Annotated in this window: 51 protein-coding genes (1 of these 51 only partly in view); 11 read left to right on the forward strand and 40 right to left on the reverse strand. The window is 63.0% G+C overall.

The genetic code is table 11. The features are described 5' to 3' along the window. The 4 genes from O0882_RS02345 to O0882_RS02360 all read right to left on the reverse strand — a co-directional run. On the reverse strand, positions 1 to 5,306 hold a 5,306-nt coding region (locus O0882_RS02345; protein ID WP_289945047.1), incomplete at its 3' end, for a YDG domain-containing protein. 16 nt (positions 5,307 to 5,322) lie between these two features. Continuing rightward, on the reverse strand, positions 5,323 to 6,933 hold the full coding sequence (locus tag O0882_RS02350) for a ShlB/FhaC/HecB family hemolysin secretion/activation protein (protein WP_289945049.1): 1,611 nt from the start codon (positions 6,931 to 6,933) through the stop codon (positions 5,323 to 5,325). A 210-nt stretch (positions 6,934 to 7,143) separates the two neighbouring features. Further along, positions 7,144 to 9,339 (reverse strand): adenylate/guanylate cyclase domain-containing protein, encoded by a 2,196-nt coding sequence (locus O0882_RS02355; RefSeq protein ID WP_289946783.1) that lies wholly within the window; start codon positions 9,337 to 9,339, stop codon positions 7,144 to 7,146. Between the two features lie 56 nt (positions 9,340 to 9,395). Continuing rightward, positions 9,396 to 11,018: an HD family phosphohydrolase gene (locus O0882_RS02360; RefSeq protein WP_289945051.1), complete on the reverse strand. Its 1,623-nt coding sequence runs from the start codon at positions 11,016 to 11,018 to the stop codon at positions 9,396 to 9,398. Positions 11,019 to 11,216: 198 nt separating this feature from the next. On the opposite strand from O0882_RS02360, the gene O0882_RS02365 reads away from it, so the two are divergent. Continuing rightward, positions 11,217 to 12,113 (forward strand): MBL fold metallo-hydrolase, encoded by an 897-nt coding sequence (locus O0882_RS02365; RefSeq protein ID WP_289945053.1) that lies wholly within the window; start codon positions 11,217 to 11,219, stop codon positions 12,111 to 12,113. Positions 12,114 to 12,281: 168 nt separating this feature from the next. Here the strand turns inward: O0882_RS02365 and O0882_RS02370 are convergent, their stop codons facing one another. From O0882_RS02370 to rpsF, 7 genes are all read right to left on the reverse strand, one after another. After that, positions 12,282 to 13,292 (reverse strand): inorganic phosphate transporter, encoded by a 1,011-nt coding sequence (locus O0882_RS02370; RefSeq protein WP_141170295.1) that lies wholly within the window; start codon positions 13,290 to 13,292, stop codon positions 12,282 to 12,284. A 42-nt stretch (positions 13,293 to 13,334) separates the two neighbouring features. Then, positions 13,335 to 13,961 (reverse strand): DUF47 domain-containing protein, encoded by a 627-nt coding sequence (locus O0882_RS02375; protein ID WP_010400015.1) that lies wholly within the window; start codon positions 13,959 to 13,961, stop codon positions 13,335 to 13,337. A gap of 93 nt (positions 13,962 to 14,054) precedes the next feature. Then, positions 14,055 to 15,440 (reverse strand): replicative DNA helicase, encoded by a 1,386-nt coding sequence (locus tag O0882_RS02380; protein WP_071076107.1) that lies wholly within the window; start codon positions 15,438 to 15,440, stop codon positions 14,055 to 14,057. 135 nt (positions 15,441 to 15,575) lie between these two features. Continuing rightward, entirely contained in the window at positions 15,576 to 16,031 is a 456-nt protein-coding gene (gene rplI / locus O0882_RS02385; protein WP_034783456.1) for a 50S ribosomal protein L9, read from the reverse strand. Positions 16,032 to 16,058: 27 nt separating this feature from the next. Continuing rightward, positions 16,059 to 16,349 carry a 30S ribosomal protein S18 gene (gene rpsR / locus O0882_RS02390; RefSeq protein WP_010400024.1) on the reverse strand — a complete coding sequence of 97 codons (291 nt, stop codon included), beginning with the start codon at positions 16,347 to 16,349 and terminating at the stop codon, positions 16,059 to 16,061. Between the two features lies 1 nt (position 16,350). Next, positions 16,351 to 16,674: a primosomal replication protein N gene (priB, locus tag O0882_RS02395; RefSeq protein WP_289946785.1), complete on the reverse strand. Its 324-nt coding sequence runs from the start codon at positions 16,672 to 16,674 to the stop codon at positions 16,351 to 16,353. A 20-nt stretch (positions 16,675 to 16,694) separates the two neighbouring features. Next, positions 16,695 to 17,084 (reverse strand): 30S ribosomal protein S6, encoded by a 390-nt coding sequence (rpsF, locus tag O0882_RS02400; RefSeq protein ID WP_034750499.1) that lies wholly within the window; start codon positions 17,082 to 17,084, stop codon positions 16,695 to 16,697. A 276-nt stretch (positions 17,085 to 17,360) separates the two neighbouring features. On the opposite strand from rpsF, the gene lexA reads away from it, so the two are divergent. Next, a complete protein-coding gene (lexA, locus tag O0882_RS02405) occupies positions 17,361 to 17,996 on the forward strand; it encodes a transcriptional repressor LexA (protein WP_071076106.1) in 636 nt (211 codons plus the stop codon). Positions 17,997 to 18,062: 66 nt separating this feature from the next. Here lexA and O0882_RS02410 read toward each other — a convergent pair whose 3' ends face one another. The 16 genes from O0882_RS02410 to leuC form a co-directional block, all read right to left on the reverse strand. Beyond that, positions 18,063 to 19,304 (reverse strand): cystathionine gamma-synthase family protein, encoded by a 1,242-nt coding sequence (locus O0882_RS02410; protein WP_289945057.1) that lies wholly within the window; start codon positions 19,302 to 19,304, stop codon positions 18,063 to 18,065. 107 nt (positions 19,305 to 19,411) lie between these two features. After that, the gene (gene purF / locus O0882_RS02415; protein WP_071076105.1) at positions 19,412 to 20,935 is read right to left on the reverse strand and encodes an amidophosphoribosyltransferase; all 1,524 of its coding nucleotides are present in this window, start codon (positions 20,933 to 20,935) and stop codon (positions 19,412 to 19,414) included. A 38-nt stretch (positions 20,936 to 20,973) separates the two neighbouring features. After that, a complete protein-coding gene (locus O0882_RS02420) occupies positions 20,974 to 21,462 on the reverse strand; it encodes a CvpA family protein (RefSeq protein ID WP_289945060.1) in 489 nt (162 codons plus the stop codon). A gap of 20 nt (positions 21,463 to 21,482) precedes the next feature. Beyond that, the gene (locus tag O0882_RS02425; RefSeq protein ID WP_289945062.1) at positions 21,483 to 22,478 is read right to left on the reverse strand and encodes an SPOR domain-containing protein; all 996 of its coding nucleotides are present in this window, start codon (positions 22,476 to 22,478) and stop codon (positions 21,483 to 21,485) included. A 24-nt stretch (positions 22,479 to 22,502) separates the two neighbouring features. Continuing rightward, complete coding sequence (gene folC, locus O0882_RS02430; protein ID WP_289945063.1) at positions 22,503 to 23,801, reverse strand: bifunctional tetrahydrofolate synthase/dihydrofolate synthase; 1,299 nt, start codon at positions 23,799 to 23,801, stop codon at positions 22,503 to 22,505. Between the two features lie 148 nt (positions 23,802 to 23,949). Further along, positions 23,950 to 24,822, reverse strand: coding sequence for an acetyl-CoA carboxylase, carboxyltransferase subunit beta (gene accD / locus O0882_RS02435; protein ID WP_010400390.1), 873 nt, complete (start codon positions 24,820 to 24,822; stop codon positions 23,950 to 23,952). 197 nt (positions 24,823 to 25,019) lie between these two features. Beyond that, the gene (trpA, locus tag O0882_RS02440) at positions 25,020 to 25,817 is read right to left on the reverse strand and encodes a tryptophan synthase subunit alpha (RefSeq protein WP_289945065.1); all 798 of its coding nucleotides are present in this window, start codon (positions 25,815 to 25,817) and stop codon (positions 25,020 to 25,022) included. 99 nt (positions 25,818 to 25,916) lie between these two features. After that, positions 25,917 to 27,179, reverse strand: coding sequence for a tryptophan synthase subunit beta (gene trpB / locus O0882_RS02445; protein ID WP_289945067.1), 1,263 nt, complete (start codon positions 27,177 to 27,179; stop codon positions 25,917 to 25,919). Further along, positions 27,172 to 27,855 carry a phosphoribosylanthranilate isomerase gene (locus tag O0882_RS02450; protein WP_289945069.1) on the reverse strand — a complete coding sequence of 228 codons (684 nt, stop codon included), beginning with the start codon at positions 27,853 to 27,855 and terminating at the stop codon, positions 27,172 to 27,174. Before O0882_RS02450 ends, trpB begins: the two co-directional genes overlap by 8 nt. 21 nt (positions 27,856 to 27,876) lie before the next feature. Beyond that, positions 27,877 to 28,707, reverse strand: a complete 831-nt coding sequence (truA, locus tag O0882_RS02455; RefSeq protein ID WP_071076099.1) for a tRNA pseudouridine(38-40) synthase TruA — start codon at positions 28,705 to 28,707, stop codon at positions 27,877 to 27,879. A gap of 46 nt (positions 28,708 to 28,753) precedes the next feature. Next, a complete protein-coding gene (locus O0882_RS02460; protein ID WP_289945072.1) occupies positions 28,754 to 31,237 on the reverse strand; it encodes a FimV/HubP family polar landmark protein in 2,484 nt (827 codons plus the stop codon). Positions 31,238 to 31,492: 255 nt separating this feature from the next. After that, positions 31,493 to 32,620: an aspartate-semialdehyde dehydrogenase gene (gene asd, locus O0882_RS02465; protein WP_289945074.1), complete on the reverse strand. Its 1,128-nt coding sequence runs from the start codon at positions 32,618 to 32,620 to the stop codon at positions 31,493 to 31,495. A 45-nt stretch (positions 32,621 to 32,665) separates the two neighbouring features. Continuing rightward, the gene (gene leuB, locus O0882_RS02470) at positions 32,666 to 33,736 is read right to left on the reverse strand and encodes a 3-isopropylmalate dehydrogenase (protein ID WP_289945076.1); all 1,071 of its coding nucleotides are present in this window, start codon (positions 33,734 to 33,736) and stop codon (positions 32,666 to 32,668) included. A gap of 11 nt (positions 33,737 to 33,747) precedes the next feature. Then, on the reverse strand, positions 33,748 to 34,395 hold the full coding sequence (leuD, locus tag O0882_RS02475) for a 3-isopropylmalate dehydratase small subunit (protein ID WP_071076096.1): 648 nt from the start codon (positions 34,393 to 34,395) through the stop codon (positions 33,748 to 33,750). A 51-nt stretch (positions 34,396 to 34,446) separates the two neighbouring features. Beyond that, positions 34,447 to 34,569 carry an entericidin A/B family lipoprotein gene (locus tag O0882_RS02480; RefSeq protein ID WP_010400408.1) on the reverse strand — a complete coding sequence of 41 codons (123 nt, stop codon included), beginning with the start codon at positions 34,567 to 34,569 and terminating at the stop codon, positions 34,447 to 34,449. 68 nt (positions 34,570 to 34,637) lie between these two features. Then, complete coding sequence (gene leuC / locus O0882_RS02485; RefSeq protein WP_289945077.1) at positions 34,638 to 36,041, reverse strand: 3-isopropylmalate dehydratase large subunit; 1,404 nt, start codon at positions 36,039 to 36,041, stop codon at positions 34,638 to 34,640. A gap of 331 nt (positions 36,042 to 36,372) precedes the next feature. Here leuC and O0882_RS02490 point away from each other — a divergent pair, with 331 nt between their 5' ends. After that, a complete protein-coding gene (locus tag O0882_RS02490) occupies positions 36,373 to 37,503 on the forward strand; it encodes a S41 family peptidase (protein ID WP_289945078.1) in 1,131 nt (376 codons plus the stop codon). A gap of 189 nt (positions 37,504 to 37,692) precedes the next feature. On the opposite strand, the gene O0882_RS02495 is transcribed toward O0882_RS02490, so the two are convergent. Both O0882_RS02495 and O0882_RS02500 read right to left on the reverse strand, forming a co-directional pair. Further along, entirely contained in the window at positions 37,693 to 39,573 is a 1,881-nt protein-coding gene (locus tag O0882_RS02495) for a chemotaxis protein CheA (protein WP_289945079.1), read from the reverse strand. Beyond that, positions 39,573 to 40,424, reverse strand: a complete 852-nt coding sequence (locus tag O0882_RS02500; RefSeq protein ID WP_289945080.1) for a protein phosphatase CheZ — start codon at positions 40,422 to 40,424, stop codon at positions 39,573 to 39,575. The genes O0882_RS02495 and O0882_RS02500 overlap by 1 nt, the downstream gene beginning before the upstream one ends. A 467-nt stretch (positions 40,425 to 40,891) precedes the next feature. On the opposite strand from O0882_RS02500, the gene O0882_RS02505 reads away from it, so the two are divergent. The 6 genes from O0882_RS02505 (at position 40,892) to O0882_RS02530 (ending at position 45,438) form a co-directional block, all read left to right on the forward strand. Next, the gene (locus O0882_RS02505) at positions 40,892 to 41,359 is read left to right on the forward strand and encodes a universal stress protein (RefSeq protein ID WP_289945081.1); all 468 of its coding nucleotides are present in this window, start codon (positions 40,892 to 40,894) and stop codon (positions 41,357 to 41,359) included. Between the two features lie 159 nt (positions 41,360 to 41,518). Next, positions 41,519 to 42,163, forward strand: coding sequence for a response regulator transcription factor (locus O0882_RS02510; protein WP_034750556.1), 645 nt, complete (start codon positions 41,519 to 41,521; stop codon positions 42,161 to 42,163). Between the two features lie 327 nt (positions 42,164 to 42,490). Further along, positions 42,491 to 43,297, forward strand: a complete 807-nt coding sequence (locus O0882_RS02515; protein ID WP_034750901.1) for a helix-turn-helix domain-containing protein — start codon at positions 42,491 to 42,493, stop codon at positions 43,295 to 43,297. 260 nt (positions 43,298 to 43,557) lie between these two features. Beyond that, entirely contained in the window at positions 43,558 to 43,755 is a 198-nt protein-coding gene (locus O0882_RS02520) for a hemin uptake protein HemP (protein ID WP_034750559.1), read from the forward strand. A gap of 86 nt (positions 43,756 to 43,841) precedes the next feature. Next, on the forward strand, positions 43,842 to 44,168 hold the full coding sequence (locus O0882_RS02525) for a hypothetical protein (RefSeq protein ID WP_289945082.1): 327 nt from the start codon (positions 43,842 to 43,844) through the stop codon (positions 44,166 to 44,168). Positions 44,169 to 44,208: 40 nt separating this feature from the next. Beyond that, positions 44,209 to 45,438 (forward strand): DUF2325 domain-containing protein, encoded by a 1,230-nt coding sequence (locus O0882_RS02530; RefSeq protein WP_289945085.1) that lies wholly within the window; start codon positions 44,209 to 44,211, stop codon positions 45,436 to 45,438. A 15-nt stretch (positions 45,439 to 45,453) separates the two neighbouring features. Here O0882_RS02530 and O0882_RS02535 read toward each other — a convergent pair whose 3' ends face one another. The 5 genes from O0882_RS02535 to O0882_RS02555 are packed head-to-tail and all read right to left on the reverse strand — an operon-like array spanning position 45,454 to position 49,924. Continuing rightward, on the reverse strand, positions 45,454 to 46,818 hold the full coding sequence (locus O0882_RS02535; RefSeq protein ID WP_289945087.1) for a sulfite reductase subunit alpha: 1,365 nt from the start codon (positions 46,816 to 46,818) through the stop codon (positions 45,454 to 45,456). Positions 46,819 to 46,831: 13 nt separating this feature from the next. Continuing rightward, on the reverse strand, positions 46,832 to 47,860 hold the full coding sequence (locus tag O0882_RS02540) for an FAD:protein FMN transferase (RefSeq protein WP_289945089.1): 1,029 nt from the start codon (positions 47,858 to 47,860) through the stop codon (positions 46,832 to 46,834). 26 nt (positions 47,861 to 47,886) lie between these two features. Beyond that, on the reverse strand, positions 47,887 to 48,711 hold the full coding sequence (locus O0882_RS02545; RefSeq protein ID WP_289945091.1) for a DUF4198 domain-containing protein: 825 nt from the start codon (positions 48,709 to 48,711) through the stop codon (positions 47,887 to 47,889). A gap of 10 nt (positions 48,712 to 48,721) precedes the next feature. After that, the gene (locus O0882_RS02550; RefSeq protein ID WP_099403641.1) at positions 48,722 to 49,237 is read right to left on the reverse strand and encodes a DUF2271 domain-containing protein; all 516 of its coding nucleotides are present in this window, start codon (positions 49,235 to 49,237) and stop codon (positions 48,722 to 48,724) included. Positions 49,238 to 49,270: 33 nt separating this feature from the next. Beyond that, positions 49,271 to 49,924 carry a PepSY-associated TM helix domain-containing protein gene (locus O0882_RS02555; protein ID WP_289945095.1) on the reverse strand — a complete coding sequence of 218 codons (654 nt, stop codon included), beginning with the start codon at positions 49,922 to 49,924 and terminating at the stop codon, positions 49,271 to 49,273. Between the two features lie 263 nt (positions 49,925 to 50,187). On the opposite strand from O0882_RS02555, the gene O0882_RS02560 reads away from it, so the two are divergent. Together O0882_RS02560 and O0882_RS02565 are read left to right on the forward strand one after the other, a co-directional pair. Then, complete coding sequence (locus O0882_RS02560) at positions 50,188 to 50,685, forward strand: pyridoxamine 5'-phosphate oxidase family protein (RefSeq protein ID WP_289945097.1); 498 nt, start codon at positions 50,188 to 50,190, stop codon at positions 50,683 to 50,685. A gap of 87 nt (positions 50,686 to 50,772) precedes the next feature. Further along, on the forward strand, positions 50,773 to 51,381 hold the full coding sequence (locus O0882_RS02565; RefSeq protein ID WP_289945099.1) for a DUF2239 family protein: 609 nt from the start codon (positions 50,773 to 50,775) through the stop codon (positions 51,379 to 51,381). A 9-nt stretch (positions 51,382 to 51,390) separates the two neighbouring features. Here O0882_RS02565 and O0882_RS02570 read toward each other — a convergent pair whose 3' ends face one another. From O0882_RS02570 to O0882_RS02595, 6 genes are all read right to left on the reverse strand, one after another. Further along, a complete protein-coding gene (locus tag O0882_RS02570) occupies positions 51,391 to 51,666 on the reverse strand; it encodes a hypothetical protein (protein ID WP_289945102.1) in 276 nt (91 codons plus the stop codon). A 170-nt stretch (positions 51,667 to 51,836) separates the two neighbouring features. After that, positions 51,837 to 52,217, reverse strand: a complete 381-nt coding sequence (locus tag O0882_RS02575; RefSeq protein ID WP_289945103.1) for a KGG domain-containing protein — start codon at positions 52,215 to 52,217, stop codon at positions 51,837 to 51,839. A 193-nt stretch (positions 52,218 to 52,410) separates the two neighbouring features. Further along, entirely contained in the window at positions 52,411 to 53,100 is a 690-nt protein-coding gene (gene pdeM / locus O0882_RS02580) for a ligase-associated DNA damage response endonuclease PdeM (RefSeq protein WP_289945105.1), read from the reverse strand. Beyond that, positions 53,097 to 55,331 (reverse strand): ligase-associated DNA damage response DEXH box helicase, encoded by a 2,235-nt coding sequence (locus O0882_RS02585; protein ID WP_289945107.1) that lies wholly within the window; start codon positions 55,329 to 55,331, stop codon positions 53,097 to 53,099. The genes pdeM and O0882_RS02585 overlap by 4 nt, the downstream gene beginning before the upstream one ends. Positions 55,332 to 55,338: 7 nt before the next feature. Next, positions 55,339 to 56,979, reverse strand: coding sequence for an ATP-dependent DNA ligase (locus tag O0882_RS02590; RefSeq protein ID WP_289945109.1), 1,641 nt, complete (start codon positions 56,977 to 56,979; stop codon positions 55,339 to 55,341). Continuing rightward, on the reverse strand, positions 56,972 to 57,671 hold the 3' portion of the coding sequence (locus tag O0882_RS02595) for a ligase-associated DNA damage response exonuclease (protein ID WP_289945111.1). 332 nt of this gene lie beyond the right edge of the window; the window shows 700 of its 1,032 coding nt (coding positions 333-1,032); its start codon lies beyond the right edge, outside the window — the gene reads right to left on this strand; its stop codon occupies positions 56,972 to 56,974. Before O0882_RS02595 ends, O0882_RS02590 begins: the two co-directional genes overlap by 8 nt.

Here is a 57,671-nt window from a genome sequence, read left to right on the forward strand (position 1 = left end):
ACGCTCAAGGCGTCGCCCTGGATGCGGTCGTCGCCAAAGTTCACTTGCGCGCCCGTCGTGCCGTCATACGTCTTGTTGAGACCAGTAAAACTCACGTTCAGGGTGCGCGCCGCGATGTCGGCCATGGTGCTGCCCGCATTACTGGCCAGCACATAGTTGCCCGCATCGCCACCGCTCAACGCCACATTCGTCACATTCACGGCCTTGCCGGTTCCCGCGTTCCGGTTGCCAAACGCAGAGCTGCCGCTCACGCTCAAGGCGTCGCCCTGGATGCGGTCGTCGCCAAAGTTCACTTGCGCGCCCGTCGTGCCGTCATACGTCTTGTTGAGACCAGTAAAACTCACGTTCAGGGTGCGCGCCGCGATATCGGCCGTGGTGCTGCCCGCATTGCTGCTCAGCACGTAGTTGCCCGCATCGCCGCCGCTCAACGCCACATTCGTCACATTCACGACCTTGCCGGTCCCCGCGTTCCTGTTGCCAAACGCGCCATTGCCGCTCACGCTCAAGACGTCGCCCTGGATGCGGTCGTCGCCAAAGTTCACTTGCGCGCCCGTCGTGCCGTCATACGTCTTGTTGATGCCGTTAAAACTCACGTTCAGGAGGCGCGCCGCGATATCGGCCGTGGTGCTGCCCGCATTGCTGCTCAGCACGTAGTTGCCCGCATCGCCGCCGCTCAACGCCACGTTCGTCACATTCACGGCCTTGCCGGTTCCCGCGTTCCTGTTGCCAAACGCAGAGCTGCCGCTCACGCTCAAGGCGTCGCCCTGGATGCGGTCGTCGCCAAAGTTCACTTGCGCGCCCGTCGTGCCGTCATACGTCTTGTTGAGACCAGTAAAACTCACGTTCAGGGTGCGCGCCGCGATGTCGGCCGTGGTGCTGCCCGCATTACTGGCCAGCACATAGTTGCCCGCATCGCCACCGCTCAACGCCACGTTCGTCACATTCACAGCCTTGCCGCTTCCCGCGTTCCTGTTGCCAAACGCAGAGCTGCCGCTCACGCTCAAGGCGTCGCCCTGGATGCGGTCGTCGCCAAAGTTCACTTGCGCGCCCGTCGTGCCGTCATACGTCTTGTTGAGACCAGTAAAACTCACGTTCAGGGTGCGCGCCGCGATGTCGGCCGTGGTGCTGCCCGCATTACTGGCCAGCACATAGTTACCCGCATCGCCGCCCGTCAGGTGGCCCGTCGTCACCTGATAATCGACCACTTTGCCAGTGCCTGCATGCTTGTCGCGGAAACTGCCCTGCAAGCCGGCCATGGCGACCTGGTCGCCCGTCAGCAGGCCTTCGAAATAGCCATTCAGGCCCGTTTGCAAGCTGCCGTCGTAGACACGGCTCTGCGCACCCGTGACGCCATAGTTCAGCTGGCGCGCCGTGATGTCGGCCGTGGTACTGCCCGCATTTCCATTGAGCACATAGTTGCCCGCATCGGCGCCCGTCAGGTGGCCCGTCGTCACCTGATAATCGACCACTTTGCCAGTGCCGACATTCTTGTCGCGGAAACTGCCCTGCAAGCCGGCCATGGCGACCTGGTCGCCCGTCAGCAGGCCTTCGAAATAGCCATTCAGGCCCGTTTGCAAGCTGCCGTCGTAGACGCGGCTCTGTGCACCCGTGACGCCAAAGTTCAGCAGCTGCGGCGTGATGTCGGCCACGCCTTCCACCGTCGTGGCCGCCAAGCTGTAGTTGCCCAGGCCATTGCCCTCGAGCGCGATGCCGCTCGCGTGCAAGGCCTTGCCGTTGCCCGCGTTCTTGTCGAGGAACACGGCGCTGCCGCTGGCCGTGATGCTGTCGCCCGCCACCACATTGCCCAGCACAAAGCTGGCGTTGCCAAAGCCCAGCTGCGCATCGTAGACCTTGCTGCCGCCCACGCTGACCGTCAGCGCGCGCGGCGTGATGGCCAGGGTGGTCGTGCCGCCCAGACTGATGTCGTACTTGGTCGACCACAGGCCCGTCACATCGTAATTGCCCACATTGCGCGCCGACTGGAAGCCCAGGCTGCCGTTGGCCGCTGTGTCGCCATCGAGCAAGCCCAGATAGGCGAGCGTGCCGTTGAAGCTGGCGAACTGTCCATCGTAGACCTGGCTGGCAGGCTGGCCCGCCGCCGTCACTTGCAGCGGCTTCAGGAAAGCCTTCAGCATCGGCGTCGTGTAGCCGTCATAGATGCGCCAGATGGGCGAGGCGCCGAAGGCAAAACCATCGAAGCTCGACTGGCGCGACATCTGCGCCGCCGTGCGGCCGATGCTGGTACCGCCATCGTTCGCCTGGCCGGAGCTGTCGATATTCCAGTAGGTGCTGGCCAAGGCGCCGCTATTGCTGCCGACCAAGCCGCCCACCGCACTGAAGCCCCCGCCAGCGATGGCGCCGCTGGCATAGGCATTGCTGATGCTGCCCGTGTTCTCGCCAGCCAGGCCGCCGATATGCTCGCGCGCGATCCCGGCATCCGCATTGCCGGCCGCCCCGACCGCGCCGGTGGCGTAGACATCGGCCAGCGTACCCTGGTTGCTGCCCACCAGGCCGCCCAGATTGCGTGCGCCGCTGACGCCGCCGCTGGCGTACGACACGGCAATGCGGCCCTGGTTGATGCCCGCCAGGCCGCCGACGCCATCCTGGCCGGTCACGCTCATGCTGCTTTGCACCTGCTCTATCTTGCCGCCCGCGGCGACCACGCCGGCCACGGCACCCACATTGTTGTTGCCGCTGGCATTGCCACCCAGCAGGTTCAACTGGCGCACCGTGCCTGTCGTACCGTTACCCAACTTGCCAAACAGGCCGGTGTTCAGGTTGCCGTTCGGCGCGCTCTCGCCGTGGATCTGCAAGCCGCTGATGGCATAGCCGGCGCCGTCCAGCACCCCGGAAAAACCGCCCGAGTCGCTATGCGCGATGGGACGAAAACCGGCGCCGTCATTCCAGGCGCCCGTGCCGCTGGCATCGATATTGCCGGCCAGGCGATAGCTGTTACTCAGGTCCAGGCTGGCGATGCCTTGCAAGCCATACACGTCGGCGATGACATACGGTGCGCCCACGCTGCCGTCGCCGTTTGTAGCGCGCAAGAAACTGGCGCCGGGAGCGATAATGAAATTGCCGGCTGAAAAGGCTGGCAGGCCGGTCGTATTTTGCGTCCAGGTGCCGCTGGCCAACCTGAAGGTCGCACCCACATTGACGGCGCCCGCGGCACTGACTGTCGATCCCGCAGTGAGGCTCAGGCTGCCGGCCACAGCTAGCGCATGATCGATCGCGATGGCGCCGCCCGTCATCAGTTGCAAGGTAGCCGGCCCCGTGGCGCCGCTCGCCACCGTCACCGCCTGGTCGACGCCGATGGCGCCTGTCATGGCGGCATGGCCGAGCGTGAGGTTCGCTGCAGAAATAGCATTCAGGTCGGCGCTAGACAGGCTGAGTTTGCCAACCGCCTTGCTGCCAAGATTGATTTCACGGTTGGCCGACTCCGCGCGCAAGGTCACCGCGGCGCCGCCCGCCGCACCGCCGTAGGCCACGCCGCCCTGCAAATTCATGTTATCGGCCTGCAACAGCAATGTCTGCCCCACCGCCGTGCCGACGATCTGTCCGCCGCTGCCATTGAGGACGATGCGTCCGTCGAATTTGTTGGCCCGCAGTTCCGCATTGCCGCCGCCGACATTCAAGCTGCCCGCCACGCCGAAGACGATATCGGCGCCCGTCAGCGCAACGCTGCCGCCCTGGCTGGCAAGGGCCGCATCGACATGCAAGACGGCCGAGCTGCCTTGTGCCGTGGCGCCGCCATTGTCGTTGGCCGACAGGATCAGCGGGCCGCCATTGGTGGTAATGGCCTGGTTGACGTTGATGCTGTTGCCAGCCTGCGCCGTGAGTCCCACGCCAGCCTGGGCGATGGCGACGACTGCGTTGAAGTTGATGTCGTGCTGCGCCTGCAGCACCACATTGCTGGTGGCCGCCGAAATCAGGCCCGCGCCGATAGTGGTGGTGCCCGTCGTCGGCGCATCCGAAAAATCATTGACGCCGCTCAGCGCGCCGCCATTGCCGGCGACCACGTCGATGTCATACGGATCGAGCAGCCAGTCACCCGTCTTGCCGCGCGTCGCGCGGGCGCGCGTATCGACCCTGGCGCCATCGACGGCCAGATAGTGCCCCGAGGTTTCCACGAAACCGCCATCGCCGCCGGCCGCACCGCCGCGCGCGGAAATGCTGCCGTGCACCTGGGCCGATTCATTGCCCCAGGCGATGACCTTGCCGCCGTTGCCGCTGACAATCGCATCGGCATGGACGCTGGCGTCCTTGCCGACGAGTACTTGCCGCGCATTTTGCACGGCCGCGTTCTTGCCCTGGTAATCGCCGCCCAGCAAGACCGTGCCGCCGCCCGTGGCACCGCTGGCGTCGACGTGCGCATTGCCCAGCAAACCCACCTGCTCGCCCAGCACGCGCACCTCGCCGCCCTTGCCGGCCGCGCCCGTGGCGCTGGTCACGCTGCCCGCTTCGAGCAAGGCCTTGCCGCTGGCCTTGAGCACGATCCTGCCGTTCTCGCCGACGACGGCGCTATTCGCGTTGAGCACGCCGCGCTGGCTGACCAGCGCGCCGGCCATGCCGATGCCGCCGCCCTGGGCGATGATCTGCCCCAGGTTCAGCGCCTGGTCCGTTGGCGCCGAGACCAGCACGCGCAATTGCGGATTGCCGGGGTCGGCCAACTGCACGCTGCGCCCGGCCGCCAGGATCACTTCGCCATTCGGCGCCGTGATGATGCCCGTGTTTTCCACGTTCGGTGCGATCAGCAGCACTTGTCCGCCCTTGCCCGCATTGAGCACACCCGCATTGCTGACGCCGCCGGCCACGCCGCCCGCCGCGAACTGGCGCTTGCCGGCCAGGAAATCCTCGTTCGTCATGCCCAGGCTGGAGGCCACCAGTCCGTTCACATCCACTTTCGCCCCCTGGCCGAAGACGATGCCGTTCGGGTTGATCAGGAAGACCTTGCCGTTCGATTCGAGCGCGCCCAGGATCTTGCTGGGGTCTTGTCCTGTAATGCGGTTGAGCACGGCGCTATTGCCGTTTTGCTGGATGAAGCGCGTGATTTCGCCCGCATGGATGGAAAAACTCTGCCAGTTGATGATGGTATTGGGCGTATTCGTGATCGAAAATACATTGCCCTGCTGGTTGAACGTCGCCTGTCCATTGACCACCTGCGGCAAGGCGGGGTTGGCCTGCGCGGCGCCGAAGCAACCGGCCAGCAGCAGCGCCAGCGCCGTGCGGCGCAAGGGCGGCGCAAAGGGGGACGAAAAAGATGGCGTCAGGACGAAAACGGAGGCGTGCTGGACGTGATTGTGCATGGTGTTCATCCTGATGCTAGTAGGCCAAGGCGAGGCGGAAATGCAGGCGGTTGGCGCCCCGCTGTCCCGTGTCGCCGCCATTGACGACATGGGCGTAATCGAGTTGCAGATTGGCGTAGCGGCTCAACAGCAAACGCAGGCCGAGGCCGCCGCTGGCGATGCCTTGCGACGCGCTTTCGCCGGGCAGCCCATGGTTGCGGCGCAGCCAGGCCGTGTCATAGAAGGCCAGCGCGCGGCATTGGTAAGCGAGCGCCTGGCCGCACCAGTTCGGCGTGTACAGTTCCAGGTTCAGGTTGACGCCCGAATCATTGGCCACCTCGCGCTCGGCAAAACCGCGCACGGACGCGGCGCCGCCGGCGCCGAACTGCTCGCCCGGCACCAGCGCGTCCGGGGTGACTTGCGCGTTGACCAGCGCGCGCCATTGCCAGTCGTCGGCCAGCACGCGCCCCGTGCTGGCGCTCAGGCGCACGGTGTTGTAGGCCGCCTTGGCATGTGCGCGCACGCGGTCGAAATCGGCTTGCGCGCCGTGCTTGCCACCGGGAATGTTATGCGCGAACGTGACGGCCACGCTGGTCTCGCCCGCGGGCACTATCCAGTTGCCGATGTAGCTGACGCTGAGCGGATGCACGCTGACGTCGGCGCCCAGTTCCATGCCGAACAATTGCACGCTGTTGCGGTAAGCCTTGTAGTCGATGCCATACACGAGCTTGGGTTCGAAATCTCCGCTGCGGGCAAAGTTCTGGTTGTAGCGGATGCCGGCCATGCTGCCCTGCCCGCTGACGGCCAGGTCGAAAATACCGGCCGAAACGCTGCCCGAATCGACGTTCGAGTAACTGGCAAAAAAATCCATCGAGTCGCCCAGCGCATACAGCGGCAAGTGGTAGCCGGCGCCATACACGCCCACCTTGTCCGGCTTTTCCAGGCTGCTCGTGTATTGCAGGCTGGCCACATGATCGCGGCCGAACAGGTTGGCATGCTGCAGCACCACGCCCACGTGCGTCTTGCCCGTTTGCGCACTGCCCGTATTGTCCACGTTGAGCATGGCTTTCCAGGGCTTTTCATCGGCCACCGTGACGATGGCGTCGATGGCGCCCGCCGGCTCGTCGGCCTGCAGCCGCACCTCGATCTTGCGCGCCGGGTTTTCATTGGCCAGCTTCAGGCTTTGCGACAGGGCCGGCAAGTTCGGCGTCTCGCCTTCGCGAAGAAACGGCAAGGCGCGCCGCACGTTGGCCTCGTCGACCCAGGCATTGCCGTTGATGACAAGCTTGCCCAGCGGCGTTTGCAGCACGCTCAGGCGCACCACGCCACGTTCCAGTTCCTGTTCGGGCAATTGCACCTGCACGGCGCTGTAACCTCGCTCACGGTAGGCCCCCTCCAGCGCCTCGACGGCGCGGGCGATGTCGGAAAAGTCGTGCTGTGCTCCCACATAGGGCGCCAGCAGGGCTTGCACCTGCGCTTGCGTGAGCAGGGTGTTGCCCTGGACGTCGAAGCGGCGGATGTCGAAGCGCGGCACGCCGTCCTCCTGCATCGCAGGAGCAGCTTCATCCATGGAAACGGCAGCGCCGGCGGCGCCGACGGCGAACAGCAGCGCGGAACCCGCAAGCAGGTGCACCAAACGATAGGTCATGTGTAGGATTTCTTGTGTAACCGGACAAGCGCGCGGCCCGCAGGCGCCAGCGTATCCGGCAATGGATTGAAGGCAAATTTTAGACGGCTTTTAGTTTCTAGTCAGAAATTTCTAACATTTCGCCGGGATTTTCATCGCAGTGCAGCAAACAGTGTGCCCGCAATGCTGAAAAATGGCGCCATTGCCTGCGTTCCCGCCACGACCGCAGGCTTACTTGCTATTTAATACGGTCACGCCGTCCCAGTCGGCAGGTGGCGGCAGGTGACGATAGTGGTCCAGACGTGCCGCGTACAGGCGGTACAGGCTATCGTCGGGAAAGTCCGCCTGCAAGCGGGCCAGCTGCGCGCTGGCGGCGGCCCAGTCGCGCGCGCGCAGCATAGCCAGCACCGCGTGCCAGCGCTCCAGCTGCGCCAGCTCTGCCCCGTCGGCGTCGGCCAGCAGGCAGCGCGGTTCGAAGATGGCCACGGCTTCCTGCTTGCCCAGCACGCGTATGCGATCGATTTCGCGGTAGACAAAGTCCGCAGCGGCGGCGCGCGTGGCCTGGCCCACGACGATGCCCACGCCATACAGCTTGCTGGCGCCTTCCAGGCGCGCGGCCAGGTTGACGCTGTCACCCATCACCGTGTAGGCGCGGCGGATGCGCGAGCCCATGTCGCCCACATGCATGGCCCCTGTATTGATGCCGATACCGATGCGCAGCGCCGGCCAGCCGCGCGCGCAAAACCGCTGGTTCAGCCGCGCCGCGCTGCGCTGCATCAACAGGGCGCTGGCCACGGCGCGGTTGGCGTGATCGCCAAAGGCGACGGGCGCCCCCCAGAACGCCATCACGGCGTCGCCGATGTATTTGTCCAGGGTGCCGCCATGGCTGTCGCGGATATCTTCCGACATGGCCGTCAGGTATTCATTGATATATTCGCGCAGCGCGGCCGGTGCAAGCTGCTCGGAAATGGCCGTGAAACCGCGCACGTCGGCAAACAGCACCGTCAGTTCGCGGTTCTCGCCCTCCATGGTGTAGCGGCGCGGATTGTCGGCCATCTCGGCCACCAGCTCGGGCGCCACATATTCGCCGAAGCGCGCCACCAGCGCGCGTCCCTTGCGCACCTCGAAAAAATAGCCCCACGCCAGGTTGGCGATGAATAGCGCAACGATCAGCAACAGCAGCACGGCGCCGCCCAGCACCAGGTCGTGTACGGCGTACAGGTACAGGTTGATGGCGATGGCGGCCGCCAGCGCGCCCACGGTGGCCAGCATCACGCCGGCCGGCGGCAGCACGGCCAGGGCGCCCGCCAGCAACAGGCCAAACAGCACGATCTGCACCAGTTCGAGGGCCAGCGCGTAGTCGGGCCGCGCCTTGAAGCGCCCGTCGAGCATGGACTTGATCAGGTTGGCGTGCACTTCCACACCCGGATATTCCGCATTCACGGGCGTGGCGCGGATATCGTTCAAGCCGGGCGCCGTGGTCCCCACCAGCACGATGGCGCCCTTCAGCAGCGCAGGCGGCACCGTGCCGGCCAGCACGTCGGACGCCGACACATAGCCGAAGGCGCCGCCAGCGGGACCACCCGCGCCGCGGTACTGCACCGTGGTGGTCAAGGCTTCGCCCACGGGGATGGCCAGCGCGCCGCGCGGCGTAAACAGCATGATGTGTTCGAGGCCGCCGCTGGCCAGTGCGCGCGCCGACAGGGTATCGGCCGTGCCCATAAAACGGGGGGCGATGGCGCGCGCCCGCAGGTAGACGGCGACGGTGGCCAGCGACAGCGACGGATAATAGCCGTCGCCGATACGCTGCAACAAGGTCGAGGAACGCACCACGCCATCGGCATCGGTCAGCGCCGTGAAGATACCGGCGCCTCGCGCGGCCGCCTGCAGGGGCGCGATATTGGCTTCGTAACCGCGCGCCACGTAGGCCGTCACGCTGCGCCCGTTCAAATCGGCCACGGTGAAGGCCGGTTTGGGCAGCACGCCCTTTCTTTGCTGCTCCGAGACGCTGTAGCCCAGCACCACGGGCTGGCCGCGCATGGCCTCGGCAAACAGGCCATCGTAGTCCATGGCCGGACGCAGCTTTTCCAGCTGCGCCGGCAAGCCGGCCACGCCCGCCAGTTCGCCGCGCGCCAGGCCTTGCAGCACGGCGTAGCCGGAACTGGTGTCCGCTTCGGGAAACGCGATATCGAAGCCCAGCGCGGCGACGCCGTAATGCGCGGTGAGCTGGCGCACCAGGCGCGCCTGGATATCGCGGCTCCACGGGAAGCGGCCCACCCGGGCCAGGCTTTGCTCGTCGATGTCGACGATGACGATGCGGCGGTCCAGCTGCGGCGTCTCGGCCCGCATGCGCCAGTCGCCCAGCATGGCATCGAGCCGCGCGATATTGTCGTTGCCGGCCAGGCACAGCATGGCCGCCGCCAGCATCAGCAACACGCCCAGCAGCGACCGCGCCCCGTGCTTGCGCCAGGCCAGCGACAGCTTCAAGGGGTATAGCCCGGAATGGCCGCCTCGTCGACGGCATCGATCTGGCTCGGATGCATGTGCTTTTCAGCGAAGGTCAGATAGACTTTGCTGCGGATGAAAACGTCGAACAGCTCCGGGTCGATATGCCCGTTCAGGCTGAAATTGCCAAGGATGCGCAGCGATTCGGACAGCGACTTGCCCTTCTTGTAGGGCCGGTCGCGCGCCGTCAGCGCCTCAAAAATGTCGGCAATCGCCATCAGGCGCGCCGGCACCGACATCTGCTCTTTCGTCAGCCCGCGCGGATAGCCCTTGCCATCCATGCGCTCGTGGTGGCCGCCCGCATATTCGGGCACCTTCTGCAGGTGCTTGGGCCACGGCAGTGCTTCGAGCATGCGGATCGAGACGCTGATATGGTTGTTGACGATGGCCCGCTCGGCCGCCGTCAGGGTGCCGGCGCGGATGGTCAGGTTTTCCGTCTCGTCGGCATCGAGAAAATCGCGCAGTTCGCCGTCGGCCGCGCGCCAGCGCCGTCTGGCGATCCGCCGCACGCGCTCCTGGTCGGCCTGCGCCATGCTTTCGCCGCCGATGTTGACCGTGCGGATGAAGTCGCGCTCTTCGCGCAGGGCCGCCTGTTCCTGCGCCAGCGCGCGGGCAATCGCATCCTTGCATTCCGGCTGTGCCGCCTGCTGGCGCAGGGCCGCGATCTCGGCGTCGCGCAGCAGCACTTCGTAGCGCGTGTCGATCAGGGCGATACGATCAAAAATGGTTTCCAGCTTGGTGGCCTTGTCGACCACGTGCACGGGCGTGGTGATCTTGCCGCAATCGTGCAGCAGGCCGGCCAGCCACAGCTGCTTGCGCTCGTTGTCGCTGAGCCGGAAATCGGCCAATGGCCCGCTCTCGGTCGCATGCGCGGCGTCGGCCAGCAACATCGTCAGTTCGGGCACGAACTGGCAGTGCCGCCCCGTGTAGGGTGACTTTTCATCGATGCCGATATTGATCAGGGTAACGAGCGATTCGAGCAGCTCTTCCAGCTGCGAAATGAGCAGCTGATTCGTCAGCGCCACGCCCGCCTGCGCGGCCAGCGCCTCGATGAAGCGCTGGTCGGTGGAGGAAAAGGCGCGCACCTGGCCTGTGTCGCCATCCAGGGCATTCACCAGTTGCAGCACGCCGATCAGATCGCCCTCGTGGTCACTCATGGGCACCGTCAGGATCGATTGCGTGTGGTAGCCATGGTGACGGTCAAAGTCGCGCATGCCGGAAAAATTGAAGCCCTCGTCGCGGTAGACATCGGCGATGTTCACGCTGCGGCGCATGTTCGCCGCATACGCGGCCACCGAGGCCAGGTTGGGCTGACCAGCGCCATCGAACAGGGGCACGCCCGGCAAGCCCATGTCGGCCCCCTGCGCGATGCCCAAACTGTCGTTGACGCTGATGTCGAACGCCAGTTGGCGGCCCTCGGCCATGGGCCGGTACAGGGTGGCGCCATCGGCACCGCTCATGCTTTTTGCCAGCAGCACGATGCGCTGCAATAGCGGTCCGATATCGCGCCCCTGGCCACCGAGGCCGTGGCCAAGCGCGACACTGAGTTCGGTCAATTGCTCCAGTCTGTGGGCGATTTTCTCAGGGTGCAACTGAGGCATGTTGATGGCAATCAGGTAATGGGCAAGCAAAAAAGGAGAAGTCGGCAAGCGCCAGTGTAACGGTCACCCAGCGCACTGTACATTACTTAGTTGCAACAAAACGAAATAACTTTCCGTATCGCAACATACATAAATGTTGCCGCCAATTTCATTAATTAGAATAGAATCAACAATAATTACACCGTAACAAGGTACTGAATGAAATTCACGTTCAGGGGCGTGCGCGGCTCCATCCCCTCCCCCGGCCCGCGCACGGCGCGCTATGGCGGCAATACCACATGCATCGAAGTACGCACCGACAACGATAGCCTGATCATTCTCGATGCGGGCAGCGGCATCTTCTCGCTGGCGCAGCAACTGCCGCCCGGCCTGCCGGTCGACGCGCACGTCTTCATCACGCACAGCCACTGGGACCACATCCACGGCCTGCCCATGTTCAGCCCCCTGTTCGTGGCCGGCAACCGCATGCGCCTGCACGGCGCGTACGATGCCGTCGCCGGACGCGGCATCGAGCACGTGATGGCGGTGCAGCTGCAAGGCAGTTATTTTCCCGTCAGCGAAGCGGCCATGGCGGCCAGCATCGAATACCGCACTCTGGCGCCCGGCGAAACCGTCGAGGTGGGAGGTGCATGCGTGCGCGGCGCGGAAATGAACCATCCAGTGGTCAACCTGGGCTACCGCATCGACTGCGGCGGCGCTTCGCTGTTTTTCAGCGGCGACCATGAACCGTTCTACAACCTGCATCCGCCGGGCCATGCCGAGCATGCGGCCTGCACCGAGCGCAATGTGCAGCGCCAGGCCGGCATCGACGCGGTGGTCGCCGGCGTCGATGCGCTGATCATGGATTGCTCGTACACGCGCGAAGAATACCCGGCCAAGCAGGGCTGGGGCCACGGCACCTTCGATGCCGCCTTCGACCTGGCCCTGCGCTGCGGCGCGCGGCGCCTGTACTGCACCCACCACGAGCCGACCCGCAGCGACGAGCAGCTCGAAGCCGTGTTTGCCGACGTGATGGGCCGCTATGCGAGCCGCCTGGATGGCTTGCAGGTGTTCCTCGCCTGCGAGGGGCTCACGGTGGAACTGGCCGGCGCATAAAAAAAGGAACCTTGCGGTTCCTTTTTTTGAATGTACCCAGTTGGCCCAAGGCCCTCTGAAAACCGTAGCGAGCAAGCCCGATATCGGATTGAGTAGCGAAGCTGTACTTTAGTACAGCGAGCAACGGAGATTCGATAGTGGGCTGCGCAGTAGGTTTGCAGAGGCGCCTTACATGATGTGGTGGCCAATCCACCAGGCGACTGCCGCGACGAAGGCCGAAGCGGGAATCGTGAAGATCCAGGCCCAGACGATGTTGCCCGCGACACCCCAGCGCACGGCCGACATTTTTTGTGCCGAGCCGACGCCGACGATGGCGCCCGTGATGGTGTGCGTGGTCGACACGGGAATGCCCAGCGCCGTCGAGACGAACAGGGTGATGGCGCCGCCCGTTTCGGCGCAGAAGCCGCCGACGGGTTTCAACTTGGTGATCTTCTGGCCCATGGTCTTGACGATGCGCCAGCCGCCGAACAGCGTGCCGAAGCTGATGGCCGTGTAGCACGAGATGATGACCCACAGCGGCGGCATGGCGTCGGCCGCGTTCGAGTAGCCGGCGGCGATCAGCAGCATCCAGATGATGCCGATGGTCTTTTGCGCATCGTTGCCGCCGTGGCCCAGGCTGTAGGCGGCCGCCGATGCCAGTTGCAAACGGCGGAACCATTTATCGACCTTGCGTGGCGTCGAGCGCACGAAGATCCACGACACCAGCAGCATCATGATCGAGCCGAACACGAAGCCCAGCACGGGTGCGATGACGATGAAGGCCACGGTTTTCCACAGGCCGGCCGCGACCAGCGCGCCCGTGCCCGACTTGGCGACGGCGGCGCCCACCAGGCCGCCGATCAGGGCGTGCGAGGACGACGATGGAATGCCGTAGTACCAGGTAAACAAATTCCAGAAGATGGCGCCCATCAGCGCGCCGAAGATCACGTACTGGTCGATCACCGTCGGGTCGATCGTGCCCTTGCCCACCGTGGCGGCCACGGTCAGCTGGTGGAACACGAAAATGGCGACGAAGTTGAACGTGGCGGCCATGGCAACCGCGGTCTGCGGTTTCAATACGCCCGTCGAGACCACCGTGGCGATCGCGTTGGCGGCATCGTGGAAGCCGTTCATGAAGTCAAACAGCAGCGCGAGGGCGATCAACAGGCCTAGCACGTAGATGCTGATTTGTATGGTCATTGTAGTTTCTTTTCTGATTCTGGTTCAGGACAGGCCCAACGCTTACGCGTTTTCGACGATGATGCCTTCGATAATATTGGACACATCTTCGCAACGGTCGGTCACGGTTTCCAGAATTTCGTAGATCGCTTTCAGCTTGATCAGGTTGCGCACGTCCGGTTCGTCGCGGAACAGTTTGGACATGGCGGCGCGCATCACATGGTCGGCGTCCGATTCCAGGCGGTCGATCTCTTCGCAGATGGCGACGATCTTGCGCGAGTTGTCCATGTTGTGCAGCATGGCGACGGCGTCGCGCACCTTCTCGGTACAGGCCAGCACCAGTTCGGCCAGGCGCTTGGCTTCCGGCGTGACGGCTTTCAGGTCGTACAGCGAGACGGTTTGCGCCGCATCTTCCAGCAGGTCGAGGATGTCGTCCTGGCGCGTGATCAGCTGATGGATGTCGTCGCGGTCGATCGGCGTGATGAAGGTCTTGTGCAGCATTTCCACGGTGGCGTAGGTGACTTTGTCCGCCTGTTTCTCGATGCTTTCGATCGCATGTACGCGGTTTTCCAGGTCATCGAAATTGGTCATCAGGCCGAGCATTTCTTTAGCGCCCTTGACGCACAGTTCCGCGTGCTGGTTAAACAATTCAAAAAACTTGCCCTCAGTGGGCATCAAGCGTCCAAACATGTCATTCTCCGTTAAGCATTGAGTCGTGTTATTTACTACAGAAAGCCGCCCCGTATGAGGGGGCGGCCAATGGAATATCAGTGCTGCTGAGTCTTAGTCGCCTTGGTAAAGCGCCAGGCCACCACTGTAATTGCCAAATTTGGTGTACTGCCCCATGAAGGTGAGGCGGATGCTGCCGATCGGACCGTTACGTTGTTTACCGATGATGATTTCGGCCGTTCCCTTGTCTGGCGAGTCGGGGTTATACACCTCGTCACGGTAAATGAACAGGATCACGTCGGCATCCTGCTCAATAGCGCCCGATTCGCGCAAGTCCGACATCACGGGACGCTTGTTCGGGCGTTGCTCCAGCGAGCGGTTCAGCTGCGACAACGCGATCACGGGACAACCGAGTTCTTTCGCCAGGCCTTTCAAGCCCCGTGAAATCTCGGAAATCTCCGTGGCGCGGTTATCGCCCGGGCTATTGGCCGACATTAGCTGCAAGTAATCGACGATGATCAGGCCCAGCTTGCCGCATTGACGCGACAAACGGCGCGAGCGGGCCCGCAATTCGATCGAATTCAAGGCCGGCGTTTCATCGATGTACAACTGCGCGTCGTTCATCTTTTGAATCGCATTCGTCAGGCGCGGCCAGTCTTCGTCGTTCAGGCGGCCCGTGCGCAGACGATGCTGGTCGAGCTGGCCGACGGAACCCAGCATACGCATGGCCAGCTGGGCGCCGCCCATCTCCATCGAAAACACGGCCACGGGCAAGCCGCTGTCGATGGCCACGTTTTCGCCGATGTTGACGGAAAACGCCGTCTTGCCCATCGAAGGACGGCCCGCCACGATCACCAGGTCGCCCGGCTGCAGACCGGAAGTCATGCGGTCGAGGTCGATGAAACCGGTGGGCACGCCCGTGATTTCACTCTGGTTGTCGCGGCTGTACAGCTCGTCGATACGCTCGACCACCTGCGTCAGCAGGGGCTGGATGGCGGTCCAGCCCTGGGCGCCGCGCGCGCCTTCTTCGGCGATGGCGAAAATCTTCGATTCGGCCTCGTCAAGCATCTGCTTGACTTCCTTGCCTTGCGGGCTGAAGGCCGTGCCGGAGATATCGTCGGCGACGGTGATAAGTTTGCGCAGCACGCCGCGGTCGCGCACGATCTCGGCATAACGCCGGATGTTCGCGGCCGATGGCGTATTTTGCGCCATGGCGTTCAGGTAAGCGAGTCCGCCCACATCATCGGCCTTGCCGAGCTGGGTCAGGGTTTCAAAAACAGTAATGACATCGGCTGGCCTGGAGCCGTTAATCATCTTGACGATTTGCTCGAAGATGATGCGATGGTCATAGCGATAGAAATCCTCCGCATGCATGAAGTCGGCGATGCGGTCATACGCTGCATTGTCGCGCAACAGACCACCGATAACGGATTGTTCTGCTTCGATCGAATGCGGCGGAATACGGAGGGAATCCAGTTGCGGATCAGAGGGGGCGTTCATGGCGCGAATTATACCCGCTTCGGCGTGCTGGCAAAAATAAAGGGCTGAAATTGAGCGAAAAAAAGGCCACAAAAAAGCCGGGCGAACCCGGCTTTTCATAGTACGGCAATGCTTGCGGGCCAGGCCCGCAGACAATTACGCGTTCGCGTCTGGTACGACAGCGATAACGACTTCCACGACCACGTCGGTGTGCAGAGCAACCGAAACGTTGTGCTCGCCAACGATCTTCAGCGGGCCGGTAGGCATGCGGATTTGTGCTTTTTCAACAGCAAAACCTTGCTTGGTCAGCGCTTCAGCGATGTCGAAGTTGGTGACGGAACCGAACAGACGGCCATCGACACCAGCTTTTTGAGCAACTTGAACGGTCAGACCGCTCAGTTTTTCGCCCTGGGCTTGCGATGCGGCCAGTTTGGCGGCAGCAGCTTTTTCCAGTTCGGCGCGCTTGACTTCGAATTCAGCCACAGCGGTTGCCGTGGCACGACGTGCCAGGCGTTGCGGGATCAGGAAGTTACGTGCGTAACCGTCTTTGACTTTGACGACTTCGCCGAGGTTACCGACGTTAACAACTTTTTCTAACAGAATGATTTGCATAGTTCTTCTCCAGGAATATCTGACCGATTAAGCGTGGTGCAGATCGGTGTATGGCAGCAGCGCGAGGAAGCGAGCGCGCTTGATTGCGGTGTCGACTTGGCGCTGGTAGTGCGCTTTGGTACCGGTCAGGCGTGCTGGCATGATCTTGCCGTTTTCTTGGACGAAGTCTTTCAGCGTGTCGACATCTTTGTAGTCGACTTGCTCAACGTGAGCTGCGGTGAAGCGGCAGAACTTCTTGCGTTTGAACAACGGGTTTTGCTGTTTGCGTTTTTCTTTAAGCTTGAGCTTATTTTTGTCGAACTTTTTACCGAATGCCATGTCAGGCTCCTGTATCTAAATATGCGCTAGTCGGGGTGACTGCACTAAAATCAATGATGTGAAACACCAAACTCTTGCTGTTGCGGCTCTTCCTGGCCAGGAAACCCGTGAACTGATACACCCCGCCCAAGCTTGCCTGGCTGAACCGGCCTGAGATTTCGCCAGCGGCTAGCGCGGCAACATCAAACTCGGTCAAACGGGCAATCCCTGCTTCCATCTGCTGCGAACTGTGTTGCAATACTGCATTCACAATCGGCAGCCCTGCCGGGGTATAGCGCAATATTTCGCGCTCGGCAATGATGGCGGTGACTTGTAGCTGGTTCAGCGCACGATCCTGGTCAGAAATTAAGCTGCTGCTGCGGCTGGAGCGGCTGCTGGTGCTTCGGTGCGGTGGCTTTTGGCCGCGTCTTCGCGTTGTACCGATTTCATCATCGGCGAAGGAGCTGTTTCAGCTTTCTTCATTTTAACGGTCAGGTGACGCAACACGGCATCATTGAATTTGAATGCTGTTTCCAACTCGACCAGGGTCTCGTTGTCGCATTCGATGTTCAGGCAGATGTAGTGTGCTTTAGGCAGCTTTTGGATCGAGTAAGCCATTTGACGGCGGCCCCAATCTTCCACGCGGTGAACCGAACCGCCGCGGGTGGTTACGCTGGCTTTGTAGCGTTCGATCATCGCGGGCACTTGCTCGCTTTGGTCCGGATGGACGATAAAGACTATTTCATAATGACGCATGCAAACTCCTTCAGGTCGGATTGATAATCGCCCACCCCGGCGTCAAGACGGGTGTGGGAAGGTCAGCCGAAGATTATAACCGCCTTTTGCAAACGTTTCAATCATTCCTTCAACAAGCGGTCCATGCACGGGGCCAGCCAGACGCTTTTTCCTGCGCATTCCAGTATTTCGCACGAAATTCGCGCAAATAAGGCAAATTCCCTTGCATAGTGGGCGATACTGTACAAAAATACAGACTGTTCATATAGACAGCATTTTAGTATGCACCCACCGCTCATGATCAAGCTGACAGCACGACAAGAACAAATCCTGAACCTGATCAAGGACGCGATTGAAAACACGGGTTTTCCTCCCACCCGTGCCGAAATCGCCAATGAACTGGGTTTCAAATCGGCCAATGCGGCCGAAGAGCATTTGCAGGCCCTGGCCCGCAAGGGCGCGATCGAGATTTCACCCGGCACCTCGCGCGGCATCCGCCTGATCGGTGCGGCAGCCGAAGCGCCGGCATCGAAGGTACCGGCAGCCCTGCTGATGTCGCTGCCCCTGATCGGCAGGGTGGCGGCAGGCTCGCCCATCCTGGCACAGGAAAACCTGGAAGCGAGCTACAACGTGGACCCGGCCCTGTTCTCGGCCAAGCCCGACTTCCTGCTGAAGGTGCGCGGCTGGTCCATGCGCGACGCCGGCATCATGGATGGCGATTTATTAGCCGTCAAGAAGGTCGACAGCGCCAAGAACGGCCAGATCGTCGTGGCCCGCATCGGCGACGAAGTCACCGTCAAACGCTACAAGAAAACGGGCTCCGTCATCGAACTGCTGCCGGAAAACCCCGACTTCAAGGTCATCACCGTATCGCCGGAAGATGAGTTTGCATTGGAGGGCCTCGCCGTCGGACTGATGCGCAGCTGGCATTAAACCACTGTCCGTAAAAAAGGGCCGCAACAGCATGACTGTCGCGGCCCTTTTCATTTGTCCGCCTGCTTAGGCATCGAGTGCTTGGAGGAAATCCTCGAGCAAATCGGCCTCATCCTCGATACCCACCGACACGCGGATCAGCGATTCGGCGATGCCCATGCTGGCACGGCGCTCGGCACCCATCTCATAAAAGATCGTGTGGGCGACGGGAATGACCAGGGTGCGCGTGTCACCGAGGTTGCTCGCTGGAATCGCCAGATTCAGGCGATTCAGGAAATCGAAGCAGTCGATGCCCTCTTTTAATTCAAAGCTGAACAGCGAGCCATAGCTGCGGAACAAGTCCGTCGCCAGCGCGTGCTGCGGGTGCGACGCCAAGCCAGGATAGTGCACTGCCGCCACTCTAGGGTCAGCTTGCAACATGGTGGCCAGCGCCAGGGCGTTCGAGCAGGTGCGGTCCATGCGCAAGGCCATGGTTTCCGCGCCCACGGCGATATGGTGCGCCGCCTCCGGGCCCAGCGAGGCGCCGAAATCGCGCAAGGCCTTGGCGCGGATTTGCGCGATGCCCCACTGGGCTGGCGCCGCCTTTTTATAATTGTCGAAAATGTTCGGGTACCGCGTCCAGTCGAATACGCCCGTGTCCGTCAAGCTGCCGCCCAGCGCATTGCCGTGGCCGCCGATGGATTTCGTCAGCGCATTGACCACCAGGCCCGCGCCCACCGCTTTCGGGCGGAACAGGTAAGGCGTCGTCATGGTGTTGTCGACGATGTACAAGATGCCCTTCTCGCGGCACAAGTCACCGATTTTTTTCAGGTCGGCGATCTGCGTGCGTGGATTGGCGATGGTTTCCACGAACACGATGCGCGTGGCCGGCGTGATGGCGGCCGCCACATTGGCCACCTCGGTGGCGTCGACAAACGACACGGCGATGCCCTGCCCCGTCACCGTCTGCCACAGGCTGTTGGTGTTGCCAAACAAAAAGGCCGACGACACCACATGGTCGCCCGCGCGCAGCAGCGACTGCACCACGGCGCCGATGGCGCCCATGCCGGTCGCGAAGCACAGGGTAGCCACGCCATCTTCCATCTTGTTGACCTTGTCTTCCAGCGCGGACACCGTCGGGTTACCCTGGCGGCCGTAGCGGAAACCGGGCTCCTTGCCCTGGAACACGGAAGCGAGCTGGCGTGCGTCGCTGTAGCCGAACGCGACGGAGGTGTGCACAGGCTTGTGCAGCGAGCCGTGCTCGATACCCTTGCGGCGGTCGTTATGCAGGATGGTGGTGGTAAAGCCGTAGGTTTTTTTGGTGGTCATGGTGGAAGTTCCGGATATTCGATTTGCCGCTTAACCCAAAGCAAATGCCGGGGTCAGACCTGAAGGTCTGACCCCAAAAAAAGCCCGGCATCGGCCGGGCAGGTTACTTATGCTTCTGTCGTTGCCAGGTTCAGGTTCAGCTGGGAACGTGGCGTATCTTCCGGCGCTGCCGCCTTCGGATGGTGGCGCGCATATTCCAGGCGGTCCAGGTATTCCTGCGACACGTCACCCGTCACGTACACGCCATCGAAGCACGAAGCCTCGAAGTTCGTCAGTGCCGGATTGACATCGGCAATCGCCTGTTTGAGCGCACCGATATCCTGGTACACCAGGTAATCAGCCGTGATTTCACGGCACACTTCTTCCGTCGTGCGGCCGTAGGCGATCAGTTCATCGCGCGTCGGCATGTCGATGCCGTACACGTTCGGGTAGATCACCGGTGGCGCGGCCGAGGCGAAGATGACTTTCGTCGCGCCCGCTTCGCGTGCCATCTGCACGATTTCACGGCTGGTGGTGCCGCGCACGATGGAATCGTCGACCAGCAACACCACTTTATCCTTGAATTCGGACGGGATCGCGTTGAGCTTCTGGCGCACGGATTTCTTGCGCGCCGCCTGGCCCGGCATGATGAAGGTACGGCCGATGTAGCGGTTCTTGATGAAGCCTTCGCGGTATTCCAGGTTCAGCGCCAGTGCCAGCTGGATGGCGGCAGGACGCGAGGAATCGGGAATCGGCATGACCACGTCGATATGCACGTCCGGCAATTCGGCACGGATTTTTTCAGCCAGGTATTCGCCCATTTTCAGGCGTGTGGCGTACACGGAGGCGCCGTCGATGACGGAGTCGGGACGGGCCAGGTAGACGAATTCGAACACGCAGGGATTCAGGCTGGCATTGTCGGCGCACTGGGCGCTGTGCAATTTCTTGTCGGCATCGATAAAAACGGCTTCGCCGGGACCGATGTCGCGCACGAAGCGGAAGCCCATGCCTTCCAGGGCCACGGATTCGGAGGCGATCAGGTATTCGGGGCCTTGCTCCGTTTCATTGATACCCAGGCACAGCGGACGGATGCCGTGCGGGTCGCGGAAGGCCAGCAAGCCCACGCCGGCGATTTGCGCCACGGCGGCGTAGCCGCCCTTGACGCGGCGGTTCAGCACGGTGATGGCCTTGAAGATGGCTTCCGGGTCCAGGTTCAGGCCCGTTGTCGCTTCCTGGATTTCATGCGCCAGCACGTTGAGCAGCACTTCCGAATCGGAATCGGTATTGATGTGGCGGCGGTCATTTTTGAACATTTCCTGTTTCAACTGTTCCCAGTTGGTCAGGTTGCCATTGTGCGCCAGGGTGATGCCGAACGGCGCATTCACATAAAACGGTTGTGCTTCCTCTTCGCTCGACGAACCGGCCGTCGGGTAGCGGCAATGGCCGATGCCCGTCGTGCCTTGCAGCGAACGCATGTTGCGCGTACGGAAGACGTCACGCACGAGGCCATTGGCTTTGTGCATGGAAAACATACTGCTGTGATTGGTCGCAATCCCTGCCGCGTCCTGACCGCGATGTTGCAAGAGCAACAATGCATCATAGAGCAATTGATTGACAGGTTGATGGGAAACGACGCCGACGATGCCACACATGGTGTGCTCCTAAACTGTGCTACTGATTTTAAAAAAATTCAAAATTTCACATGCTGCGCGTAAGCGGCAGGCAGATAAGGCTTGATGGCACGCGCGCCCTGCTCCGCGAGCGGGCTGAGCAGCGCATTTTTCCAGAATGACTGCTGCGGCAAGGAAGTCATGCCACACAAGATGACGGTGGTCAGCACGATCACCAGGCCCCGCGCCACGCCGAACAGGCTGCCCAGCGTGCGGTCGGCCAGGCTCAGGCCCGTCACCTTGACCAGTGCGTCGACCGTCATGGACAGCAATCCCATCAAAATGCGCACGCCGATGAACAGCACCACGAAGGCCAGCAACAGGCGGACGGCTTCGCCCGGCACGGCTTCCGGCAAGAATTTCGCCAGGGTGGCGCCATACGCGTTGGCGATGACGAAAGCCACGATCCAGCTGACCAATGACAGTATTTCCTTGACCAGGCCACGCATCATGCTGATCAGCACGGACGTCACCAGCACAAACAGCACCAGGTAATCGAAGATCGTCACGCGCGTTCAGCCTTGCAACATCACGCCGGCACCAGACTGCCGCCCAGGCCCAGCTTTTGCAGCTTGGCGCGGGTCTTTTCGGCGTCTTCGCGGCTGCCGAACGGGCCCACGCGCACGCGGATGCGCTCGCCCGCCGGGCTGGAGACTTTCTGCGTATAGGACTTGATGCCCGCTTCGCGCAGCTTGTCCTGCAATTCATCGACCTTGTCCTGCGTCGCCAGGGCCGCTACCTGCACCACGAACTTGCCGCTGCCGGCGTCGTGCGCCTTGTCTTGCGCCTTGTCTTGCGCCTTGTCCTGCACCTTCTCTTGCGGCTTGCCTTCCAGAATCGCCAGCGCGCGCGCGGCATCGTCGGCCGATTGCGCCGGCTTGGCAGGCTTCGGTTCGGGCTTGGCTTCCGGTTTTACTTCATGCTTGGGCTCAGGCTTGGGTTCGGGCTTGGATTCGTGTTTCGGCTCGGGCTTGCTTTCGTGTTTCGGTTCCGGTTTCGGCTCCATCTTGACAGGCTTGGGCTCGGGTTTCGGTTCCACATAAGTTGGCTTGACCGGTGCAGGCTGGGCGGCGGCCAACACGGGTGCCGGTGTGGGCGTCGGCTTGGCCGCAGGCGGCAGCGGCGTATCGACGATTTCCTCGGACTGGTCCAGGCCATTCGCTGCAGCTTGCGCCGGGACGGCCGGCACGGGCGCCGGTGCAGGCGCGACGGCCTTTTCCTTCGATGGGATGTCGATGGCGATATCGTTGAATGGCGCTTTCGGCTCGGAATCGAGCAGCATCGGCAAGCCGACAGCCACGCCCAGGGCCAGGGCGATGGCCCCCACCAGGCGGCGGCGGGCGCGCTTTTTTTCAGGCAAGACCGGGTCCGGCGCTTCCTTGCCGCCACGGCGCGAACCGCCGCCACCGGAGGTGTTGGCGGCGCGTTTGCGGGTCGGCGACTGTGCTTCGCCAGGGACATAAAAGCCGCTGTCTTCGCCAGAGGATTCTTGCTTGTTTTTAAACAGTTTCGAGAACAAGCCCATGCGTGATTTTCAGTCGAGTGCGTTTCAGTGAAGTGAGGATTTTCGGGCCTTCATCACGCCGGCGACGGTGAGGAAAGAACCAAAGACCACAATTCTATCATTCTCACCGGCCCGGCTCATTGCATTTGCAAAAGCTTGTGCCGGATCATCGAAAATAGACACAGTATGCTCGCTGCTGTCGGGCTTATCTTCCAGCATGATCTGCACCTTGGCGGCCAGCTCGGAAGCCGTGGCCGCGCGCGGCGAAGGCAAGCCCGTCAGGCACCAGTGGTCGACGTGTTCGCTCATCGCGGCCAGCACGCCATCGATATCCTTGTCGTGCATGGAACCGAACACGGCATAGGTGTATGGGTGAAACCCCATGTTGCCCAGGTTCTGGTTCAGCGCCGCGGCAGCGTGGGGGTTGTGCGCCACGTCGAGGATCACGCTGGGGCGCCCAGGCAAGACCTGGAAGCGGCCCGGCAATTCCACTGTCACCAGGCCCGTGCGCACTTCCTGCGCGCCCACGGGCAGTTTCAGCCTCAGCACTTCCAGCGCGGCCAGCACGGCCGTCGCATTCAGGATCTGGTTGGCGCCGCGCAAGCTCGGGTAGGCCAGCGAATTGCGGCGCTGCTCGCGTCCGCCGTAGTTCCACTGCTGCTTGTCGCCCGAATAGTTGAAATCACGGCCCATCAGCCACAGGTCGGCGCCGATGGCGGCCGCATGGTCGATCAGCGACTGCGGCGGCACGGGGTCGCTGCAGATGGCCGCCTTGCCCGGACGGAAGATGCCGGCCTTTTCAAAGCCGATCGCTTCACGCGTGTCGCCCAGATAATCCGTATGGTCGATGTCGACGCTGGTGACGATGGCCACATCGGCGTCGATCACGTTGACGGCATCGAGACGCCCGCCCAGACCCACTTCCAGGATGGCCACGTCCAAGTTGGCTTGCGACAGCAAATGGAGGATGGCCAGGGTGGTGAATTCGAAATACGTCAGCGGCGTGTCGCCGCGCACGGCTTCGACGGCATGGAAGCTGGCAACGAGCTGTTCGTCGCTGGCCATCTCGCCCAGCACGCGCGCACGCTCATTGAAATCGAGAAAGTGCGGCTTGATGTACAGCCCCACTTTGTAGCCGGCACGCAACAGCACGGACTCCAGCATGGCGCAGGTGGACCCTTTGCCATTCGTGCCCGCCACCATGATCACGGGGCAAGTAAACGCCAGTTGCATGCGCGCCTTGACGGCTTGCACACGGTCCAGGCCCATGTTGATCTGGGTTTCCGAATGGCGGGTTTCCAGCATGGCGAGCCAGTCCGGCAAGGTGGTGGGGAGGTTTGGCATGGGAGACTTCTTGAAAAGAGTGCGCGAGGCAATGAGACGGGTAAACCAACGAAGAGGGCCGGTCCCTGCGGGATCGAGATTCACGCCACTGGAGTGAATCTCCCCATCGGGTCCGACCCCGGCAGTTCAGGTTTTGGGGTAAATCCAATTACGCAAGTACTTCAACGGCCTGGTTCTGCAACAAAGCCAGCAGACGGGCGATTTCTTCGCGCATCTTGCGGCGGTCGACGATCATGTCGACGGCGCCCTTGGTGACGAGGAACTCGGCGCGCTGGAAGCCTTCCGGCAGTTTTTCGCGCACGGTGTTTTCAATCACGCGCGGGCCGGCAAAGCCGATCAGCGCTTTCGGCTCGGCGATCACCACGTCGCCCATGAAGGCGAACGAGGCGGACACGCCGCCCATGGTCGGGTCGGTCAGCACGCTGATGAATGGCAATTTCTTTTCCGACAGCTTGGTCAGCATGGCCGTGGTTTTCGCCATCTGCATCAGCGACAGCAAGCCTTCCTGCATGCGCGCGCCACCGGTGGCGGTGATGCAAATGAACGGCACTTTCTGTTCCAGCGCGATTTGCGCGCCGCGCACGAAGCGCTCGCCCACGACGGAGCCCATGGAGCCGCCCATGAATTCGAATTCGAAGCACGCCACGACGACTGGCAGGCTCATGATGGCGCCGCCCATGACGACCATCGCATCCGTCTCGCCCGTCGCTTCCATGGCGGACTTCAGGCGGTCCGGGTATTTCTTGCTGTCCTTGAACTTCAGGGTGTCGACGGGCAGGATTTCCTGGCCAATTTCATAGCGGCCACCCGCGTCGAGCAGGCTGTCGAGGCGTTCACGCGCACGGATGCGCATGTGATGGTCGCATTTCGGGCACACGTGCAAATTCGATTCCAGGTCCGTACGGTACAGCACGGCTTCGCACGACGGGCACTTGACCCACAGGCCTTCCGGCATGGTCTTGCGCGCGGCAGCATCAGAACGCTGGATGCGCGGTGGCAGCAGTTTTTCCAACCAACTCATATTTTCTCCTTGGGCCCTTGTTGGGGTAGCGTCGGTGGACGCCCCCGGCAGACGGTCAACGGCGACACCCCGCAGGACGCCACCAAAAATTTTATCTATTGCACAATAACAGGCAAATCAGTGGCCGAAGTGTAGCCGTTTATCGCCGGGCTGTCGAACTTTGCCGCCAACGCATCTTGCGTAAACGGCAAGCTTGCTCAGGCATCCAGAGCGGCGCGGATGCCTGCCGTAAAGCTGCGCACGGCGTCCACGGCACCCCCTTCCGGGGCATTTTCGATTTCCTGGATGATGCGGCTGCCGATCACGACGGCATCGGCCACCTTGGCAACGGCCTTGGCCGTGGCGCCATCGCGGATGCCGAAGCCCACGCCGATGGGTAATTTTACATGCTGGCGGATGGCCGCGAGACGTTCCGCCACCTGTTCCGTATCAATGTTTCCCGCTCCTGTCACACCTTTCAGCGACACGTAATAGCTGAAGCCGCCGCCAACCTTGGCCACTTGCGCGATGCGCTCTTCGGTCGAGGTGGGCGCCAGCAGGAAGATCAGGTCGAGACCCGCTTCGCGCATGGCGGCACCAAACTCCTCGCACTCTTCCGGCGGATAGTCGACGACGATGGCGCCATCGGCGCCGGCCGCTTGCGCTGCCGCAATAAAAGCGGCGCTGCCGATGCGCTCGATGGGATTGGCATAGCCCATCAGCACCACGGGCGTCGTCTGGTTCGTTACACGGAACTGGCGCACATAGCCGAACACGTCGTGGATGCCGACATTGAATTTCAAGGCCCGTTCGCAGGCGCGCTGGATGACGGGGCCTTCGGCCATGGGGTCGGAAAACGGCACGCCCAGTTCCAGTATGTCGGCGCCGCCCTCGACGAGCGCGTGCATCAAGGGCACGGTGGCGTCAGGGCCGGGATCGCCGGCGGTGATGAAGGTGACCAGGCCGGTCTTGTTGTTGGACTTTAAATTGGCAAAGGTGGTGGCGATACGGGACATGGATATCTTTCGTGGTGATGGATAGAGGAAATAATTTCAACCCAGGAGCAAAGACCGGGGTCGGACCCTGAGGGTCCGACCCCAGCCGTTATTGGGGTCTCAGGAGAAATTGAGTCCCATGCGCTCCGCCACGGTATGCATGTCCTTGTCGCCACGGCCCGACAGGTTGGCCAGCACGATCTGGTCTTTCGGCAAGGTAGCCGCCAGCTTGGCCGCGTAGGCCAGCGCGTGCGACGATTCCAGGGCCGGGATGATGCCTTCGATATGGCAGCAGTCGTGGAAGGCCTGCAGCGCCTCATCGTCCGTGATGGACACGTATTGCGCGCGGCCCGAGTCTTTCAACCAGGCATGTTCCGGACCCACGCCCGGATAGTCCAGGCCGGCCGAGACGGAATGCGTCTCGATGATCTGGCCGTTTTCATCCTGCAGCAGATAGGTGCGGTTGCCGTGCAGCACGCCCGGAAAACCAGCCGTCAGCGAAGCCGAGTGCTTGCCCGTGTCCAATCCTTCACCGGCCGCTTCCACGCCGATCAGTTTGACATCCTTCTGATCGATATACGGGTAAAAGATGCCCATGGCGTTCGAGCCGCCGCCGATGCAGGCCACCACATAGTCGGGCTGGCGGCCCGTCATTTCCGGCATCTGCACCAGGCATTCCTCGCCGATCACGGACTGGAAGTCGCGCACCATCATCGGGTAAGGATGGGGTCCGGCCACGGTGCCGATGATATAAAAGGTGTTTTCGATGTTGGTGACCCAGTCGCGCATGGCTTCGTTCAGCGCATCTTTCAAGGTCTTGGAGCCGGATTCGACCGGTACGACGGTGGCGCCCAGCAATTTCATACGGTACACGTTCTGCGCCTGGCGCTTGACGTCTTCGCTGCCCATGTAGACCACGCATTCGAGGCCGAAGCGGGCGCAGATGGTGGCCGTGGCCACGCCATGCTGTCCCGCGCCCGTCTCGGCGATGATGCGCGGCTTGCCCATGCGTTTGGCCAGCAAGGCCTGGCCGATCACGTTGTTGATCTTGTGCGCGCCCGTGTGGTTCAAGTCTTCGCGCTTGAAATAGATTTGCGCGCCACCGGCCATCTCGGACCAGCGCTTGGCGTGGTAGATGGGCGACGGACGGCCGACGAAATGCTTGAGCTCGTAGCGGAATTCTTCGAGGAATTCCGGGTCGACGCTGTAGCGGGCATAGGCATCTTTCAGCTCGGCCAGCGCGTGCGTGAGGGTTTCGGCAACAAACGCGCCGCCATACGGGCCGAAGTGGCCGCGCAGGTCAGGGAATGGGTAATCGGTGGCGTGGAACAATGCGGCGGCTGCGCCGGGCGCGGCGCTGTGGTCATTCATGTGGTCATTCATGGTGGTTTCCTCTGGCAATGATGGCATCGGCATCCTGCACCGCGGCGATAAACGCGCGGACACGGGACGCGTCCTTGATACCCTTGGACGCTTCGACACCACTGCTGATGTCGACGGCGTAAGGGCGCACGCGCACCACTGCGTCAGTCGCGTTTTGTACGCTCAAGCCACCACTTAAAACGACCCGAGGCGCGAGTTCTTCTGGAATGAGGGACCAATCGAATACCTTTCCTGCACCGCCATACGCATCCACATAGGTATCGAGCAAGAGGCTCGAGAACAAGGGACTGGCGGCGCGATAGCGCTGTTCGTATTCTAGCAAATCTTCACGGGAGGTGTCAGGTTTGACGCGGAACACTTGCGTAAACGGCGTATTGACGGCGCCGGCCAGCGCCGCGCTGTGTTCCGGCGTCTCGTCGCCATGAAATTGCAGCAGAGACAAGGGTGCCACGGCCCTAGTGGCCCGCACTTCTTCCACGGTGGCGTTGACGAACAGGCCCACCGTCGTCACGTACGGCGGCATGGCGGCGATCAGGGCCGCCGCCTGCCCGGGCGTCACATAGCGGGGGCTTTTCGGATAAAACACGAAGCCGATGGCGTCGGCGCCCGCCGCCACAACCGCCTGGATGTCTTCAACGCGGGTCAGGCCGCAGATCTTGATGCGTGTGCGTGGCATGTTATTCCTTAAGGTAAACCGTCAGAACCAGGGCAAGGCGCTGCTGCTGTCTTGCGGCAACTCCCACTTGGGATCGTAATCGATCTGCGCCAGGTACAAGCCGTCCGGCATGAAGGTGGGCGCGGCAGCGTGGCGGTCTTTGCTTTCCAGCAGATGCCCGAGCCAGTCCGGTTTTTCGCGTCCCGTGCCGATGTAGACGAGCGAGCCGACCAGGTTGCGCACCATGTGGTGCAGGAAGGCATTGGCCGTGATGGTAAAGATGACGCAATCGCCGCGCCGCTCGATGCGGATGTCGTGCATCAGCTTGACGGGCGACTTGGCCTGGCATTGCGCGGCGCGGAAGGCCGTGAAGTCGTGCCAGCCCAGCAGCGGCTGCACGGCCTGGCGCATCAGTTCCACGTCCAGCGGACGGAAAAAGAAGCCGGCGCGCCCTTCCACCAGCGGCGAGCGGGTGGCGTTGTTGTACAACACATAATGATAGGTACGCGCGCGCGCGCTGAAGCGGGCGTGGAAGAAATCGTTGACGGTGGGGTCGCCTTCGAGTTCCTTGGCCCAGCGCACGGCGATGGATTTCGGCAGGAAGGCGTTGACGCCGCGCACCCACGAGTGCACGTCGCGGTTCAGTTCCGTATCGAAATGCACCACTTGCTCGAGCGCATGCACGCCCGTGTCCGTGCGGCCGGCGCAGGTGGTGGCCAGGCGCACGCGGGCAAACTGCTCCAGCGCGTTTTCCAGCTGGTCCTGCACCGTCTGCCCATCTTCCTGTTTCTGGTATCCGTGCCAGGCCGTGCCGTCATACTGCAGGCCGAGGACGATACGCTTGAATGGGGTTGCTGTCGTAATATTTTGCATCGAAGCATTATACCGGCGCGGCAGCCTGCCGCACCGGCGGGCATTGCTAGCTGAGGAGTGCCTTCATTGTGTTCGCCTTGGCGACCTGCTCTTCGCTGCCGCCTTTGATGACCTCATCGATCAGCTCGCGCGCGCCTTCCTTGTCGCCGATTTCCTGGTAAGCGATCGCCAGGTCCAGCTTGGTATCCATTTCCATGTGGATGGCCGACAGCGGGTCATCCACACCCACACTGGCCGTCTTGCCATCGTTGAGGTCCAGGTCGATGCCGGACAGGTCGAATTCTTGCGCGGGCGGTATGGCTTCCGGCAAGGTTGCTGGCGTTTGCGCATCGTCAAACAGGCTGTCGATGGAAGACTCGGTCGCCGCCATCGGTGCGGCAGCGGGCGCCACCGGTTCGTCGAGGTCGAAATGGGCCAGGTCCACATCCTTCAACGGGTCGGGCAAAGGTGTCAAACCGGCGCCCACGCCATTCACGGGGCCGGCTGGCGGCTCCAGGTCGAGGCCGAAATCCATGCTGGCGTCATACTGCGCCTCCTGCGTAGTGGACTGCGGCTTGCTGTCCGGCCCCGGCATGACGATCGGGTCGCTGGTGGAGACGGGCTCGAAATCGAGGCTGTCGAGGTCAAAATCGAGGGGATCGCGCGCATCGCGGGCCGCCACGGACGACACCGGCTCAACCGGCGCCAGGTCGGCCAGCGGCATTGACGGCTCGTCAGGCAAGTCCATGCTCTGGCCATGCAAGTCGTCGCCGGCGCCCTTGCTCAGGCTGACGACGGCGTCGTCTTCCGTGTCGCCATACAGGGGATTGGTGGGATCGAGCGCCATGCCCAGCGCGGCCGCCTGCGGCCACTCCTCGCCCTGGCCCCGCGTCAGGCTGTACAGCTCGCTAGCCTGGTCTTCGAACGCGCGCACATCGTTGCGGGCCGAATAGATTTCCAGCAACTTCAGGCGGGCCGCATGGCGCTCGGGGTGGATGCGCAAGGCTTCCTTGAGGATATCTTCCGCCTGGCCATCGCGGCCGTAGGCGATATACACGTCCGCTTCGGCGACGGGGTCCGTTTCATTGCCTTCAAGCATGCTGGCGCCCGCCGCGGCGGCCACGCCGGCTGCGGCGGCGCCCGTGCCGAACAGGTGGTTGCTCGCTTCGGACTGCTGGTCTTCCGGCGCCAGGCCCGATGGCGGCGTCACCGGCGCTTCCGGTTCAAGCACGGGCGCCACGCTCTCTGGCGCCGGCGGCGCGTCCTTGCGGCGGCGCGCGATCACCAGCGCAGCCACGGCGGCCAGCAATGCGGCCAGACCGATGCCGATGGCCCCCAGGTGGTCGCTGATCTTGTCGGTGATGGTCGGCTCCAGCGGCGATGGTTTTTTTACCAGCGGCACCGGTTTCGCCTTGGGTACGGGAGGCAGGGCTTCGGCTGGCGCGCTGGCGATGGCGCTGGCCGGTGAGTTTGCCGACGCGCTGGCAGCGGCCTCGGCCGGTTTGGCGGGTGCTGGCGCGCTCTTGTCTGCCATGGCCTTGCTCTTGACCGCCATCAACTTTTCCAGGTCGCTGACGTTCTTTTCCAGCTCCTTGACACGGGCGGCCGCTTCATCGACCTGCTTCGCCTTGGCGATCTTGTCTTCCTCGCTGGCGATGGCGCTCTTGCCGGCCGACTTGGCCGCCGGCTCCGCCTTCGACAGTTTCAGCTTGTCTTGCGACTCGCTCACGGCCGTCGGCTTTTCCTGGACCTTGGTCGCGCCGATCTTGCCAGCCGTGCTTTGCGTCGCCTGCGCCGCCTTGGCCGGCTTGCTTTGCGATACCTGCCCCGCCAGCTTGTTGCGGTAGGCTTCGAAATCGATGGCGTGCGCCGTCACGACGCCCTTCGCTTCGGCCGCGTCGGTGGCGCGCACGGCGTCCGCGCCCGGCACGGCCAGGATGCGCCCGGCCTGCATGCGGTTCATGTTCTCGCCTCTGAAGGCATCGGGGTTGGCGCGGTACAGGGCGACGAGCATCATGTCGAGCGAAACGCCCGATGGTTTCAGTTCGCTGGCGATGCGGCTCAGGGTGTCGCCCGCCTTGACCTTGTATTCGCCAGCCGGCTTCTTGCGTGACTCTTGCGCCGCCGTCGGCTCCACATTGCGCCCGGCCCGGCCCGGTTCGGCCGGGGCCGTCACTTGCGCGCCGCGCGTCTGGCGCGCCTCGGGCGTGTCGAGCACGAACGCATATTCGCGTACCTGGCGCCCGCTCTTGCTGCTCAGTTCCAGCAGCAAATCCACCATGGGCTCGGCCACCGCTTGCGCCGAGCTGATGCGAATGAAGGATTTGCCGTTGCGGCTTTCCACGGCAAACGTCAGCGCGTTCAGGGCCGGATTGAATTCCACGTTGGCCTGGCGGTAGGCATCCGGCGGCGCCAGCTTGGCCAGCAGGCTGCTTGCCTCGCCTGGCTTGACTGCCGATAATTCGACCTCGGCGCGCAGCGGCTGGCCGGCGGCGGATAGCACCGTGATCTTGCCCAGCTCGGCTGCGGATACCGCCGGTGACAATAACACCGCACAGGCGACAGCGCTGCTGAGTGTTTTAATGGCAAGGGAGGCGACCCGGGGACGAGTATGTACAGGCATAGTTGGCGGCATCTTAGTTGACATGGGAAAACTGTTACTTTTCCAGAGGTATCAACATATCATCATGCCCAGAGCTATGCAAGCTCCGCATGGTTGAGCCTTGACGGGCTCAGGACGAAAAAAAAGCCGGGAAAACAGCCCCGGCTTGATCTGCATCAGCAATTGATTGCTGATTTATTGCTGTTACGCGTCCAGCAAAATGCGCAGCATGCGGCGCAGCGGCTCGGCCGCGCCCCACAGCAATTGATCGCCCACGGTGAAGGCGGACAGGTATTCGCCGCCCATGCTCATCTTGCGCACGCGGCCCACAGGAATCGTCAGGCTGCCCGTGACGGCTGCCGGCGACAGGTCGCGCACGGACGCTTCGCGCGTGTTCGGGACCAGCTTGACCCATTGATTGTTGCTGGCGATGATGTCGTTGATTTCATCGAGCGGCACGTCTTTTTTGAGCTTGATGGTCAGCGCTTGCGAATGGCAGCGCATGGCGCCGATACGCACGCACAGGCCGTCGACAGGAATTTCCCTGGTGCCGAAATCGATGCCGCGACCGAGGATCTTGTTCGTTTCCGCGCCCGCCTTCCACTCTTCCTTCGACTGGCCGTTGCCCAGGTCCTTGTCGATCCACGGAATCAGGTTGCCGGCCAGCGGCGCACCGAATTGCTTGATTTCATCCGGGGAATAGCCGTGCTGGGTGGCCAGCACCTGGCGGTCGATTTCCAGGATGGCGGAAGCGGGGTTCTCCAGCAGCGCCTTGACGGAGCTGTTGATGGTGCCAAATTGCGTCAGCAGTTCGCGCATGTGCTGCGCGCCGCCGCCCGATGCCGCCTGGTAGGTCATCGACGTCATCCAGTCGATCAGGTCGTGCTGGAACAGGCCGCCCAGGCCCATCATCATGCAGGAAACGGTGCAATTGCCGCCGATGTAGTTCTTGACGCCCTTGCCCAGCGCATCCTTGATGACGTGCAGGTTGACGGGATCGAGCACGATGACGGCGTCTTTTTCCATGCGCAAGGTCGAGGCCGCATCGATCCAGTAGCCATTCCAGCCCGCTGCGCGCAGCTGCGGGAAGACGGCGCTAGTGTAGTCGCCGCCCTGGCAGGAAATGATGATGTCGCACTTGGACAGTTCGGCGATGTTATTGGCATCCTTGAGGATGGTTTCATTCTTCGCCATGGCCGGCGCCGCGCCGCCCGTGTTCGAGGTGGTGAAAAACACCGGTTCGATATGGGCGAAATCGCCCTCTTCCTGCATGCGTTGCATCAGGACCGAACCGACCATACCGCGCCAACCTACCAAGCCAACTAATTTCATTACCATTCCTCAAGATGAGACGGCGACTGCCGTCATTAGACTATTTTATCCCAGTGCTTTTACAACTGCATCGCCCATCGCCTCGGTACCGACCAAGGTGGTGCCCGCTTCGTGGATGTCGGCCGTGCGCAAGCCCTGCGCCAATACTTTCTTCACAGCACCTTCGATGCGGTTTGCCTGTTCTTCGCGGTGCAACGAATAGCGCAGCATCATGGCCGCCGACAAAATCGTCGCCAGCGGATTGGCGATGCCCTTGCCGGCGATATCGGGCGCCGAGCCGTGCGAGGGCTCATACAAGCCCTTGTTGTTGGCATCGAGCGAAGCGGACGGCAGCATGCCGATCGAGCCCGTCAGCATCGACGCCTGGTCGGACAAGATGTCGCCGAACATATTGCCAGTCACCAAGACGTCGAATTTTTTCGGCGCCCGCACCAGCTGCATGGCCGCGTTATCGACATACATATGATCGAGCGCAACATCCGGGTATTCCTTGTGCACATCGGTGACGATGTCGCGCCAGAACTGGAACGTTTCCAGCACGTTCGCCTTGTCCACGCTGGTCAAACGCTTGTCGCGCTTTTGCGCGGCCTGGAACGCCACGTGGGCGATACGGCGGATTTCGCCTTCCGCATAGCGCATGGTGTCAAATCCTTCGCGCTGGCCCTTGAACGGACCGTCCGGACACTCGCGCAAGCCGCGCGGCTGGCCAAAATAAATGTCGCCCGTCAATTCGCGGATGATCAGGATATCCAGGCCGGAGACCACTTCCGGCTTCAGGGTCGAAGCACCTGCCAGTTCCGGGTACAAAATGGCCGGACGCAGGTTGGCGAACAGGCCCAGGTTCTTGCGCAAGCCCAGAATCGCCTGTTCCGGACGGAACTGGCGCTCCAGCTTGTCGTACTGGTAGTCGCCCACGGCGCCGAACAGCACGGCATCGGCCGCTTTTGCCAGCGCCAGGGTGCCTTCCGGCAACGGATGGCCATGGGCCGCATAGCCAGCGCCGCCCACGGGTGTCGTTTCCAGCTCGAACGATTCGCCCAGCACATTCAAGACCTTGACGGCTTGCGCGACGATTTCAGGACCGATGCCGTCGCCGGGTAAGATTGCAATTTTCATATTTTTATCGATTAGATGACGTTGGCGAGCCAGGGCTGATTGGTGAGATGACGCTCTTCGAAGGCGCGGATATCGTCCGCATGGCGCAGGGTCAGGCCGATATCGTCGAGGCCATTCATCAGGCAATATTTGCGGAAGGCGTCGATCTCGAATGGATACGAAACGGAACCATTGCTGGTGCGCACGCACTGCTGCTCCAGGTCCACCACCAGTTTGTAGCCGGGGAAGGCCTTGACTTCATTGAACAGGTGCTCGACCTGGCTTTCCGACAGCACGATGGGCAGCAAGCCATTCTTGTAGCAGTTATTGAAGAAGATGTCGGCGAACGAGGGCGCGATGATGGCGCGGAAACCATATTGATCGAGCGCCCACGGCGCGTGCTCGCGCGAGGAGCCGCAGCCGAAGTTCTTGCGCGTCAGCAAGATGGAAGCGCCCTGGTAGCGCGCCTCATTGAGCACGAACTCGGGGTTCAGCGGGCGGCGGCTATTGTCCTGACCCGGTTCGCCATGGTCCAGATAACGCCATTCGTCGAACAGGTTGGGGCCGAAACCGCTGCGGTGGATCGACTTCAGGAATTGCTTCGGGATAATCGCGTCGGTGTCGACGTTGGCGCGGTCCAGCGGGGCGACCAGGCCTTCGTAAATCGTAAATTTATCCATGCTGTTTCTACTCGGTAGGACGGGCGGCGCACTGCGCCGGCACGTCACGGTTTATTTTCCGCCGGCGCCAGTGACGACCTGGCCGACTTTCTGCACATCGCGGCCGATGCCGGAGACGGTGTTGCAGCCGGACAAGATGACGGTGGCGATGAGGAGGGCGAAGAGTTTTTTCATGATGATTTCTTGATAGTAAGTAAGGGACCGGAAACGCTAGTGTACGCCAGCGGCGCCGGTCCCTGCCCTCATCGCAAGCCCCGCACGTCGACAAAGTGGCCGGCGATACCCGCCGCCGCCGCCATCGCGGGCGACACCAGGTGGGTACGGCCGCCCTGCCCTTGCCGGCCTTCGAAGTTGCGGTTCGAGGTCGAGGCGCAGCGTTCGCCCGGTTCCAATCGGTCCGCATTCATGGCCAGGCACATGGAGCAACCCGGCTCGCGCCACTCGAAACCGGCATCCTTGAAGATGCGATCCAGGCCTTCGCGCTCGGCCTGGTCCTTGACGAGACCGGAACCAGGCACCACCAGCGCCAGGGTGACGTTCGAGGCGCGGTACTTGCCACGCACCACGGCGGCCGCCGCGCGCAAATCCTCGATGCGCGAATTGGTGCAGGAACCGATGAAGACCTTGTCGATGCGGATGTCTTCGATGGCGGTATTCGGTTTCAGGGCCATGTAGACCAGCGCCTTTTCCATCGCATCGCGCTTGACGCTGTCTTTTTCCTGGTCAGGATCAGGCACGCGGCCATCGACGCCGACCACCATCTCGGGCGATGTGCCCCAGGTCACTTGCGGCACGATCTCTTGCGCGTTGAGGGTGACGACCAGGTCGAAGCGGGCGCCTGGGTCCGAATGCAGGGTGCGCCAATAGGCCACGGCGCGTTCCCAGTGCGGACCGGCCGGCGAAAACGGACGGCCCTTGACGTAATTGATGGTGGTGTCATCCACGCCGATGATGCCGGCGCGCGCGCCAGCCTCGATGGCCATGTTGCACACCGTCATGCGTCCTTCCATCGACAGCGCGCGGATGGCCGAGCCGCCGAACTCGATACAGTAGCCCGTGCCGCCAGCCGTGCCGATCTTGCCGATGATGGCCAGCACGATGTCCTTGGCCGTCACGCCGGCCGGCAAAGCGCCGTCGACCTGCACCAGCATGGATTTGGATTTCTTTTGCAGCAAGGTTTGCGTGGCCAGCACGTGTTCCACTTCGGACGTGCCGATGCCGTGCGCCAGCGCGCCGAAAGCGCCGTGCGTGGACGTGTGCGAGTCGCCGCAGACCACCGTCATGCCGGGCAAGGTCGCGCCCTGTTCGGGGCCGATCACATGCACGATACCCTGGCGCTTGTCGTTCATGTTGAAGTAGGTCAAGCCGTAGTGCTTGGCGTTCTTGTCCAGCGTCTCGACCTGCAGGCGCGAGACCGGGTCGGCGATGCCGTCGACGCGGCTGGTGGTGGGCACATTATGGTCGGCCACGGCCAGGTTGGCGGAAATACGCCACGGCTGGCGGCCCGCCACGCTGAGCCCATCGAAGGCTTGCGGGCTGGTGACTTCGTGCAGCAGGTGCCGGTCGATGTACAAAATTGTCGTGCCATCATCTTCGGCCCGAACAACGTGGGATTCCCAGAGTTTGTCGTAAAGCGTCTTCATCATGATTTATGCAGCGTTGCCACAGCCTGTTTAAGTGATCAAGTGATACCAAGTCATACGGTGATCCACAAGGATTATGCCATATATTGGCCAACACAGAACCGAAACAGGCAAAAGCGTGGGATTGGCGATACAAAGTTTGGCCACGCTGTTGGATATGAGCTGGAAATTGCCGATACCGGCACATTGGCGGCATGCCGGCCCCATCCGCAGGCGAGCTGCCGAACGAGTCACGGCGCCGCCAGAAACTGATAATTTTTCTCAATCTTTCGTGTATTGTATTTCGACAATAATGACCGGTGCGCACACGCACCCACAAGCGATGGGAACCTGAATGAAACTGCACTTCTGGGCACTGGCCGCCCTCACCCTGGCCAACACGCATGCGCTCGCCGCCGCGCCAGGAGAAACCTGCGTACAGGACTTGCGCGCGATTCCCCCCTTCCTGCTGGAAAACGATACGGGCGCACGCGCCCACCTGGCGCAAAAGGGCCAGGCGTATTTCGACCGGGCGCTGGCCACGGCCACCACGGCGGCGGCCCACGCGGCCGACGACAAGGCTTGCGACGCGATCCTGGGAAACTATGTGGGCATGTGGCGCAAGGGCCATTTGTACGTGAAGCCGGGCAGCGCGCAAGACGTCGCCAAGCCGGCGCCGGCAAAGCCTAGCGTAGCGGGCCAGGCCGCACCGTCGAAGGAGCCGGCGCTGCAGATCTTGTCAGACTCGACTGTGCTCCTGACCCTGCCCAGCTTCCACGGCCGCTACCGCGCCGCCGTGGCCACCCTGCTCGACACGCACCACGCGGCACTGGCGGCGCGCCCCAACTGGATCCTCGACGTGCGCCGCAACGGCGGCGGCAGCGACAGCACGTATGCGCCGCTGCTGCAATGGATCAGCTCGGACGAAATGGTCAGCCTGGGCGCCGAATGGCTGTCCACGCCGGCCAATATCGAGGGCCAGGAAAGAGTCTGCGCGCTGCTCTCACCCGGCGACCAGGCCTGCGTCGACTTTGCGGCCGATGCCGTGTCACAGATGCGTACGGTCAAGCCGGGCGAATATGTGCCGCAGGAAAGTGGCGATCTCATCAGCTATACCCGCGTGAGCACGCCGGAGCCGCGCCGCCCCGCGCGCGTGGCCGTGCTGGTGGACCGCGATTGCGCCAGCTCTTGCGAAGAATTCCTGCTGGCGGCGCGGCAAAGTTTTCATGTCAAATTGATCGGCCGCAACAGCGAAGGCGCGCTCGACTATTCCAACCTGCGCCTGCACGCCCTGCCTTCCGGCGTGCGCCAGCTGCAATACGCCACCTCGCGCTCGGCCCGTTTACCGCAACTGCAGGTGGACCTGGGCGGCATCATGCCCGACATCTACCTGCCGCCACCAAAGGATGAGGCGGGCCGCGCGCAAGAAATCGTGCGCGTGCAGCGCTGGCTGGAAGGCGGCAGTCTACGCCCGGATAACATTTGACGCCGCTAGCACCATAAAAAAAGCCCGCTAAACATAGCGGGCTTTCTCATGAATACAGCGATACTTACGGCGCCTGAGAAAACCGTAGCGAGCGGAAGGGAGAGGTGGCTAAGAAGCGCAACCGTACTCTAGTACGGTGAGCATCGCAGGCCGCCTATACCGACGCGCAGTAGGTTTTGTCAGGTGCAATCAGGCAGCTAAACGCACACTACCTCTACACCCGTCCATCAGGAACGACAGACCGACTACCAGCACCAGCTCGCCTTCAGCCGAGCGGGCGGTACCGGTAATGCCTTCCACGGTGATGGCCGTCATCGGCTTGATCACCAGGTCGGCCGTACCATCGACGGCTGCCACGGCGAGAATGTACGGCTGTGGCGCGGCGACAACAATGCCCACGCGCTCGCTGCACGCTTCGTAGCCCAGGGCGCCGGCCAGCGAACGCACGGGCAATGGTCGGCCCTGGTCTTTCAGCACGGGCGCGCCGCCCACTTCCATGAAGGTTTCCGGCAATTCGACGACGCGTTGCACCACCGCCATCGGCAGCGCCAGCGCGGCGCCCGAGGTGGACACCAGCATGGTCGGCACGATGGACAGCTCGATCGGCAGGCGGATGGCAAACTTGGTACCCTTGCCCAGCGTCGACTCGATGTGGATGGCGCCGCGGTTCTTTTCCACGGCCGTCCTGACCACGTCCATGCCCACGCCGCGCCCGGAGACGCTGGACGCCACTTCCTTGGTCGAGAAGCCCGGCAGGAACACCAGCTGGAAGCATTCGTCGTTGCTCAATTGCGCGTTTTCGCTGATCAAGCCTTTTTGCAGGGCCTTGCTGCGCAGGAAGGCCGGGTCCATGCCCTTGCCATCATCCTGCAGCACGATCATGACACTGTTCGCTTCCTGCCAGGCTTTCAGCGAAATATACGACTTGGCGGGCTTGCCGGCGGCCAGGCGCGCTTCCGGCGATTCGACACCATGGTCGAGCGAGTTGCGCAGCATGTGCACCAGCGGATCGTACAGGCTGTCGACCACCACGCGGTCGACTTCCGTCTCCGCGCCCTCGATCGTCAGCTCGACATCCTTGCCCAGGTCTTTCGCCAGTTCGCGCACCAGGCGCGGGAATTTCTGGAACAATCGGCCCACGGGCTGCATGCGCGTGGCCAGGGTGGCCCGCTGCAGTTCCGTCGAGTAGCGCGACGCGCGTTCCAGGGTTTCCGCCAGGGTCGCCATCAGGGTGGCGGCCTGACCTTCGAATTTGAATTGCAGCAAGCGTTCGAGCAGCACGGCAGCCTGGTTGGCAGCCTGCACCGACTCGCCGGCTACTTCCAGCAGCGCGTCGAGCTTGACGGCGTCGACGCGGATGCTGTCTTCCTTGACGGGCGCGGCATGGCGCACTTCCGGACGCTCGTCGCGGCGTTCCGTGCCATCCCATGCCTTGCCGGCCGGCTTGGCGGCGGCGGCAGCGGCAGGCGCGGCGGCCACGACGGCAGGCACAGCGGCGACGGCGGCGGCCGGTGCGGCAGCGACCTGGCTGCCCGCCGGCACAACGGCGTTATACATGCCTTCCCAGTCCAGGCCATCGGCGCTGATGGTGGAAACAGCAGCGGCTGGCGCCGCCACGACCACCTCGGCAACCACCACGGCGACTTCCGCCACCACGGCGGCGGCCGGCGCGTGTGCGTCCATGCCCTTGCCTTCGATGGCGTTCGTCAGAATGTGTTCCAGCTCTTCCGGCATGGCCGGCAAGGCTTCCGGCGCCGCACCGTTGGCCAGTTCCGTCAGCTGGTCGGCGACGAAACCGGACGCTTGCAGCGCCGCCTCGATGGCGATCGGGGTCACCGGCGCGGCGCCCGTACGCAGGGCATCGAACAGATTTTCCGTCAGATGGCAGGCCGCCACCAGTGCCGGCAAGCCCATGAAGCCGGCGCCACCCTTGATGGTGTGGAAGGAACGAAACACGGCATTCAGTGTTTCCTTGTTGTCAGGATCACGCTCGAGGCGCAATAAGTGCTCTTCAACATTAACCGCAAGATCCATCGCCTCAACGACGAAATCCTTGAGCATATCGTCCATTAGAATCCCAAATCCGCAAGAAGGTCGTCTACATTATCCTGGTCCAGCGCCACCGACGGCACGGACGGGCCCTGCATCAGCGGCACCGGCTTTTGCGCCAGTTTTTCGCGCACTTCGGCCGGCGCGTTGTCGCGCAGCAGCTGGGCAAGCTCGTGCTCCACCGTCTTGGTGATGTTGACCACTTTTTTGATCAGCTGGCCCGTGATGTCCTGGAAGTCCTGCGCCATCATGATTTCCAGCAAGCGCGCTTTTTCCGCTTCCGTTGCCTCGGCAACGGCTTGCGCGAACTGGCGCGAATCGCCGGCCAGGGCCTTGAACTCTTCCAGGCTCAGCTTGCCATCGAACAGCGCCTTCCAGCGGCTGTCCATGTCCTTGGCTTTCTTCGACAGCACATCTTGCGCCGGCATGCCTTCGTCGAGCGTATTGAGGACCTTGTTGGCGGCCTGTTCCGTCAGGGTGGCGACATATTCCAGGCGGTCCTGCGCGTCGACGATCTGCGACGACGCTTCCGTCAACGCCTTGTCGTAGCCCAGTTCGCGCAGCGAATCATGCAGCAGGCGCACGATGCCGCCCAGGCGTTCGAACATCGGCTTGTCGGACTGGTCGACAGGATCGGCCGCTTCGCCAGGCACGCCTGCGTCAGCCGCGGGTGGCGCTTCCGGCGCGGCGGCGACTGGCGCGGCCGCTGGCGGCACGGCGGCGCTGGCCGACACGGAGTCGAACAGCGCGTCAAAATCGTCGTCCGCGATCACGGCCGCGGGCGCTGCGGCAGGCGCGGGCTTGGGAGCGGCCGCACTTTGCGCAGATACTTCATCGAATAATGCATCAAAATCATCAGCGGCGTTGGTCATATCCCTGCTTCTCCATAATTTGTCAAAATTCCGCCTGAACTGTGCGTTTTACAGACTGATACCCACAATTTCTCGATTAAGATGATTTGAGGCAATACCGCTGCGATGGTGCGAGTGTAGCAGGGCGCCGCCCTGTTGGTAAATCTCAAAACGCGCTTCCTGGTGTAAAGCTGGTCCACAAGAGCTTTTCCGTCAGGAAATAAGTGTTCCTGCTGTTGTATTTTGAAATACTACCATTGGCGTGCGTGCAAGACCACGCGCCGCACAAGAAATCCTGCTCACGGGCGGCTGCGCAACAGTGCCCCATGGCTATCGTGACGACTAAAACGCGATCTTTCTGCCAATGTTGTCTATACTGAAGGTGCAATAGTATTGATAATTATCAAGTCTTTACATGAATACCATGCTGCCGCCGCGCCTACAATAAGGGGCGTTGCACGCGCTGAGTCACCGCCAAAGGACCTGCCATGTATAAGAAAATTCTGATCGCCACGGACGGCTCCACCGTCTCCAACTTGACGGCCTGTGCCGGCGTTGCCTTTGCCGAACAGATGCAAGCCGACATCCTTGCCGTGTACGTAGCGCCCGAGTACCAGTATCCGGTGTACATCGAAATCATTCCACCGAGCTATCCCAGCGAAGAGGAGTACCGCAGCGCCATGCGCAAGGCGGGCGCCGACCACTGGCAGCCCATCCTCGACGCGGCCGCCAAGCGGGGTCTGGAAGCGACGGGCCTGACGGCCTTTTCCGACAGTCCTGCCCTGAAAATCGTGGAAGTGGCGCAATTGCAGCACTGCGACCTGATCTTCATGGGCTCGCATGGCCGCAGCGGCTGGGGGCAATTGCTGCTCGGCAGCGTGACCAACAAAGTGTTGTCGCACTCGAAATTGCCGGTGCTCGTGCATAGACTGATCAAGGAACCCCCATCGAAATAAGGGGTCACATGGCCAGGCAGGCCGCCGCATCCCGCATCGCGGGTAAAAGGCAACAGTGCGGCCTTTTCAGTTAAAATGACAACGTTTCTCGTTTCTCAACACCTGGCTGGCCGCCACGAAACGGCCAGGACCAATTACACGCCTCCGGATTGCGCGCCTATGATACGTATTGTGATTGCCGACGACCACACCATCATGCGGGAAGGATTGAAGCGCATCCTTGACGGCGCGCCGGACATCGACATCGTGGGCGAAGCCATCGATGGCTTTGAGGTACTCAACCACGTCCGCCAGGGCGGCTTCGACCTGTTGCTGCTTGACCTGTCGATGCCGGGCCGCAGCGGGGTCGACCTGATCCGGCAAATCCGCAGCGAGGCGCCCAAGCTGGCCATCCTGATCCTCACCATGCACGAAGAAGAGCAATATGCGGTGCGCGCCATCCGCGCCGGCGCGCAAGGCTATCTGACCAAGGAAAGCGCGGGCACCCAGCTGGTGGGCGCCATCCACAAGGTGGCGTCGGGCCGTCCCTACATCAGCGCCGAGGTGGCAGAGCAGCTCGTGCTCAACATCATGATGCCGAATGAAAGCTTGCTGCACAAACAGCTGTCGGACCGCGAGTTCGAAGTCTTTTCCCTGCTGGTGGCAGGCAAGTCGATCACGGAAATCGCCAACAATCTGCACCTGAGCGTGAAAACCGTGAGTACGCACAAGACGCGCATCATGCAAAAAATGGGCATGAGTTCGCTGTCGGAAATGGTGCAATATGCCGTGGCACACCGCCTGTTATCCCCCTTCAAGACCTAAGCTGCCTACGCGCCAGCCCGTAGGAACAATCCTACATCAACTGCCACAGCTCCTACTGCCATATTCAGCCACTGCTGATATTAATTGCATACGGTTGTTGGCATACTGAAACCAGTCATCAAGTTGCTGGGAAGTTATTTCATCACATAGCAAGTCTTCAGCGCATTGAGATTTACCAGCCTGGACGCGCGCCGCCCCTTCCCTGCCCGCCGCCCTGTGCACCTTGTCATTCAACTCTGAACTACCTGTCACCAGGAGATGAACATGCTGTCCACGCAAACGCCTGAAACCCGCGCTGCCGCTCCATCGCTGCCCCCCTCCTCTCCGATGGAAGCGGGGCGCCAGCGCCAGGGGCGGCTATGGTCGAACCTGAAGGAGGTGTGCGACCTGCTGCATATCTCCAGCGCCTGCACCATCGCCGCCGATGAACTGCTGTTCCAGCACGTGCAATTCAAGACGGGCCAGCGCGTGCACACCATCGGCCAGCCCTTCGACACCCTGTACATCGTCAATTCGGGCTTCCTGAAAACCGTGCTCATCGATGAATTCGGCAATGAGCAGGTACTCAGCTTTCCCATGAAGGGCGACATGCTGGGCGTCGACGGCATCCACTCGCGCCATTACTCCTCGGAAGCGGTGGCCCTGTCCGACTGCGACCTGATCCTGCTGCCGTTCAAGAAGCTGACGGCGCTGGGCCGCGTGCACCTGGAACTGGAAAATGTCATGTACGGCGTGATGAGCCGCGAACTGGTGCGCGAGCAAGCCATGATCGGCATGCTGGGCGCCCTCAGCGCCGAAGCCCGCGTGGCGCGCTTCCTCGTCTCGCTGGCCGACCGCTTCGCGCAGATGGGCTACTCGAGCAAGCTGTTCAACCTGCGCATGACGCGCCATGAAATCGGCAGCTACCTGGGCCTGACCCTGGAAACGGTCAGCCGCACCCTGTCCGCCTTCAATGAAATCGGCCTGATCTCGGTCGACCAGCGCACCATCGGCATCAAGGACCCGGATGCCCTGAAAACCTTGCGCCGCCTGCCGCCCTCGCGCTCGCGCGCCAAGCAGCTGGCCGCCGCCAAGCTCAAGGCCGACACCACGGCGGCCGCCACCGCCTCGGCGCAATTGCTGGCCACGATTTAACGCCACCCGATTCACGCCACCCGATTCCTTCAAGCTTGGCACAGGCTTGACCCGGCCAAGGCACACCGCCTTGCCGGGTCTTTTTTACTGTCCGCCCGTCTTCCGCCCGCTGGCGCCACCGCGCGCCACGCACACGGCACTCCCCTCCCCGGCAGTCAAAAAAAAGCCTGCATCCGGCACAAATAAGCCTTGCTTTTCGGGCCACATTCAACAATAATGCAAATACGAATCATTCTCAACTGAGATAAAGAAAGCCCAACATGCAAAGCTCAAAACCAGCCTTGATCCAGGATGCCGCTACCGCCCACGTCCGTCCTCCCGTCAGCATGGCGCAACCGGCACGCCGCATCACCAGCGAAGCGCTGCTGCAGCAAGGCCGTGAAGTGGAAATTGAGCACAGCGGCAAGATCTATCGCCTGCGCGTCACCCAATTGAACAAGCTGATCCTGACTGCCTGAAGCAGCACGGCAGCCAGTCACCACACTCGCCAGCCAGTCGCGCCCCGTGCGCGCAGCCAGCCAAACCACCCGCACAGGAGTGTTTGATGGCGAACGACCGACCTTCCCCGATGTTTCCGTCCCCGCAGGGCCAACAGCCTGAATTGCTGCTGTCGGCCGTGCTGCATCTGATGTCGCACTACCATGCGGGCAGTCCCTGCGAGAAACTGGCCGGTGTCATCGAACGCCATCTGCAAGTGCTGTCCAGTTCGCCCGGCCTGGGTCCCGTGTTGCAAGCGACCTGCCAGCAACTGTCGCAGCAATGGGCCACCCTGGTGGCGCTGCATCGGCCTGCACCGCCGAAGACCACCCTGCTGGATCGCCTGGTACGCCTGCTGAGCGCCAGGCGCCCCGCCTCGCCCCTGCCGCAATAATTTCTCTTCAACACCTCCCACCGCCTAACAGGATATCGCCATGTGTGACAAAGACCAGTCCCTGCCCGTCATCAGCAATTGTTCCAGCGGCGAGGCCGAAACGGCCGCGCTCGCTTCGCGCCGCCGCAGGCTGTGGGAACTGTCGCACACCTGCCATTGCCCGCTGGTCGGCGTGGGTTTGCCATTAGGATACCTGCGCAAGCTGGTGGGCAAGATGACGGGCGGACGCGTGCTGGCCGACGACTACGAAGTGCACGTAGGTGCCGTGACGGAATGCGGGGTGCGCAACCGCCTGTCCGAAGCCCTGCAAAAGGAACTCGAACGCCGCTACGCTCCCGTCATCCTGCGCTTTCGCGGCGCCAAGACCACGCAACAAGTGGCCGAACTGTGGCGCACGGCCGTCGCCAACGGCGACGTGTCGGGCGCCTTCTGGGCCGGCCTGACGCACCCGCGCTGCGACGCCGAGCTGGAAGAGCAGATGTGCCGCGATTTGCACATGATTCAGCACCAGGCCGGTGCCTGCGTGCGGGCCGACATGGGAAAATTTACGGCCTTGCAGGAAGAAAATGCGCGCCTGGCACACGAACTGGCCAAGCTGCAACAGCGCAGCCAGGCCATGCTGATGGAAAAGACGGGCGAGCTGGAACGCCAGGAAGCCGTGCTGCTGCGCACGCGGGCCGAATCCATTGGCAAGGATAGCGTCATCGATGGTTTGCGCCTTGATCTGGCGCAGCTGCAGGCCGCCATCCCCGCACTGGAATCGCGCACGCGCCTGGTCGAGCGCCTGGCGCAAATGGATGAGCGCGAAAAGGAACTACGCCAGCAAATCGCGGAATTGAAGCAGGCCCAGCCACGCCCGGCCGCCGCCGTGCCGCCACCGGCACCGAAGCTGGAAGTGCCGACGGGCGGCAAGCTGAAAATGCCGATCCGCCTGGTCGATCAAAGCGTCTTGTGCGTGGGTGGCCGCAGCGGCAATGTCGCCACCTACCGCGCCCTGATCGAGCGGGTCGGCGCGCAGTTCGCCCACCACGACGGCGGCCTGGAAGACAATGCCAACCTGCTCGATTCGAGCCTGGCGGCGGCCGACCTGGTGATTTGCCAGACGGGCTGCATCAGCCACAGCGCCTACTGGCGCGTGAAGGATTATTGCAAGCGCACGGGCAAGCGCTGCGTCTTCATCGACAACCCCAGCATTTCCAGCCTGGCGCGCGGCTTGCAGGAAGTGAGCGGCGAGATGGAAGCGACGCCGCTGGCCACGCTCCAGCCGTAAGCAGCCCCTTCTGTATTAATACACGTCGCGCCGGTAGCGCCCCTCGGCCGCCAGCGCATCGAGCACGGGCCGACCCAGCATCTCCTGCAGGGCCTGGTCGACGCCGCCCGCCATGCCGGCCAGGCTGCCGCAAATATAGATGGCCGCGCCCTGCTGCAGCCACAATGTGATTTCATCGGCATTGCCGCGCAGGCGGTCCTGCACGTAGGTGCGCTCGGCCTGGTCGCGCGAAAACGCCAGGTCCAGGCGCGGCAAGTCACCGCTGGCGTGCCAGTGTTCAATCTCTTCGCGATAATGGAAATCGTGGGCCGCGTTGCGCTCGCCAAAGATCAGCCAGTTGCGCCGCTGCCCCGCCAGCACGCGGCTTTTCAAATGCCCGCGCAAGCCGGCGATGCCGCTGCCGTTGCCGATCAAAATCAAGGGCCGCTGGGCATTATCTTCCAGGCGAAAGCGTTTGTGCTGGCGCAGGCGCAGTTGCACCACGTCACCGACTGCGGCTTGCGCCGTGAGCCAGCCAGAAGCCAGGCCCAGGCTGCCATCGGGATGCGCATGCTGGCGCACCAGCAAGTGCACGCCGCCATCGGGCGGAATCGAGGCGATCGAATATTCGCGCGGTTGCGATGGGTCGGCCGGCGCGGCCACTTGCACCAGGTCGCCCGACTGCCAATCCGGCAAGCTGCCTGCCACGGGCGCCAGTTCCACATGATAGATGGCGCCGCCCGCGCTGCCCGGATTGAGCAACTGCCGCTGCATCAATTTCCAGTCGCCGAAGGCGGGGGCGCTCCAGTCCGGCGCGTCGCTGGTGCCGGCCAGGTGGCTCAGGTGCTGGAACCATTGTTCGATGGCGGCGCTGGCGCTGCGGTCGACCTCGATGCGTTCGAACAGGCGCGCGGCGCCCTGCCTGGCCAGCCAGGCATCGAGCGCGCGGCCGAAGCCGCAAAACTGGCCATAGCTGCGGTCGCCCAGGGCCAGCACGGCGTAATGCAATTGCGGCAGCGCCAGTTCGCCCGTCATCAGGCGGCCCATGAAAGCGGCGGCATTGTCGGGCGCATCGCCTTCGCCATACGTGCTGACCAGGAACAGGGCCCGTTCCGCTTGTTGCAGATCAAGGGCCGTGAGTTCGGCCAGCGCGCACAGGCGCACGGGGATGCCGGCCAGTTGCAGGCTGCGCGCCGTTTGCGTGGCCAGCTCCTCGGCATTGCCCGTCTGGCTCGCATACGCCACCAGCCAGGCGCGATTGTTGGCCAGCGCCGCCCTGGCGGCAGCGGACGCGCGGCGCTTCGCGCGCGCGCGCAGCCAGGGCGCCAGGCATACGCCCGCGTAGCTGAGGGACAAGGTGGCCAGCAAGGCCAGCCGCGTCGTATCGTGCGTAAAAATCATGGGGAATAAATGTTCATTCGTCGAGCATGGCCAGCATGTGGCTGCTCAGCGTTTCGTGGTAGCCATCGCCGTCGCGCCGCAGGAAGCGCGCGGCCAGGCCCTGCTCTTCGGCCAGCGCCATGCCGGCGTCTGGGCCCAACACCGTCAGGGCCGTCGACCAGGCATCGGCCGCCATGCATTGCTCATGCACGACAGTGACGGAAGCGAGTTGATTGGCGATCGGCATGCCGCTGCGCGGATCGATCGTATGGGAAAAACGCACTGTGCCGTCCTGGAAGAAACGCCGATAGTCGCCCGAGGTGGCCACGGAGAGGCCGTGCAGCGCCAGCAACAGTTCCGGCGGATGCTGTGCGGCATCCGCACCATCGACCTGTTCCAGCATCACCCACCACGGCTGGCCGTCGGGCTTGCTGCCGGCGCCGCGCAGCTCGCCCCCCACTTCGACCAGGTAATGGCCGATGCCCTGGCTGTCCAGGTAGCGGGCCAGGCGGTCCACGCCATAGCCCTTGGCCACGGCCGACAAATCGAGTTGCAAGCCACCGGGCTGGCGCGCGCGGCGGGCCGGCAAGTCCAGCTCCAGGCGGCGGCGCTGGCGCTGCGACAGCAGCAAGGCCAGCGTATCGTCTTTCGGCGGCAGGAAGCCCGGTTCATCGTAGCGATTGCGGGGGCCGAAGCCCCACAGGTTGACGAGGGTGCCCGCGCACGGGTCGTACGCGCCACCGGACGCTTGCGACACGTGCATGGCAAAGCCCAGCACCTCGCAAAAGGCGGCGGGCAGGCTGTGCCAGCTGCCGGGCTCGGCCCGGTTGAAGCGGCCCAGGTCGGAGTCGTCGCTCCAGTGGCTCATTTGCGCCACGACCAGGTCCAGCTGTTGCTGCAAACCCTGCTGCAAGTCGGCGCTGCCGGCGCGGCCCGGCATGGCGGATTCGACCAGACGCACCGACCAGCTGGTGCCCATGGTCAGACCGCGCAAGTCCCGGATCGCGGCGCCGGGCGGCGCGACCTGATCGGAAATATGCTGCGGCAGCAGGACCCGGCGCATCGGCGAGCTCGTAAAGAGGCCGCCGCTTACTGCGGCAGCACTTCCACGGTGGCCGCGTACGTCATGCGGCGCTCGGGCATGGTTGGCGCCTGACCGGCCACGGCCGGTGTGGCCGCCGGCCAGGTGCTGCTCAGGTAATACATGCCGGCTGCCGGCACCGTAAACGTGATCTCGCCCTTGGCATCGGTGCTCTGGCGGATTTCACCCAGCACGCCACGGTAGCGCACGCCGCCTGGCACCAGGCTGAAGGCCTGGTTCGCCGCCGGCTTGCCGTCGACCAGGAAGCGCCACGTGGCTTTTTCGCCCGCGCGCAAGTCGTTCGGATGCGTCACTGGTACGAATTCCAAGCCCACGCCCGTCGGCTTGAACACTTCCGTGCTGGTTTCGCCATTGCTGAAGAAAGTTTCCAGGCGGCTGGCCGTGCGCGTGATTTTCACGTCTTGCGCATCGGCCGGCATGTCTTTCTTGAAGGTTTCCTCGTTGCCACGGAAACGCTTCTGCTCGCCATTTTGCTTGTAGCTGGCCATCACGTTTTGCGACACGATGGCCGCCTTGTACGTGCCCGGTTTTTCCATCTTCACATCGAAGACGCTGCGCAAGCGGCCCGTGACGGTATTCGCCGGCGCCACTTTCGCGCCATCGGGACCGATGACTTGCAGCGCATCCAGGCGCAGCGGCTGGTGGTCGATCTCGAACAGGCCATCGGAGACGGCCGCGTCCACCGTCACCCAGGCGTCCTTGCTTTCCACCATCGTGCTCGATGGCACCATCCAGCCCCGGTGGGCGTGGGCGTTCATTGCCAGGCCGGCCAGGACCAGGGCGATCAGGGGCTTATTGAGTTGCTTGAACATGATGTGCGCCTTATGGTTTGAGTTGGACGACGACATTGCCGAGTTCTTCCTTGCCTTTGGCAGGAACGGACTGGGCCGATTTCAGCGGCCACTGGAACGGCACGCGCACCAGTTCGCGTCCACCCGCTTCGCGCGCCGCTTCCACCACCACCTGGTATTCGCCAGCCGGCAGCTTGTCGAGCAAGGCCTTGGCACCGGGGAAAGTCAGCGTATGTTCGCCCGGCGCACGCGTGGCGCCACTGACGCCATCGACGGGCATGGCCAGGTCGCGGCCGCTCTTGCGCCACCATTGACGCATGTCCTTCAGCCATTTCTCGCCTGCCTTGTCCTTCTTTTTCACGTCATACAGCACCGTCAGGTTGCCGACCACCTTTTGATCGGCCGTTTCCAGCCACGCCGCCACGTAGGGACGGTGATATTCCGCCACGTTCAGTTGCGGGATTTCAAGCTTGAGGGCCAGATCGGCCGCCATCGCCGACGTACCGATCAGGGGAAGGCCAAGCGCCAGGGAGTAGCGTAATTTCATGGTGTGCCTGTAAAAAGGAAAAAATAAAAACGATCAGTGAATAAACAGCAAGGCGATCGCGCAAGGTATCAAGATACCGAGGCCAACCATCGGCCAGGTAAATGGCCGGTTGGCCGCGTGGAACTTCAAAATCAATAGCCCCGTCAGGCAAAACACGATGCAGGCGCCGGCAAAAATGTCGATGAACCAGCTCCAGGCCACGCCCGTGTTGCGGCCCTTGTGCACATCGTTGAGCCAGGACACCCAGCCCCGGTCCGTCAATTCATATTCGGCGGCCCCGTCTTCCAGGCCGATGCGCACCCAGGCGTCGCCACCCGCCTTGGGCAACGGCAGGTAGACTTCGTCGACGCTCCATTCGGCGGGACGGCCACCCGCATTGAGCGACCATTGCTGCTTGAGCCAGGTCTCGGCGGCGGCCGGCATGGGCGCGTTGGCGCCATCGTGCTGGGCGGCATACGCGGCCAGTTGCGTGACCAAAGGGGCAGGCAACGTCGCCTGCTGGCGCGTGATCGCCGGCTTCGCTTCGATCTGGCCGGCGTGGTTCAGGGTGATGCCGGTAATGGCGAACAGAAACATTCCCAGCAGGCAAAGCGCCGAGCTGATCCAGTGCCATTGATGCAAATTCTTCAGCCAGACGGCGCGGCTGGCGTTGTTCCTGGCCTTGTCTGCGGCGCCCGCATTACCCATCAATCGCTCCCGGCAAGGAGCGGGCCAGGTGGCGCGACAAGTCAGTGTGCTTCATTCCCATCCTTCAATCAAAGTGCATGCTGATATTTTCAAACAAATGATAATGATTATCATTTATTAAGTCAATACATGGGGCGCCCCGCCGGGCCAGCGTTTTGTAACAGCTTTGAAACAAAGCTGGCCTGCTACGTAAGCTGCCGTACAGAGCAGCATGCAGCAAGCGCCTATGCTTGTTGTTCAGGACAACCAACAAGGGAGCACCCATGCAAGCGTATTCCAGCGAACAACTGGCCAGCATCGCGGCCAGGATCAAGGACGTCAAATTCGGCATGCTGACCACCAGCGACGACATGCGCACCCTCACCAGCCGGCCCCTGACGCAGCAGCAGGTCGACAACGACGGGCAAATCTGGTTCTTTGTTTCGGACGAGGCCGCCTACACGCGCGACTTGCTGAACAATCCGCAAGTCAATGTCAGCTTCGTCGACACGGGCGACAGCCTGTATGTGTCCGTCTGCGGCCATGCACAGTTGCTGAAGGACCGCGCCAAGGCGGAGGAATTGTGGAACCCGCTGGTGAAAGCCTGGTTCCCGGGCGGACTCGACGATCCGAAACTGTCGCTGATCAAGGTGACGATCCAGTCGGCCGAGTATTGGGACAGCAGCGCCAGCAAGATGATGCAATTCTATGCAATGGCCAAGGCGGCCATCACGGGCGAGCCGCCGAAAGACCTGGGTGAACACGGCCGGGTCGACCTGTAGCAGGGTCACCACATTTTACCCGGGTGTTATTGATTTTTAATTTAATCCGGGTAAAATTGCGTGCATATCACTTATTGGAGGCAAGACATGCACGCACCCACCCAACTCACCGCCTTTGCGGGTCCACACAAAGTTGCCACTGGCACATTGCATGCGGTGGCGCAATCACTGAAAGAATTGGTGACGCGCGATCCCGGGGCGCAAATCCTGATCTTCGACGACACGAGCGGCAGCCAGATCGACCTGAACCTGCACGGCAGCGTGGCCGAAGTGCTGCAGCGCCTGCCACGCGAACCCGCGCCGGCGCCAGCGCAGCAGGAGGACGCGCCCCCGCCCGCCCGCACGCCGGGCCGCCCGAAGCTGGGCGTGGTGGCGCGCGAAATCACCCTGCTGCCCCGTCACTGGGAATGGCTGGCGACGCAGCCGGGCGGCGCCTCCGTGGCCTTGCGCAAACTGGTGGAACACGCACAGCGCGGCAACAAGGCGCACGACGAGCAGCGTCAGGCGCGCGAAGCGGCCTATAAAGTCATGAATGCGCTGGCCGGCGATGCGCCCGGCTTCGAGGAAGCCACCCGCGCCCTGTTCGCCGGCAAGCAGCCTGCGTTCCTGGCGTGCGTACAGGAATGGCCAGCCGACGTGCGCGAACACATCTTGCAGCTGGCCCAGCGGGGATGGTCCGGGAGTGAAGAAAGATAGGCGCCCCGGTCAGACGCCCGTGCTGCCCGTGGTGTCGGGGGCATCGTCGGCGCTCTGCCTGCTCTGCCCGGCGGAGCCGGACTGATGATGGGGCAAGCGGTCGGCGCGCCGCACTTCACCGATGGAAAACAGATCGTCGCCGATATCGAGTCCTTGCTCGCTATCGACCAGCACAAAGTTCTCGGCCGACTCGGCCGTACTTTGCTTGCTGCCCGGTGTGGACGGCATGGACGGCGTGCCGCCCTGGCTATTGCCGGGCTGCGGCGTAGTGGAGTTGCCCATCATCTTCCCCCTGATCGTGAGTGCGAGTGGATTGCAGCTTGACTGCGGATTGGCCGTCGCCGGCGCCGCTACTTCATCATAGTGCATGCCTGCTGCATTGCATCAAAATTTTTCGACTGGCCGGCGGCAATGCACGATTCCCGCCGGCCAGACTGCCTTGCTACGGCTTGCGCTTACTTGTTGCGCGAACCGGACGAGCCCGCCCCTGAACCAGGGCCGCCGCTTTGCTTGTTACCACTGTCGCGGTTGCCATCCTGCTTCATGCTGGCATTCTCACGCGAACCGCTGGAACCGGCGGTACTTTGCCGGCTGGCATCGTTCTTGTGGCTTTGGCTGCCTGCGCGGCGCGCTTCTTCCGACGTGAATTCATGGGCCGTGCCCTTTTCATGCGCGGCACGTCCGCCTTCGCTGGCGATTTCGCGCTGCTGGGCGGGGTCCATGGAAGCGAAGCCACGCTTGCTGGTATCGCTTTGCTTGTTGCCGCCGCTGCCGCTACTACCACTGCTGCTGTCGGCTTTACTACCTTGCTGTTTATTGTCGCTCGATGTGGCCATGATGATCTCCTTGATCGATGAATCAGAAAACAGTGCAAACAATGCAATTCTTCCCCCTCGCACGGCAAGGGAAGCCTCATCTTAGTGCGCACATGGGACACAAGAAATAGGAGGATGGCAAGAGCGCATGTAGGATGAGTCCCGCCCGTGGTGGCACAGTTACTTTCAGTTTTCCACCAAAAGTACCAGACACTCAGCAGTTAGCGGGTATAGCAAAAATCGCCGCGTCCGCCGCCACATACACGCGCTCGCCAGCACCTGGCAGCACCGCATGGCCGCCCGTAAAGGCGCCAAACGCGGGCAGGATGGCGCGCTGCGGGCCCAGCAGGAAACACGGCAGGCGCAGGCCGTCACCGCGCAATCCCCTCCCTGTTGCGCGCAGGTGAAACACGGGATGCACATGACCGGCCAGCACATAGCCGGGCGCCACGATGTCCGGGTGATGGCAGAACGACAGATTACCCACCTGGTGCGGCTCATCGACCATGCGGATGCCCAACGCGGCGGCCGGATCGCCCGCATGCGCATCATGGTTGCCGCGCACCACAGTCAGGCGCACGTTGGGATGGCGCGCGCGCCAGGCCAGCATGGCCGCCACGGTGGCGTCCGCATGCGCGGCGCGCGCGTGCAAAAAATCGCCGAGAAAGACGATTTCCTCGCAGACGTAACTGGCCAGCAAGGCGTCCAGCGCCAGCAGGTTTTGCGTGGTGGTGCCGCGCGGCACGGGTACGCCCAGCGCACGAAACGCGGCCGCCTTGCCGAAATGGATGTCGGCGATAATCAGCATCCGGCGCGCCGGCCAGTACACGGCCTTGTGCGCCAACAGCCAAACCCTCTCGCCAGCCAGGTCCACCGCGCAGTACGCTTGCCGCTGCCCGCTCATGCGGCCGCCTTTTCCAGCGCGCTCACCAGGCGCGCCACCCGGTCCGACAGTTTTTCCGTCGTCAGCTGTTCGCGGAAACGCTCGACCATGAGGCCGAAGGCAAACGGCGAGGCACGCTCCAAAGGCTGCAGGCTGATGCGCCGGCCGTGCAGCTCGCGCAAGGTGGCGCGCAAGCGCGTCAGCTCCAGTTCCTGCTCCAGCACTTCGCGCTGCGCCTGCGTGAGCAGCAAATTGGCCGCGTCGTGCTTGCGGAACACTTCAAAGAACAGCGAGGACGAGGCCTGCAGCTGGCGCGCGCTTTTCGGCTGCCCCGGATAGCCTTGGAACACGAGGCCGGCGATGCGGGCGATTTCGCGGAAGCGCCGCTGCGACAATTCCGTCGCGTTCAGGCTGGCCAGCACGTCCTCGAGCAAGTTGTCCGTGCTGAACAGGGCAAGATCGGCGCCGCTGGCGCCCGACAACAGCGGCGCAAATGCGATGTCGTCCGCGCCCAGCAATTCAAAGCCGTAATCGTTGACGGCGATCGACAAGGTGGCCGGCTGCACGCGCGCGATGCGGTAGGCCAGCAGCGACGCCAGTCCCAGGTGCACGGAGCGACCCGCAAACGGATACACGAACAGGTGCTGCCCTTCGCGGCTGGACAGGGTTTCCACCAGCAGACTGGCGCGCGTGGGCAGGCTGGACCATTTCTGCTGGATCGCCAGCAGCGGCGCCAGCGCGCGCATTTCCGGCCCGCTGGCTTTCCCTTCTTGCGCCAGCTGCAACTGGTCCAGCACGGCATGCGCCAGTTCCGACGACAGCGGCATCTTGCCGCCCTGCCAGCGCGGCACGGCGCCGCGGCTGCCTGTTGCGCGCCGCACGTAGGCCGTCATCTCGTGCACGCGCACGAATTCCAGGATGCGCCCGCCAAACAGAAAATGGTCGCCCTGCTTCAGGCGCGCGATGAACGATTCCTCAATACTGCCGATCCGTCCCCCGCCGAGGAACTTGACCTGGATCGCCGCCTCCGAGACGATGGTGCCAATGCTCATGCGGTGGCGCCGCGCCAGCGCCACGTCCGGCACGCGGTACACGCCTTCCTCATCGGGCAGCACGCGCCGGTATTCCGGGTACACGGTCAGGCTTTGGCCGCCGCGCGCGACGAAATCGAGCGCCCATTGCCACTCGTCCAGGCTCAGGTGGCGATACGACCAGGCCGCGCGCACTTCCTCGTACAGCGCCAGCGATGCAAAACCGCCGCCCAGGGCGATCGTCACCAGGTGCTGCACCAGCACGTCGAGCGGCTTGTCCGGCACGGGGCGCGCTTCCAGGTGGCCCTGCGCCAGTGCCGCGCGGGCGGCCGCCGCTTCCAGCAATTCCAGGCTGTTGGTGGGCACCAAAGTGACGCGCGAAATGCGTCCCGGCGCGTGGCCGCTGCGCCCCGCCCGCTGCACCAGGCGCGCGATGCCTTTCGCGCTGCCCACTTGCAGCACCCGTTCGACGGGCAGGAAATCGACGCCCAGGTCCAGACTGGAGGTACACACGACGGCTTTCAATTCACCCGTTTTCAAGTGCTGTTCGACCCACTCGCGCACTTCGCGGTCCAGCGAACCGTGGTGCAGGGCGATCAATCCCGCCCAGTCGGGGCGCGCGTCGAGCAGGTGCTGGTACCACAGCTCCGCCTGCGAACGCGTATTCGTAAACACCAGCGTGGTGGCGCTGCCTTCGATCTCGGCGATCAGCGGTTGCAGCATCTGGATGCCCAAATGGCCGCCCCAGGGAAAGCGCGTGGGGTTCACAGGAATCAAACTATCGACGAGGATGCGCTTTTTAATTTTACCTTCCACCAGCACGCCATCGCTTTGTTCTCCCAACAAGACGTCCTGCGCCTGCCGCAAATTGCCCAGGGTGGCCGACAGACCCCACGTCATCAGGTTTTCCTGCCAGCGGCGCAAGCGGGCCAGCGCCAGCTGCACCTGCACGCCGCGCTTGCTGCCCATCAATTCGTGCCACTCGTCAACGATCACCGTTTCCAGCAGGCTGAAGCGTTCCTGCGCGTCCGCCTGGCTCAGCATCAGGGACAGGCTTTCCGGCGTCGTGACGAGCACCTCGGGCCAGGCTTTCGCCTGCCGTGCCCGCTGCGCGGCGCTTGTGTCGCCCGTGCGCGCCTCGATGCGCCAGCCGGGAGCGAGATCCGCACCCGAGGCTTGCAGCGCGCGCACGGTGTCGGCCGCCAGCGCGCTTTTGCTCATCGCTTGCTCATGCAGCGGTCGCCAGCATGGCCTTCAGGGTGGCCAGGGTGTCCGCGTCGGCGATGGCCTTGTCCACACGCCGGCGCAGGATGCGGGGAAAGCGCACGGCGATGCCCGCCTTGTGGCGGCTGGACGCGGCGATGCCTTCGAAGCCGATCTCGAACACCATCGTCGGCTGCACGCTGCGCACGGGGCCGAATTTTTCTATCGTCGTCTTGCGGATGGCGGCATCGACTTGCGCGATCTCCGCATCCGTCAAGCCCGAATACGCCTTGGCGAACGGCACCAGCTTGCGCTCCTCGCCACCTTCACCACCCTCCTCATCCCATACGGCGAATGTGTAATCCGTGTACAGCGACGCGCGGCGGCCGTGGCCCGCCTGGGCGTAGATCAGCACCGCGTCGATGGCATACGGGGCTATCTTCCATTTCCACCACGTGCCCACATCTTTCGTGCGACCCACGCCATACGCGGCCGACACGGCCTTGAGCATCAGGCCTTCCACGCCGCGCGTGCGCGATTCCTCGCGGATGGCGGCCAGCGCCTCCCAGCTGGCAGCCATGATGCGCGGCGACAGGCGCAGCGCGGGAGCATCTACCTGCGCCACGACGGTTTCCAGCAGCGCGCGCCGCTCCAGCTGGGGCAGTTGGCGGACATCCACGCCATCGAGTTCCAGCACATCGTAGGCCACCAGCACGGCCGGCAATTCCGCCAGCAGCTTGGCAGGCAGCGTCTTGCGGCCCATGCGTTGTTGCAAATCGGCAAATGGCGCCGGCACGTCGCCCGGCTGCCAGACGAGGATTTCGCCATCGAGCACGGTGCCTTCCGGCAATGCCAGCTGCGCCAGTTCGGGAAAGCGCTCCGTGATCAATTCCTCGCCGCGCGACCACAGCCAGTTCACACCCTCGCGGCGCAGCAGCTGGGCGCGCATGCCGTCGTATTTCCATTCGACCAGCCAGTCGCCGATGTCGCCCAGCGTCTCCGGCCCCGCCTGCAAGGGGTGCGCCAGGAAAAAGGGGTAAGGCTGGCCGCCGCGCAGCGCATGTTCGTCATCCGACGGCGCGGCGATCAGTTTCAAGAATCCCGCGCCCGTGGGGCTGACCTTGCCATCGGTCCAGCCCATCAGGCGCTGGGCGATCAGCTTGCTGTCCACGGCGGCGATGGACGCCAGCGCGCGCGTCACCAGCAGTTTTGAGACGCCCACGCGAAAGCCCCCGCCTATCAGCTTGATCAATAAAAAACGTTCGCGCGTTTCCAGCTCGTCCCAGTACGCCAGCAAGTTGGCGCGGATGGTGTCGGGCGCCGCGCCGCGCAACGGTGCGATGCGCTGCTCGACCCAAACGGCCAGGCCGATATCGCTGCGCCTGGCGGGCGCGGGCAGGATCAGGGCGATGGTTTCGGCCAGGTCGCCCACGGCGTGATAGGCCTCGTCGAACAGCCAGGCATCGAGGCCCGCCCGTTCGGTCGCGTATTCGCGCAGCAATTTGGTGGGCACGGCCTGGCGCGGCTTGCCACCGGCCAGGAAATACACGGCCCAGGCCGCGTTCTCGGGCGACGCGCCGCGAAAATAGGCTTGCAGCGCCGCCAGCTTGCGGCTGGTGGAGGTGGTCTCGTCGAGTTCCGCGTACAAGCGGGCAAAGTCACGCATGGGGCGCTGCCTCCGGCTGTGCAACTACGCTGTCGTCCGCCTCGTCATCGCCATACTCCGTCTCGAAGCCGCCCGCCTGCCAGCCGTTCTGCCGCAGCCAGCGCACCATCACGGGGATGGACCCATGCGTGACGATGACGCGTTCGGCCCGCGTGGCCGTGATGGCTTGCATCAGGCCGGGCCAGTCGGCGTGGTCGGACAGCACGAACCCCCGGTCCACGCCGCGCCGCCGGCGCGCGCCGCGTAGCAACATCCAGCCGCTGGCAAACGCATCGCTGTAGTCGCCGAAGCGCTTCATCCAAGGCGAACCGGCCGCCGATGGAGGCGCGATCACCATGGCCGTCTTCAGGGCGGCCTTCTCCGTCACCTCGCCCACCATCACGGTGGCGGGCAAGGCCACGCCAGACTCGCGGTAGACCTGCGTCAAGGCCTGCGCCGCGCCATGGCAGATGATGGGACCAATGCTGGCATCGAGGCCCGCCAGGATGCGCTGCGCCTTGCCGAAGGCATAGCAGAACAGCACGCTGGTGCGCCCCTCGGCCGCATTTCCGCGCCACCACTGGTTGATGTCGTCGTATATTTCCTGCGGCGCCTGCCAGCGGTAGATGGGCAGGCCGAAGGTCGATTCCGTGATGAAGGTGTCGCAGCGCACGGGCTCGAACGGTACGCAGGTGGGATCGGGCTGCAGCTTG

It is taken from the genome of Janthinobacterium sp. SUN073 (assembly GCF_030397665.1).
In the GTDB taxonomy this organism is placed as follows: Bacteria; Pseudomonadota; Gammaproteobacteria; order Burkholderiales; family Burkholderiaceae_D; genus Janthinobacterium.

Coding starts and splice junctions, on each gene's coding strand:
- O0882_RS02350 (WP_289945049.1), bottom strand. CDS start 6,933: ATGACCTATCGTTTGGTGCACCTGCTTGCGGGTTCCGCGCTGCTGTTC.
- O0882_RS02355 (WP_289946783.1), bottom strand. CDS start 9,339: ATGCTGGCGGCGGCCATGCTGTGCCTGGCCGGCAACGACAATATCGCG.
- O0882_RS02360 (WP_289945051.1), bottom strand. CDS start 11,018: ATGCCTCAGTTGCACCCTGAGAAAATCGCCCACAGACTGGAGCAATTG.
- O0882_RS02365 (WP_289945053.1), top strand. CDS start 11,217: ATGAAATTCACGTTCAGGGGCGTGCGCGGCTCCATCCCCTCCCCCGGC.
- O0882_RS02370 (WP_141170295.1), bottom strand. CDS start 13,292: ATGACCATACAAATCAGCATCTACGTGCTAGGCCTGTTGATCGCCCTC.
- O0882_RS02375 (WP_010400015.1), bottom strand. CDS start 13,961: ATGTTTGGACGCTTGATGCCCACTGAGGGCAAGTTTTTTGAATTGTTT.
- O0882_RS02380 (WP_071076107.1), bottom strand. CDS start 15,440: ATGAACGCCCCCTCTGATCCGCAACTGGATTCCCTCCGTATTCCGCCG.
- rplI (WP_034783456.1), bottom strand. CDS start 16,031: ATGCAAATCATTCTGTTAGAAAAAGTTGTTAACGTCGGTAACCTCGGC.
- rpsR (WP_010400024.1), bottom strand. CDS start 16,349: ATGGCATTCGGTAAAAAGTTCGACAAAAATAAGCTCAAGCTTAAAGAA.
- rpsF (WP_034750499.1), bottom strand. CDS start 17,084: ATGCGTCATTATGAAATAGTCTTTATCGTCCATCCGGACCAAAGCGAG.
- lexA (WP_071076106.1), top strand. CDS start 17,361: ATGATCAAGCTGACAGCACGACAAGAACAAATCCTGAACCTGATCAAG.
- O0882_RS02410 (WP_289945057.1), bottom strand. CDS start 19,304: ATGACCACCAAAAAAACCTACGGCTTTACCACCACCATCCTGCATAAC.
- purF (WP_071076105.1), bottom strand. CDS start 20,935: ATGTGTGGCATCGTCGGCGTCGTTTCCCATCAACCTGTCAATCAATTG.
- O0882_RS02425 (WP_289945062.1), bottom strand. CDS start 22,478: ATGGGCTTGTTCTCGAAACTGTTTAAAAACAAGCAAGAATCCTCTGGC.
- folC (WP_289945063.1), bottom strand. CDS start 23,801: ATGCCAAACCTCCCCACCACCTTGCCGGACTGGCTCGCCATGCTGGAA.
- accD (WP_010400390.1), bottom strand. CDS start 24,822: ATGAGTTGGTTGGAAAAACTGCTGCCACCGCGCATCCAGCGTTCTGAT.
- trpA (WP_289945065.1), bottom strand. CDS start 25,817: ATGTCCCGTATCGCCACCACCTTTGCCAATTTAAAGTCCAACAACAAG.
- trpB (WP_289945067.1), bottom strand. CDS start 27,179: ATGAATGACCACATGAATGACCACAGCGCCGCGCCCGGCGCAGCCGCC.
- O0882_RS02450 (WP_289945069.1), bottom strand. CDS start 27,855: ATGCCACGCACACGCATCAAGATCTGCGGCCTGACCCGCGTTGAAGAC.
- truA (WP_071076099.1), bottom strand. CDS start 28,707: ATGCAAAATATTACGACAGCAACCCCATTCAAGCGTATCGTCCTCGGC.
- asd (WP_289945074.1), bottom strand. CDS start 32,620: ATGAAATTAGTTGGCTTGGTAGGTTGGCGCGGTATGGTCGGTTCGGTC.
- leuB (WP_289945076.1), bottom strand. CDS start 33,736: ATGAAAATTGCAATCTTACCCGGCGACGGCATCGGTCCTGAAATCGTC.
- leuD (WP_071076096.1), bottom strand. CDS start 34,395: ATGGATAAATTTACGATTTACGAAGGCCTGGTCGCCCCGCTGGACCGC.
- O0882_RS02480 (WP_010400408.1), bottom strand. CDS start 34,569: ATGAAAAAACTCTTCGCCCTCCTCATCGCCACCGTCATCTTGTCCGGC.
- leuC (WP_289945077.1), bottom strand. CDS start 36,041: ATGATGAAGACGCTTTACGACAAACTCTGGGAATCCCACGTTGTTCGG.
- O0882_RS02490 (WP_289945078.1), top strand. CDS start 36,373: ATGAAACTGCACTTCTGGGCACTGGCCGCCCTCACCCTGGCCAACACG.
- O0882_RS02495 (WP_289945079.1), bottom strand. CDS start 39,573: ATGGACGATATGCTCAAGGATTTCGTCGTTGAGGCGATGGATCTTGCG.
- O0882_RS02500 (WP_289945080.1), bottom strand. CDS start 40,424: ATGACCAACGCCGCTGATGATTTTGATGCATTATTCGATGAAGTATCT.
- O0882_RS02505 (WP_289945081.1), top strand. CDS start 40,892: ATGTATAAGAAAATTCTGATCGCCACGGACGGCTCCACCGTCTCCAAC.
- O0882_RS02510 (WP_034750556.1), top strand. CDS start 41,519: ATGATACGTATTGTGATTGCCGACGACCACACCATCATGCGGGAAGGA.
- O0882_RS02515 (WP_034750901.1), top strand. CDS start 42,491: ATGGAAGCGGGGCGCCAGCGCCAGGGGCGGCTATGGTCGAACCTGAAG.
- O0882_RS02520 (WP_034750559.1), top strand. CDS start 43,558: ATGCAAAGCTCAAAACCAGCCTTGATCCAGGATGCCGCTACCGCCCAC.
- O0882_RS02525 (WP_289945082.1), top strand. CDS start 43,842: ATGGCGAACGACCGACCTTCCCCGATGTTTCCGTCCCCGCAGGGCCAA.
- O0882_RS02530 (WP_289945085.1), top strand. CDS start 44,209: ATGTGTGACAAAGACCAGTCCCTGCCCGTCATCAGCAATTGTTCCAGC.
- O0882_RS02535 (WP_289945087.1), bottom strand. CDS start 46,818: ATGATTTTTACGCACGATACGACGCGGCTGGCCTTGCTGGCCACCTTG.
- O0882_RS02540 (WP_289945089.1), bottom strand. CDS start 47,860: ATGCGCCGGGTCCTGCTGCCGCAGCATATTTCCGATCAGGTCGCGCCG.
- O0882_RS02545 (WP_289945091.1), bottom strand. CDS start 48,711: ATGTTCAAGCAACTCAATAAGCCCCTGATCGCCCTGGTCCTGGCCGGC.
- O0882_RS02550 (WP_099403641.1), bottom strand. CDS start 49,237: ATGAAATTACGCTACTCCCTGGCGCTTGGCCTTCCCCTGATCGGTACG.
- O0882_RS02555 (WP_289945095.1), bottom strand. CDS start 49,924: ATGGGTAATGCGGGCGCCGCAGACAAGGCCAGGAACAACGCCAGCCGC.
- O0882_RS02560 (WP_289945097.1), top strand. CDS start 50,188: ATGCAAGCGTATTCCAGCGAACAACTGGCCAGCATCGCGGCCAGGATC.
- O0882_RS02565 (WP_289945099.1), top strand. CDS start 50,773: ATGCACGCACCCACCCAACTCACCGCCTTTGCGGGTCCACACAAAGTT.
- O0882_RS02570 (WP_289945102.1), bottom strand. CDS start 51,666: ATGATGGGCAACTCCACTACGCCGCAGCCCGGCAATAGCCAGGGCGGC.
- O0882_RS02575 (WP_289945103.1), bottom strand. CDS start 52,217: ATGGCCACATCGAGCGACAATAAACAGCAAGGTAGTAAAGCCGACAGC.
- pdeM (WP_289945105.1), bottom strand. CDS start 53,100: ATGAGCGGGCAGCGGCAAGCGTACTGCGCGGTGGACCTGGCTGGCGAG.
- O0882_RS02585 (WP_289945107.1), bottom strand. CDS start 55,331: ATGAGCAAAAGCGCGCTGGCGGCCGACACCGTGCGCGCGCTGCAAGCC.
- O0882_RS02590 (WP_289945109.1), bottom strand. CDS start 56,979: ATGCGTGACTTTGCCCGCTTGTACGCGGAACTCGACGAGACCACCTCC.